We start from the raw sequence: 57442 nt of genomic DNA, 5'->3' as shown, positions 1-57442 counted from the left end.
AAAAGCAACCAAATTTGGTTGCTTTTTTTTATTCAATAAAGTATAGGACATTGAATTTAACTATCTTTGCAGTGATGAATGGAATATTTTTATTTATTGGAGGACCAGAGATTTTTGTAATCTTGTTAATCGTAGTCATGTTGTTTGGAGCGGATAAAATTCCTGAAATAGCAAGAGGACTAGGAAAAGGTATGCGTCAAATTAAAGATGCAACAAATGACATTAAACGAGAGATTAATGACAGTGCAAAAAATCAAGGTATAGATACAGATTTTGTTAAAGATATAAACAACGAAATTAACGAAGTAAAAGATAATATTGATGATTTTACAGGCCCTATAAAAAGAAGCCGTTAAATCAAATAAAATTGACATAGTTCTTACATACTATGCCAATTTTATTTTTGTAGTATTTTTTACTTGCTTCATTACGAACGAGCTTTGAATGTTCGAAATTACTTCTAATTGCGATAACTTTTTCAATACAAAATCTTGATATTCGTTCATGTCTTTTAAAACAACTTTTAGTAAAAAATCATAGACTCCAGCTATATAAGATACTTCTACTATTTCATCTATTTTAGACATATATTCTTCAAACTCTTTAAAAGCACTTTCTTGATGTTTTACTAAGGTGACTTGACAATAAACAATTAAACTTTTGTCAATTGTTTCTAAGTTTACTAAAGCAACATATTTATCTATTATTCCGTTAGCTTCCATCTTCTTTACACGCTCATGAGTAGGCGTTATAGATAGATTTACTTTGTAGGCTAGTTGTTTTATAGATTGCTTACAGTCTTTTTGTAGTTCTTCTAAAAGTTTTTTATCTACACTATCTAGTTGATGCATGGTATGTTTTTCTGTTTTAAAGTGGTTTTTAGAAATTAAATAGAAATTTAATCTTTTTAAAATTTAAAAATAAGTGTTTTTTTCTTTAATGGTGGTGTTAATGTAGTTTTTTATACTTTAATAATATATTTGTTAAGTAATTTAATACTATTTAAAAACAGGTAATCATGAGTAGAATAAATGAAATTTATAACAGAATTAGTGAGGCTTCATCTAATTTTTTAGGATATCCTTTAGCAAAAGATTTTAACTACAGTGAATTTGCACCTTTTTTAAATTTATGTATCAATAATGTCGGGGATCCAGAATCTCCTTCAACATTATCAATAGATACAAAAGATATAGAAAGAGAAGTTATCAGTTTTTTTGCTGATATATTATCATCTTCAACTAATGATGTATGGGGATATGTTACGAATGGAGGAACAGAAGGAAATCTTTATGGCTTGTATTTGGCTAGAGAAAGTTTTAATAATCCTGTAGTATATTATAGCGAGTCTACACATTATAGTGTTAAAAAGAATTTACACCTACTAAATTTAAAGAATATAGTAGTGAGAAGTCAAGATAATGGTGAGATTGATTATGATGATTTAGAAAGTCTTATAACTCTTCATAGAGATAAACCAGCAGTTTTCTTTTTAAATATAGGTACAACAATGACTGAAGCTGTAGATGATTTAGATAAAATTAAAGGCATTATCAAAAAATATGCTATTAAAGATTATTATATCCATTGTGATGCAGCATTTTTAGGATGTATTGCCCCTTTTGTTGATCCAAAACCAAAATTTGATTTTGCAGAAGGGATTGATAGTATTTCTATATCTGGACATAAATTTATTGGTGGACCAATACCCTGTGGAATTGTTTTAGCAAAAAGAAAACACAGAGATAGAATTGTAAACTCAGTTTCTTACGTTGGAACTTTAGATACAACGATAACAGGATCAAGAAATGGATTAACTCCATTATTATTATGGTCTTTTATTGAAAAATACGGGAAAGAAGGTCTAATTACAAGAGCTAGAAAGTCTCAAGAATTAGCAGCGTATACAGAGCAAAGGTTAAAAGAGATAGGAGTTAAAACATGGAGAAATAATGAGGCGCTTACAGTAGTTTTAGAGAAACCTTCTGAAGCTTTATGTAAAAAGTATCAATTAGCATCAGAAAACGAAATGGCACACATTATTTGTGTTCCTGGAACAAAAAAAGAACAAATAGATGCTTTTATTAAAGACTATGAAAAAGAATTATTTGTAGTAGAAAGATTAATTTACAATTAAAACTATATTTAAAAAGAAAGAGCAAACCAAAGGTTTGTTCTTTCTTTTTAAATAACTCTACTAATAGTTAATCCGTCTCGTATAGGTAGTAATACCGTTTCTAAGCGACTATCTTCATTTAAAAGTCTATTATACTCTAAAAGAACTTTAGTATCGGTATCTTTAGGATCTAGTTCTTCAACAACTTTTCCACTCCATAAGACATTGTCAGATAAAATTACCCCTCCTTTATTCATTTTTTCAATGATCAGATGAAAATAATTTACATAATTAGACTTGTCAGCATCTATAAATACTAGATCAAATTTAGAATTGATAGTGGGAATAATATCTATAGCATTACCAACATATTGTGTTATTTGGTCTTTGTAATTAGATTTTTGAAAGTACTTATATTGAAGTTCTTCCAATTCTTCATTTTTATCAATTGTATAAAGTTTTCCTTCTTTAGATAACCCTTCAGCTAAACATAAAGCAGAATACCCAGTGTAAGTACCTATTTCTAAAATTGATTTGGGCTGAATTAATTTTGAAATCATAGATAAAACTCTTCCTTGAAAAGCTCCACTTAACATACGAGGGTTTAAAACCTTTTGCCAAGTCTCTCTACCTAGTTCTTGTAGTATTTTTGGTTCAGCTTGAGAATGTTTAACAACATAATTATCTAATTCTTCAGGTAAAAAGTGCATGTAAGTTGTTTTTAGTGTGCAAAATTAAAAAAACGGAATTTATTGCTATAATAAATTCCGTTTCAATCTAACAAAAAATCAAAAAATGGTTTTTTTAAAAAACCAAAATTGTTTAATTAAGTTTACTTAATTGTTCTTTTAATTCTTCCTTGTCTTTGCTTGACAAGCAAGCTTTATCTTTATTACAGTTATTAGTTTTTACTTTCAAAATTTGTGACATCTTCTTGTTTTGTTTAGAGTATAAAGCACATACTTTACACACAAACAAATGCCAATTAAGTTGTAATTTTTCATATGCTGAAGCTTCTCCATATTGACTTTTATCGCAAATGGTTGTGGCTTCATCACATGTAATTTTAAAAAATTTAAACATTGTATTTTACTTATTAAACCAATTTTTTTCCATACAGCCTCTTAATTGTGTTCTAGCTCTATGAATGATAACCCATAGGTTTGACGGAGAAATATTTAGCTCCTTACAAATATCTTCAGTTTCAAACTGTTGTATGGTTTTCATTTTAAAAACCATAGCATATTTTTCAGGAAGGTTATCAATACATCTATCTAATTGATCTTTTAATTCTTCATTTTCAATATCCTTATCAGCATCATTACCCCAAGTTTGTGGCACTCGTTCTTCAATCCAACTTCCCTCGTTTTCACCACTATCATAAAAACTCATTCTAACTTCAGCTTGTCCTTTTTTTGAATTTATTTTTCGATAGTAATCTATTATTTTTCTTTTTAAAATTGAAACTAACCATGTTCGTTCTGTAGATTTTCCTTCAAAATTCTTTGCAGACTTTAACCCTGCAAAAAAAGTTTCTTGTACTAAATCTTTAGCAACATTAGAGTTGTTTACGCGCACAACAGCATAATTAAACAGGTAATCAGCATAATTGTCTACCCATTTATCAGGAGATAAAGTATTTGATGGATTTGTTAGATTCATTAAATCAAAGATAAGTTATTTTTTGGGGAAATAAGTAACGTAAACTCTACTTAGTCCATTGGGGGCGTTTTTAATAAAATTAATTATTTCTTCAAAGCTTTTCTTTTCATTTAATTTATTTGTGATAGCACTTCTGCTAGTTGTATAGTAAATTTTATTATTTGTAAGATCTACAAAAGGACAATAATCCAGTTTTTTTGAATTGAGGTTAGTTAAGTGTTTAGCAGGCAACCATTCGTTATTATTTCCTTTTTTACTTAAGTATAAATCACCTCTACCTAAATCGTCTTTTCTTCCGTATGAAGTAAAAATTATAAAGCTTTCATCTGGAGCGACGAAGGCATTAAACTCGTATTTATCAGAGTTTACACCAGAGCCAAGAGAAACAGGTGTAGTATATTTTCCATCCACAAGCCTACTTACATAAATATCTTCTTTGCCTTTAGAATTTTCATACTCTGCTGTGAAGAATAAATCACCTTTTTCTGTTACTGAAGGGTAAAATTCATTAGCAGAAGTATTGATTGTTGAGCCAACACTTATAGGTTTAGACCAATTATCAGATAAAGATTTTCGTGTTACATACCAAATATCCATATCTTTTTTTACCTCTCCTGAATCATTATTCTTTCTATTAGAAGCAAAAAAAAGTTTTAAGCCATTAGGAGATAGAAAAGGCTCTAAGTCTTTATATTGACCAGAAAAACTTACAACTTTAGGCTTTTGCCATGTATTGTTTACTTTTTTTGAATAGGCAATAAAAGAGTATTCTTTTAAATAACTTTCAACAGTAAAATAAAATTCATTTTGGTTTTTATTCATCGAAAAATCCCTGATATTAGGCAGTCCATTAAATAATTCAGGAAGGAATAATTGAGGCTTCTGAGCAAAACCAAAACAGGAAATAAATAAAAAAAGAAATCCAATTTTTTTCATAAAGATTACTGTTTAAGAGCTTTACAATTATCTCTACGTCTCATATCAACTAAGTATATGATTTCCCATTTTCCATTATTATTAAAAAGCTGAAAAGAATTTGCTCCACAATGACTAAACTCATTGTTAAAATAAAACTCATAAGGTGTCCAAACAGAAGCTAAATTACCATCCACTTTAATATCCCATGATAATAATTTCTCTAAATAAGTATGTTCAGGTTTTTTATTAGCAATATTAGTAAGTAGTTTGGCTTTACTTTCGGTAACTAAAACTTTTTTACCTTCTTTATTTGTAAAAGTAGTTTGAATGTTAATCGTAGAATTAAGAGTAGAACTTACTAATGTACTGTCACCTTTATGTAATCCTTCAAAAAAGGTTTCAATAGTATTTTTAATGGCTTTTTTTTCTGAGTTTTCTTGTGCACTTACCACAGTTGTAAGAACAAAAACGATTAGTAAAGTGAAAATCTTTTGCATGTTAGTTTAGTTTAGTTTAGCTAGGTAAAACTATTAAAAAAATAAACGGATAAAGTTTAATTAACAGAAGATTAACGAGGTTAAAAAAGTAAAAAACGAAAGGCTTAAAGGTTCATAATAAATAAAACCACTGAATAATTATGTATTTTTACAATCCATAAAACAAAAGAAATGTCTGTAGCAAAAAAACAATATAAAAGAATTACCACTAAATCTCTTGTTGAAATGAAAGCAAATGGAGAGAAAATCTCAATGCTTACAGCTTATGACTATACCATGGCAAAAATTGTTGATGGTGCAGGAATAGATGTAATTTTAGTGGGAGATTCAGCGTCAAATGTAATGGCGGGTCATGAAACTACATTACCTATTACATTAGATCAAATGATTTATCATGCAAGTTCTGTAGTAAGAGGAATTGATCGTTGCTTAGTAGTGGTTGATTTACCTTTTGGTAGTTATCAATCAGACCCTAAAGAAGCATTACGTTCTGCTATTCGAATTATGAAAGAAAGTGGAGCACACTCTATAAAATTAGAAGGAGGAAAAGAAATAAAAGATTCTATTAAAAGAATTTTAAATGCTGGTATACCTGTAATGGGGCATCTAGGATTAACTCCACAGTCTATTTATAAATTCGGAACTTATACAGTAAGAGCAAAAGAGGAAGAAGAAGCAGAAAAGTTGATGAAAGATGCTTTAATGCTAGAAAGGTTAGGGTGCTTTGCTATTGTATTAGAAAAAGTTCCAGCAAGTTTAGCACAAAAAGTAGCGGAAGCTTTAACAATTCCAGTAATAGGAATTGGAGCAGGAGGAGGTGTTGATGGACAAGTCTTAGTGATGCATGATATGTTAGGAATGACACATGAGTTTAATCCTCGTTTTTTACGTAGATATTTAGATTTACATACAGAAATGACTAATGCTTTTGAGCAGTATATTACTGACGTAAAAAGTCAAGATTTTCCAAACGAAGAAGAACAATATTAATGTAAAAGTCTTCCTTTGGAAGGCTTTTTTATTTTAGAATATATTTTTAAAAATGAAAATACTTCATTTAGATACAAATCATTCTCTTTTAATAAATCAACTAAAGAATTTAGGTTTTGAAAATTTTGAAGATTACACTTCTTCAAAAACAGAAATAGAGGATAAAATTCATTTGTACGATGGAATTGTTATTCGTAGTCGATTTACCATAGATAAACAATTTTTAGATAAAGCAACAAACCTTAAGTTTATAGGGCGAGTAGGAGCTGGTTTAGAAAATATTGATTGTGATTATGCAGAAAAGAAAGGAGTACACTTAATATCAGCACCAGAAGGAAATCGAAATGCAGTTGGAGAACATACATTAGGAATGCTACTTTCTTTATTTAATAAGCTTAATAAAGCAGATAAAGAAGTACGAGAAGGTAAATGGTTACGAGAAGAAAATAGAGGGATAGAATTAGATGGAAAAACTGTTGGAATCATCGGTTATGGTAATATGGGGAAAGCTTTTGCCAAAAAACTTAGAGGTTTCGATGTTGAAGTGATTTACTACGATATTAAACCAGATGTAGGTGATGAAAATGCTCAACAAGTTTCTTTAAAAGAATTACAAGAAAAAGCTGATGTTTTAAGTTTACACACCCCACAAACAGAACTTACCATGAAAATGGTGAACTCAGACTTTATTAATGGTTTTTCAAAACCATTTTGGTTGTTAAATACAGCTCGAGGAAAATCAGTAGTGACAAAAGATTTAGTAATAGCTTTAGAGTCAGGAAAAGTTTTAGGAGCAGGGTTAGATGTATTAGAATACGAGAAAAAATCGTTTGAAAACCTATTTACAAATCAAGAAAATCCAGAAGTTGAAGGAATGCCAACAGCATTACGATATTTAATTAATGCAGAAAACGTGTTGCTTTCTCCTCATGTTGCAGGTTGGACCATAGAAAGTAAAGAAAAGCTAGCGCAAACTATTGTAGATAAAATTAAAGAAAAATTTTGCTAACTTGATGCTTCAAATTCATGTAACATGAAATATGAAGCATCAACAGTAGAAGAGTATATTTCTCAAGTTCCAGAAGAACGCCAAGAAATTTTACAAAAGCTTAGTAATCTTATCAAGGAAAACTTGCCAGAAGGATTTGAAGAAGGAATTAATTATAATATGATTGGGTATTATGTTCCACATTCAAAATATCCTGATGGCTATCATTGTGATCCTAAATTACCACTTCCTTTTATGAATTTGGCTTCACAAAAAAACTCAATCAACTTATATCATAGTGGGATTTATGCTAAAAAAGAATTACATGATTGGTTTGTAGCAGAATATCCTAAATATTCAAAAAGAAAACTAGATATGGGAAAGAGCTGTATTCGTTTTAAAAAGTTAGATGATATTCCATATGGATTAATTACAGAATTATGTGCAAAAATGACTGTAGATGAATGGATTTCTATTTATGAATCAGTCTTAAAAATGAAATAAAATGAAGAAAAAAGGTAAAGTAATAGGAATAGGAGGAGTTTTTTTTAAAACAAAAGATCCAAAAGCAACAAAAGAATGGTATAAAAATAACCTAGGTTTTAATACAGATGATTGGGGTTGTACCTTTTGGTGGAAAGATAATGAAGGAAAAAAAGCGTCTACCCAATGGAGTCCGTTTGCAGAAGACACTAACTATTTTGAACCGTCTAAAAAAGACTTTATGTTTAACTATCGAGTAGAAAATTTAGTAGAGTTGTTGGAAGAGTTGAAAGAAAATGGAGTTACAGTTATGGACAAAGTAGAAGAGTACGATTATGGAAAGTTTGGATGGGTTGTAGATTTAGATGGAAATAAAATTGAGTTATGGGAGCCAAAAGACGAAGCTTTTTTATAAATTTAGCACCGTCTAATAAATAATAAATAAAAAAAATGAATGTAATTGATGAAAATGGGAATACTGTTCCTAATCAAGAAAGTAAAAGAGTTATTTCTGGTGTTTTAGGAATCTTATTGGGGTCACTAGGTATTCATAAATTCGTACTAGGATACACAAAGGAAGGGGTTATAATGCTTTTATTAACAGTATTGACTTGTGGTTTTGGAGGTTTCATAACAAGTATTATCGGCTTAATTGAAGGAATCATCTATTTAACAAAATCTGATGAAGAGTTTATTGAAACTTATCAAGTAAACCAAAAAGGTTGGTTCTAAACATTCTTTTTTAATATTTATACTATGTCTAACAATAAAAAAACAAAGGATAACTTAGATAAAGCTAAAGAAGTTATGGATAACATAACAGAGAAGGCTAGTGAGTTAGCTGGAGAAACAGGTGAACACTTGGTAGATATAGTTGAAGATGTAAAAGAAAAAGTTGAAGAAATTATTTCCGATGAATCAATTCAAAAAGCTAAGGAAAAAGCGAACGAATTAACAAACGAAGCTAAAGAGGTATTAGAAAATATAACTGAAAAGGCTTCAGAAGTTGCGGGAGAAGCTAGTGAACATATAGCCGATTTTGCAGAAGATGCTAACGAAGAATTTCAAGAGACTAAAACCAAAACTAAAAGTTTTTTTCAAAGACTCTTTGGAAAATAAAGATAAAAGAAAAGCGCCAATCGGCGCTTTTTTTATGATGCAATATTATTAGCTTTATTAGTTCTAACAACAGCTTGTTCGTTTTTCCAATCAATCCATTTTTGACCTTTAATACGGCGCATAACATTATCTATCGTACGCATAATAAAAACATTATAAACAGCCTTTCCTAAGTTTTTAGGATTACGAGCAATAGCACGTAAACTCATTGAAAAACCAGGAGTAACATAACGCATATAGTGCCAATATCCTTCAGGCATATATAATACATTACCATGTTCAAGTTCAGCAATATGCCCTTTTGCATTTTTTAGTGCAGGCCACTTTTCAAAATCTGGTTCGTTAAAATCAATGTCTTCACGAGTAATTAACGAATGAGGAATTTTATACAAGAACTTATTTTGTTTTTGGTCAAACAAAATACATTTCTTTTTTCCTTCAAAATGAAAGTGGAAGATATTGGCTAAATCAATATCATAGTGCATAAATGTATATGAGTCACGTCCACCAAAAAACAACATTGGTAACCCTTTCATTAAGCGCAAACCAAAGTCAGGAAAAGTAAAGTCTTTCTGTAATTGTGGAACTTCTTTTAAAATATTCCACAAGAAAATTCTGAACTTAGTAGGCTCACGTTTTAGTAAATCTACATATTCACTCATTTTCATGGTTGCATGAGGTTCATTAAAACCATCTTTGTAATCCACAGGTCTATCGTCGTATAATGGAACAGTTTTATCACCTGCTACTTCCTTCATATATTCTAAAGACCATTTAGAATATGCTGGCCAATCTTCAATAAAACGCTCAATAACTACAGGTTTTTGAGGTTTGAAGTAATTTTTTATAAAATCTTCTTTAGTAATGGTTTCTACCCTGTCTATTTGTTGCAACTGTAATCCCATACATTCAATTTTTTACGAGAAGCAAAGTTAAGAAAAGGTTACGACACTTTATTCCTAAATTTGCGAGATAAAAGTTAAAATAGATGATAGAACTATCCGAGACGTTTTGGAACAATAAATACCTACATAATAAAACAGGATGGGATTTAGGAGAGATTTCAAATCCGTTAAAAGAATATTTTAATCAATTAGAAGATAAAAGTATTCGTATTTTAATACCAGGAGGAGGAAACTCATACGAAGCGGAATATTTATTTAATAAAGGATTCAATAATGTTTTTGTAGTTGATATTGCTGAAGAACCTTTAAAGAGAATACGAAATAGGGTTCCTAGCTTCCCGAAGGAAAATTTAATTCACGCTGATTTTTTTGAATTAGAAAATGTTTTTGATTTAATTATAGAACAAACTTTTTTCTGTGCTATTAACCCTAAACTACGACCAAAGTATGTGCAAAAAGTAAGTGAATTATTAACCGGTAGTGGAAAACTAGTAGGTTTATTATTTGATGCAGTACTAAATGAAGACCATCCACCTTTTGGAGGGAGTAAAAGAGAGTATGAAGAATATTTTACACCGTATTTTAAAGGAAGTATGGAGCCTTGTTATAACTCGTCAGAAAGCAGACAAGGAATGGAACTATTTATTAAAATGATAAAAAAATAACCATCAAATTAATTTGATGGTTACTTTTTATTTAATTAAGCTCTTACTTCTTTAGCCTCTTGCTTTTTTTGTTCGTTACGCTCAATCTTATGATCAGGTCTCGTCCATTTAGGTTTTTCACCTAAGGCTTCGTATTGAGAATCTTTAGCTTCAACAGATTCTCTTTGCTCATGTTTAAAGAAAGGCTTCTGTGTATTTAAACCTAAATCTTCAAACATCTTCATGTCTTCGTTAATATCAGGGTTTGGAGTAGTTAATAATTTATCTCCTGCAAAAATTGAGTTAGCACCTGCAAAGAAACACATTGCTTGACCTTCTCTACTCATTTGTGTTCTACCTGCTGATAAACGTACTTGTGAGTCTGGCAATACAATACGAGCAGTAGCTACCATACGAACCATTTCAAAAATGTTTACAGGAGGCTGTTCCTCTAACGGAGTACCTTCTACTGCTACTAATGCGTTAATAGGTACAGACTCAGGATGTGGAGAAAAACGAGTTAAAGTTTCAAGCATTCCAGCTCTATCTTCTAACGATTCTCCCATACCAATAATACCCCCAGAACAAACAGTTACATTTGTTTTACGCACATTTTCAATAGTGTCTACTCTATCTTTAAACGCACGTGTAGAAATTACATCATCGTAATAATCTTCAGAAGTATCAATGTTATGGTTGTATGCATACAAACCAGCTTCAGCTAAACGCTTTGCCTGGTTTTCAGTCACCATTCCTAAAGTACAACAAACTTCCATGTCTAGTTTATTAATACTACGCACCATTTCTAACACTTGGTCAAATTCTGGTCCGTCTTTTACATTTCTCCAAGCTGCTCCCATACAAACTCTTGATGAACCACCTTCTTTTGCACGCAAAGCTTGTGCCTTAACTTGGTTTACAGTCATCAAATCATTTCCTTCAACATTGGTATGATAACGTGCTGCTTGCGGACAATATCCACAGTCTTCAGAGCATCCACCAGTTTTTATAGAAATTAAGGTACTTACCTGTACGGTGTTTGGGTCGTGGTATTTTCTATGCATAGTTGAAGCTTCGTACAAAAGCTCCATTAAAGGCTTGTTGTATACTTCTAGAATTTCCTCTTTCGTCCAATCGTGTCTAATTTCAGTCATAAATTCGAGTTGTTTGTGGTGGTAAAAATAAAAAATTCCGCTTCGAAAGCGGAATTTTATGAGTCTTATTTTTATTCGGAAGGAGAATTGTCTTCTTCAATTAGTTTTATGTGTTTTTTGATGTTATTAAAACAGAAACTGCATTTCCACCAAAACCAACAGCATTTACTAGTATTTTATTGAGTTTCTTTGGAGTTTGTTGAGGTTCAGCAAAAGGAACTTCAATTACTTGTTGATGTTGTATCATTAACATTGCTAACTCTAAACTTAACAAGCCAGAAGCACCAAAAGTGTGACCAAGTTTCCATTTATTAGTAGTTAAAAAAGGAGTTTTGTTACAAAATACTTTTTGAATCGCATTAATTTCTGATTGATCTCCTTTAATGGTTCCTGGAGCATGCATTACAATAGCATCTATTTCATTAGGAGAAATTGTTCCTAAAGCCATTTTCATTGACTTTTGAAAACATTCTGCATCTGTTGTTACAGAAGTGTTGTGTTTTAAAACTTCAGTAGCATATCCTACTCCTTCAATAAAAGCCAAAGCATTTTTTTTAGTTCCTTTTTCTAAACAAAATACGGAAGCACCTTCTCCCAACACCATGGTATTTTTAGTTTTGTTAAGATCAAAAGCTTTACAAGGATATTCATTAATTTCTTTAGAGTATACTTTTAGTGCCTGCATTTGAGCAATAGTAAAATCAGTTAGTGAAGCTTCACTAGCACCAATCATGAATTTTTCTGACATTCCTGATTGTAACCAAGCAACTCCATTTAATAAAGAATGTAGCCCAGTTGAGCAAGTTATAGAATGTGAAATTTCTGGTCCGTTGGTTTGTAAATCATGTGCTATCCAAGAAGAAATGTTTCCTAAAGTAGTGGTTGGAGAACTCAAGGTAGATGATTTCCCTGTTGACAAAAACTCCTTGTGGTATTTTTCAAACAAAGAAGTTGCTCCTCGAGAAGAACCTATATTAATTCCAAAGTTATCAGAAGCTTTCCAGTTTGTTTGTTCCATTGCTTTTCTAGCAACAAAAAGGGTGTACAAAACAGACGGATCTAAATTTTTGTATTTATTGTCAGAATTTCTAACATCTTCAATAGCATGTTTATCTTCATCGGGTAATTGTGCTACCCATGCTTTGGAATCTTCAAAGTCTTTAAAACTTAAAAAATGTTGATTATTTAGATAGTGCTCCCAAATTTTCTCAGGAGTACTTCCTAAGGCAGAAACAGAAGCAAATGATGTTATTGAGATGAGTTCTTTCAACACGATAAAATTTCAGCAAAAATAAAGGTAAAATCAAGTATTCTAAAGAAAATAAAAATATTTATCTTGGTATAAAATTATTAAAGTTATGAGCGAACAAAGACAAAAAAGTTGGTTTGGAAGAAATTGGTTGTGGTTTATACCATTAACAGGATGTTTAGGGTTTATTTTATTAATTGTTTTAGGTGTAGGAGCGGCATTTTTTGGAGTATCAAAAATAATGACAAATTCAACCCCTGTTGAATATGCTATTGAACAAGCATCTAAAAATAAATTGGTTATTGAGAATTTAGGAGAACCGATTGAACAATATGGAATTCCCTCTGGAAATATTTCTCTTACTAACGACGATGGAAATGTAGATTTTTCTATTCCGATAAGAGGTGATAAAGGAGAAGGTACTTTAATTGTTAGAGGTATTAAAGTGGATGGTGAATGGATTTATGAAGATTTATACGTTCACATTAAAGAAACTCAAGAAGAAATTAACTTATTAGAAAAGGAAAAAGTTCTAGAGGCTATCTAGAACCTTTTCTATAGTTGTATATATTTTGTTAAGTTGTTCCTTTGTGATAACATAGGGAGGTTGAATGTAAACGGTGTTTCCTAATGGTCGTAAAAAAACTCCTTCATTCATAAAAGATTTTAAAAGCTGGTCACGCAACGTTCCATAACGACCAGAATTGGTGTTTAAATCAATAGCTAAAATAACTCCTTTGACTCTTGTTGAATTTACTTTTGGATAACTTTCTATTTTTTTTGCAAAAGTTTTATTAGACTTTTCAATAAACTGAATATTGTCCTGGATTTCTTGAGCTTTCAAAAGCTCAATACTCGCTAGTGCAGCACTACATGCTATTGGATTCGCAGAATAAGTATGACAATGAAAAAAACCTTTGGAAATATCATTGTCTAAAAAAGCAGTGTAAATTTCTTCAGTACAAGAAGTAATTGACATAGGAACTAAACCAGCTGTCAGTGCTTTACTTAAACATATAATATCTGGTTTTGTAGCAATTTCATCAGAAGCAAAATTATTACCTGTTTTTCCAAAGCCAGTCATTACTTCATCTGCGATGGTAAGAATATTATTGCTTTTGCAAACCTCCAAGATGTTGTTTAGATTCTTGGCCTTATGAATTTTCATTCCAGCAGCTCCTTGAACTAAAGGTTCATAAATGAATCCAGCAACATTGTGCTCTGAAATAATCTGTTGTAATTTTTGTGCAATAGCCTCATTGTTTTCTCCATTAGGAACAGGAATACGCTGAATATCCATTAAGAAATCTTCAAAAGGACCATTATACACAGATAACCCAGAAACAGACATAGCTCCAAATGTATCGCCATGAAACCCGTCTTCAAAAGCAATAAAAGTGTTGCGTTTTTCTCCCTTATTAAAATAGTATTGCAAAGCCATTTTAATTCCCGCCTCTACAGCAGTAGACCCATTATCATTAAAAAAGATTCTATTTTGATTCTCAGGAAGAATTTTGATCAATTCTTCTGATAATTTTACTGCAGGTTCATGAGTAAAATCACTAAACATAATCTGATCTAAGGTTTGCATTTGTTGGTAAACACGACTGGTGATAAAATCGTTACAGTGACCAAACATGCAGGTGTACCAAGAGGAAATTGCGTCGATATATTCATTGCCGTGCTCATCAGTTAATATGCACCCTTTTGCTTTTACAATTCCTAAACTATCAGGGTGTGTTTGGTGTTGTTTTAGTGGATGCCACAAATGTTTTTTATCGCGTTCTTGTAAGTTCATACTTTTTGTTCTTTTGAAAAAGAGTTGTCAAATGTACAATAGAAATACATAAAACTACTCCGAAATAGGCAATAAACAATAGCCACATAATTGAGGTTGAAAATAACTCAGAGAAAAATGCTGGAAAAACTAAAAAAAGTTCTGAAGTGAGTATAAAAAAGGTATAAAAAATCCAGACGGTTTTATGAATGCTCTGACCTAATTCTATCCAAATAAAAGGTAGGTACATTCCTAAAAAAAGGAGATGTAACCAAGCTATGAGCATAAATCTGTTGGATATTACCAAATTTGAAAAATAAGGAATGTTACCGAAACAGTTTAAAATACCAACCAATAATAAAATGCCAAAAAACAATCGGTATTGTAGTTTTTGCTGTAAAAATGAACTTTTAAGTTTGAAAAGTGTTATGATTAAAATTCCTGCACCAATACCTCCTGCTATTTGAATAGTCAAATAATTGAAGCTGTATTTTAATGAATGAGTATACAATAATACTAGAGAGGTAATAATTAAGGTAATTTGATTTTTTGAAAGCTTAATTGTTGTTGTTTGAAAGAGTACTGCAAGCATCCAAAGAAAGAATGAACCAAAATACTGGAAGTGTAAATAAAAAAAGATAGCTTGTTGATACCAAGGAGAAGTTTGCATTTTCATAGCCATTAGCGGACCTAAAGCATAAGGGCCAATTGATGAAATAAAATGAAAAATAATTCCTGTTTTAATTAATATTAAATCTGATTCTTTACCCTGCAAACGTTTCCATAATCGTAGTAGCAACCAATAGCTAATCCATAAGTGTAGGGTAGAAAAAATAATGGTAACCAAAGCATACCCTTGAATGATAAACCCAACTAATAAGATAGCTACACAAATTTGTAAAGCAAGATATAGACGGTAAGAAATTTTATCAATTCCGTTAGTAAATCGTATAAAAAGCAGTACAATTAAAGCATTGAAAATAAAACCCAATAACATAATATGAGAATGCGAGTGTAGCACAAACTTAAATGGAAAGTTGGTAATACTACCTGTAAATGCATACCGCAAGACCAACCCTATGATAGCTCCCAAAAAACCAAAGATTAGAGGGAAAGACCTAAGATGTTTTGCAGTAGCAGGTTTCATTTATAGCTTATCTTTAAATAGTTCAGCGTATTCTTTAATCACATTTTTATCAAAATAAGGTTCTTCTTCAATACGTCCAATTACAGGGACCTTAGTCATTTTTTTGATAATATCTTCGGTGGTTTTGTGTTCGTTTCCAGAAAAAATCAAAGCAACTTCAAAGCCTTTTTCTTTCAGTAAGTTAACCGTTAGTAAGGTGTGATTAATACTTCCTAAATAATGACGAGAAACAACAATTACTTTATAGTCTGGTTTTATAACATCTAACAAGGTGTTTTTATCATTCAAAGGGACTAATAGTCCACCCGCACCTTCAATAACTAAATGATTTTTTGTTGAAGGTTCTTTTATGTTATCAATTTCAATGGTAATTCCGTCAATTTCTGCAGAAGCATGTGGACTCATTGGTGTTTTTAAAGCATATGAGTTTGGGTGAAAAACAGTTTTTGAATTTGAAATGAGTTTTTCAACTTTATGAGTGTCAGAATATTCTAAATCTCCCGACTGAATAGGTTTCCAATAATCAGCTTCTAGAGCTTCGGTTATGATGGCAGAAGCTACTGTTTTGCCTACTTCTGTTGAAATTCCTGTGATAAAATATTTTTTTTTCATTTGAAAATTGTTTTACAATCGTTGCAGATTAATTTTTTGCTTTCAAAAAAAGGAAAGAGCATAAAAAAGATATTTTTACGTTGTAAATCGGCAACTAATATTTTTGTTGAATTACATTTAGGACAATGAATGTTATTTCCGTTTTCATCCTTTGTATATTCTCTTATTTCATTATAAATAATAGCAGCTTTTTCTAAATCATTGTTGTGTACCAGTAATTTTACTCCACCAATAGCTTGACTAATTAATGGGTCAGAATCTATTGTTTTTTCATCCATTAGCACGGTTTTAATACTTTCTGATTCTAATTTAGCCTTTGCTACTTGTGCTTCGGTTGAGTATTCGAAAACTGCCAAAATGGTGTAATTATCTTGCATTTTAATTTTTTAAACAAAAGTAGCAAGCTTCTCTAAAACATCGGTAATTTCTTCTTTAGAATTATATGCGTGTAAACAAAAACGTAAACGTTCTTGATTTAAAGGAACGGTAGGTGATAAAATGGGTTTTACTTCAAAACCGCTTTTTTGTAATTGTAAGGCAATGTTTTTTACGCGTTTATTTCCTGAAATAACACAACAATGTATGGCAGAAGAACTTTCAATAAAACTTAATTGTAGTCTGTTTGATTCTGAAATGAAATGTTGAATATTTTCTTGTAGTTTCTCTAGAGAGTTACTAAAAGCTAATTCTTCGTAAGCAATCTTTATGGTAGCTAAAGCATGAGGAGACAAGCCAGTAGTATAAATAAAGCTACGGGCAAAATTTACAAGATATTGTTGTAATTGTTCACTTCCTAAAATAGCTGCTCCATGACATCCTAAACCTTTTCCGAAAGTGATAATTCGAGCGAAAACGACATTTTCTAATTGCAGTTTTTGAATTAATCCAAAGCCAAAAACGCCTAAGGCATGCGCTTCATCTATAACTAAATGTGTGTTGGTTTGTTTGTTAATTAGTTGTGATATTGCTATCAAGTCAGGAGAATCTCCGTCCATAGAAAAAACAGATTCGGTAATCACATAAATTTCTATGTCATTCTGATGAACTCGTTTTAGTAGCTCTTCAAGATGAGTTAAATCGTTATGCTTAAACTTAAACGATTTTGCATTGGACAGTTGTATGCCGTCTCTTATGGATGCGTGAATAAACTCATCATATAAAATAATGTCACCGCGTTGAGGTACTGAAGCAAAAAAACCGATGTTGGCGTCGTAACCAGAATTAAAAACTAAAGCTTTTTCAGAATTATGAAGTTTTGCTAGTTGTTTTTCAACTTCAGTATAGAGTTTATGATTTCCTGAAAGTAGACGAGAACCCGTTGCGCCATTAACTTTACTGTTATTATTAACTAAAAATTGATGTGTTTTATTAAAAATAACTTCAGATTTAACAAACCCTAAGTAATCGTTTGAAGAAAAATCGATAAGCGAGTTTTCTTTGCCAAGTTTTCTTAGAGAGTTTTGTGCTACTCGTTGTGAAATTTTTTGCTGTAGTTTCTTAGGAAATTGCATAGTGTAAAAATAAAGAAGCCTTTTTTAATATTGTATTTATTTAGCTAGAAAAATTTTGTGTTTAAAATGTTTATTTTTAATAGTCTCACTATCTTATTTACTTGTTTTTAAATAAAAATTAAATGTTAAAGTTGTTTTTTAACTAAAAGTCTCACTTGAATAAAGTTAAATTTATCAACATTACTAGTTTAAAGTTTTTTTATTTGTTTTTAAACAGATCTTATAATTTATGATAGCATCAGAAAGGTTAGTGACTTACATGTATGTTTTGTTGGCGGTGTATGCTGCTGTAATTTTATATTTTGTAATAAGAGGAGCGCGAAAAAACACGAACATAAAAGATTATGCTGTTGGTAATTTAGGATTTCCATCTTGGGTTGTAGGGTTGTCATTAGCGGCTTCTATGACGAGTGCTGCCACCTTTATTATCAATCCTGGGTTTATTGCATTATATGGTATTTCAGGAGTAATTTCTTTTGCAATCGTTCTGCCAATAGCAGCATTTATTTCGTTAATTGTTTTTACAAAAGGATTTGCAAAGTATGGTAGTACGGTAAAAGCAACTACCATGGCTCAGTGGATAGGAAAGCGGTATGATAGTAAAAGTTATGCTTTTTTCTTCGGAATTATAGCGCTGTTGTTAATTACGTTTATTGTGTTGATTAATGTAGGGCTTACACAAGTTATTTCAAAAGCTTTAAATACTGATCCTTTTTATGTGTTAATGGCAATCACAATATTTGTTTTTGGGTATATGATGTTTGGAGGAGCCAACTCTATGGTGTATACGAATACAATTCAGGCTATTATTATGTTTATAGTAGCTCTAATTTTAATAGGTTCGGGATATCATTTTTTTGATGAAGGAATAGGAGGGTTTATGGATAGATTATCTAGTATAGATCCAAACCTAACCAAAACAGCCAACCCAAAGAGTTTTCTATTTCGTGATTATTTTGAAATTATAGTAGCACAAATAATTATTGGAGTAGCAATTGTTTGTCAGCCCCATATCATAACTAAATCACTTTTACTTAAAGATGCTTCAAAAGTTAATAAATACTTGTTTAGTGGAATTGTCTTTATGGTTGTGTTTTTTTTAGTGGTAATTGTAGGTCTATATGCGAGAATTAGTTTCCCTGATTTAACTGTTGATGGGAGGCCAATAAAAATGGATGAAATTATACCAATGTATGTTGTGAGTAAGTTTTCTGTTGGAGTAGGTTTAATTATAGTTGTGGGACTTATTTCTGCAGGACTTTCTACTTTGGAGAGTCTAATACAATCGTTGTCAATAACAATTACATCAGATATACTAAAACCAATATTTAAAGATCAAATTAACAACAATACAATAACAATAAACAAGATTGTAATTGTTCTCTTAGGAGTTGTAAGTTTTTTATTGAGTTGGCAGCAAATTAAAAGTCCAGATGTAAGTGTAGCTATTTTTGCCCAAAATGGAGTGTACGCTTATTTTGCAGCAGCCTTTGTACCTGTTTTGTTTGGGACTTTTTTGAAAGACGTGTCAACAAGATCTGTCTTTATAGCAAGTATAACTGCTATTGTGGTACATTTTGGTATTTACTACGGAAGAATCACTCCTTACATGCAAGAACCAGTGAATAATCCAGGGGTATCTGCAGCTTTTGGCATAGTAGCATCACTTATTGTTGGTTTTATTTTTTATAAATTGGATTTGAAAAAAACTCTTAAATATGTTAAACTGGATAGCTAAATGGGCAGATTATACACCTAACAAGGTCGCGCTGACATCGTATGACACTAATGAAAGTTATACATATAGTAGCTTAGATACATATGCAGATAAGTTAGTTGTCAAGTTTACAAAAATGGGGTTAGAAGAAGGAGATAGAGTTGCTGTTTTAGCAGAGCATGGTTTAGCATTTATTGTGCTTTTTGTTGCTTGTCAACGAATGGGAGTTGTCTTAGTGCCTTTAAATTACCGTCTTTCCATAAACGAACTTCAAAGATTAGTGTCTGACTGTACTCCAAGTCTATTTATATATAGTAAGAGTTTTACAGATAAGTTTGAAGGGGTGGAGTTAGGTAAAACTTCTACTCTTTTAATGAATGATGTAAAATATTTTTATCAGAGTGAAGCAATAAAAATTTTAAAAAGAGAATATAAAATTAAAGAAGATAGCCCACTCTTTATATTTTACACGTCAGGAACAACAGGAGATCCTAAAGGTGTTGTGTATACTAATAAAATGTTGTTTTGGAATAGCTTGAATACCTCCATGCAATTAGGAATTACTTTTAGAGACTCTACACTAAACACATTGCCTCCTTACCATACTTCAGGGTGGAATGTTTTTGTAACACCGCTATTGCACAAAGGAGGACATATAGGAATGTTAGAAAAGTTTGATGCAGAAAAGGTGTTGTGTTTGTTAGAGTTGAATAAAATGAGTCTATTTTTAGCGCTTCCCACTATGCTGTTAATGATGCAAAAAACAGCTGTTTTTAAAAAAGTTGGACTTCAGGAACTAAGATATATTATTTCAGGAGGAGAAAAAGTACCACCTGAATTAGTGTCATATTGGAAGCAAAAAAAGAATATTTACATTCGACCAGGATATGGTTTAACTGAAGCTGGTCCTAGTATTACCTCGCTGCATCATAAAATGGCTGCATTAAAACCTAATTCTATCGGAAAACCTAATTTTTACCTAGATACAAAAATTGTTGATGAGAAAGGAAAAGAAGTAGGGGTAAACGAAGTTGGTGAATTGTGTATTCGAGGTGAGATTGTAACCCCAGGTTATTGGAATAACTCAGTGAAAACAAGTAATAATATTAAAAAAGGATGGTTGTTTACAGGAGATTATGTTTATAAGGATGAAGACGGGTATTTGTATGTAAAGGGCAGAAAAAATGATATGTATATATCGGGTGGAGAAAATATTTACCCGCAAGAAATAGAAGCGCACTTAGAGTCTTTAAATGAGGTAAAAAAAGCAGTAGTTCTAAGTGTTAAAGATAAAAAATGGGGCGAAACAGGAATTGCTTTTGTTACTGTTATAAATAAAAATATTACAGTAGAAAAAGTGAGATTTCAACTAAAAAAAACATTAGCATCTTATAAGCACCCAAAGTATATTTTCTTTTTAGATGAGATACCTTTAACCAGTGTGGGGAAAGTTTCAAGAAAAGACTTGTTACGCTATTATAATTCAATAAAAATATAAAAAAATGAAACAGTTAGGTTTAGTACTAATTTTCATATTAACAAGTACTATAGTGCTTGCACAAAACCCAAAAAAATCAATGAAAAAGCTTCTTTCAGCATATGAATTTAAAACTCGATGCGTAAAAGTTGATGATATAGAAATGACTTATCTTAAAGAAGGTAAGGGAGACAAAACCTTACTTTTTTTACATGGTTTAAGTAGTAATGCTGATGCTTGGTTTAAAAATATAGAAGCTCTTAAAGAAACGTATACCTGTATTGGAGTCGATTTACCTGGGCATGGAAAATCTTCAAAACCTCAAGGTATTTACACTCCTACGTTTTTTGCAGATATAATATATAAGTTTATAAAAAAGAAAAGGCTTAAAAATATAATTTTAGTTGGGCATTCTATGGGAGGACAAGCAAGTATGAAGTTAGTATTGATGCATCCAGAGGTTATTGAAAAGCTGGTGTTAATAGCTCCAGCAGGATTAGAGCAGTTTTCAGAAGCACAAGGAAATATTCTTAAAAGTGTTTATACAGCTGAAGTGATTAAAAACACGACAGATGATCAGATAATGAAAAATTATGCACTAAACTTTTATGAGCAACCAAAAGAGGTTTCAAAAATGATTGAAGATCGTATTCGAATTAAACAAGCGTCAGACTTTAATGCACATTGTGAAGCAATTGTAAAAAGTGTGTATGGAATGTTAGATGATCCTGTACATAAAGATTTGGAAAAAATATCTCAAAAAACTTTAGTTGTTTTTGGAAATAAAGATATGTTAATTCCGAATAGATATTTACATCCGAAATTAACTATTCAAGATGTAGGAAATATAGCTGTGGATAAAATTAAAAACGTTACTGTTAAGTATGTAGAAAATTGTGGGCACTTTGCTCAGTTTGAAAAGCCTGAAAAAGTTAACTTGCTCATACAGGAATTTGTAGAAAGTGATTAATGAAAACAAAACTTAAGAAATTTACTGAATTTAGTAAAACAATTTTGCCGAATGAGGCGAAATATCTTCAAACAGTTTATCAATTTAAAGGCAAAGAAAAACAAGAAATAAGTAATCTGATAGTTAAAAATGCACTATCTAAAAATAAGGCTATAGCCTTTGATACTTCTATTGATAAACGTAAGTATTCATATATAAAAAATTGGACACAGAAAAAGTTAGCAAGCATAGATGTTGATGTGACAATAGATTGGTTGATGTCTTTAAAAAAGAAAATTTTAACCGATGCAATTACATCTCAAGAAGAAAAAGAATTCCTTCAATATATAGTAACATATAAAACAATAGAGTATAATTTTCAAAGCTTATACACATTAGCTAAAGAATATAAACCTTACCTCTTAGTTCGAATGCGTTATAAAGACCATAAAATTGTGGCAAACTTTTTAAAAGAATACGAAACGCATTATAAAACTTCAAAAGAAATACATGAAAAACTGTATGAAGCAACTACAGATATTACCAATCAGTATACATTAAATAATATTGAAACAAAGCATTTAGAAAAATGGCTTTTACAGGTGTTTAAAGATGAGTCTATTGATGGTAAAAATCGGTACCAAGCCTTCGTTTTACTAGCTTTTATGTATACAAATTACAATGAGAATGATAAGTTAAAGTTGCTTTTTGATCAAATTGATGAGTACTTCAGTCAAGGTAAAATGTATTCCAGACGTTTACTTTCTAACTATTACGCTAGTAGGGTTTTGTTACATTCTAAACAAAATGAGTTTAAAGAAGCAGAGTTTTATGGATACTTATCAATTCGACAGAATAATAACGATACACTAATGTATTTGAATAACTTGGTAGCTATCTTACTAAGAAATAATAACCCAGAAGAAGCTTTCGATTTACTTCATAAGTATGAGAGTTTGTATAAAGAGATACATAACTATCATCAAAAAATAGGGTACTGTTCTTATAAAGTACGTGTACTTTCGGAACTTCATAAGTATAAACAAGCAGAAGCTACTGCAAGAACATTTTTAAGAAAGCATAAAAATGAAGTATTAAAACATCGTTGGCATCACTTTTTTACGTCTTATATAAATGTATTAGTCACAGAAGAAAAATACGAAGAAGTATTAAAATTAGCTTCAAAATTTAACTTGATAGAAAAAGAGAAAGAACGTCAAAAGAAAAATAATTACGTTCCTAATATATCATGGAGTATTTCACTATCAAGATATATGGAAGGAAAGATAAACTCGAGTCGTTTGCTAGAGGAAATAAAAAAGCCTTTAGAAAATATTCAACCTACAATCAACCAAAAACAACTAATGTTTAAGGTGATAAATAAGCTCTCAGATAATTTACCTGAAGCATTTTTTAAACTAAAGTCACATATTGAATAAATCTCTTTTAAAAAAAGGAGGTTTTGTTTGTTTTCGAAACAAAAAACTTTAGTAAAGTAAAAAGTCACACTTTGTAGTTTTTGTTTTTAAAATAGTTTATTCTCTATTTACCAATAGATTGCGAGAGAAACAAACTTAATAACAATCTAAACTTATGAAAAAACTATTTTTCTTTTTAGTCTTAATAACTTCCTTGGCTGTTAAAGCTCAAAGTACAGGTAGTATTGAAGGGGTAATTACAGATGTTAACGGAGTTCCTTTAGGCGGCGCCACAGTATATATTAAAAGTATAGATAAAGGAATTGATACAGATTTTGATGGGAAATTTGCGATTGAAAATATAAAAACAGGAACTTATAATGTGTCTATTTCATTTGTAGGCTTTGAAAGTGTGGTAAAAACAGTTGCTGTTGAAAAAGGAAAGAAAGTACAATTAAATGTTTCTTTAAAAGAAGCAAGTAGTGTTTTAGATGAAGTCATCTTAACTGCAAATAAAAAACCGCAAAAAAGGACAGAAGTTCCAGCTACAGTTAGTGTTATTAATGCTAAAGATATTCAAGACTTTCCAAGTTTTAATATTGGAGAATTAGCAGCAAGACAAAAAGGGGTTGACTTTGTACGTAGCGGAGTTTTAGGAACAGGGATAAATATTCGTGGATTTAACTCGGCTTTTAACTCAAAAAACTTACAAATGACTGATGATAGGGTTTCTATGTTAATTGCTACAGGGTTGCCTTATGGTTCTTTTTCAACAGTAACCAAAGATGATGTTGAGCGTGTTGAGATCTTATTAGGTCCTAATGGTACATTATATGGTCCAAATGCGCATAATGGTTTAGTAAGCACAATAACTAAAAACCCAAGAACTTCTGAAGGAACAACAATTGCATTTGGAGCAGGAAGTCAAAATGTAATTACAGGAAGATTACGTCACGCACAGGTGTTAAGTGATAAGTTTGCATATAAAATTCATTTAGAAAGTACACAAGGAACAGAGTTTGAGTATGTAGATAGTGTTTATGTGGGGACTAAAGCATATGGAGAGAAAAACCTAGATCGTGATTTTAATGCTTTAAAGTATGGAGCTTCTTTATATTTTAGACCTAATACAAGCTCTGAAATAACAGCATATTATGGGCATAGTAATAACACCAATTTAGCTGTAACCAACGCAGGACGTAACCAAATTAAAGACTGGACATTAGATATTGCTCAACTGAAGTATGTGTCTAAGAATTTCTTTGCTAATGCATACTATACGTGGAGTAAAACGGATGATACTTACGCTATTAATCAACGTACACAAAACTATGTATCGTTTATTGAAAATGGGTTTTCTGAAGAAGAATCTTGGAGTAGAGCATTGTATGAACAATGGGTGCCTGCATATGGGGTAGCTATACCAAGAGGAGCGTTGTTTAAAGATGCTTCAGAGAGGTTTAATGCAGAGGCGCAGTATAATAATAATTGGGGTGATTTTTACTTAACAACTGGAGTGCAGTATCAATTGGATATGGCTGACTCTAAAGGGACTTATTTGTTGGATCAAGAGGGATCTATAGATATAGCCCAAAAAGGAGTGTACGGTCAATTTGAATATAAATTAGATTCAGGTTGGAAATTTCTAGCAGGGGTAAGATTGGATAACCATGATTTATACGGAACCAACTTTTTACCAAAAGCAGCAATAACAAAAACTATTGATGCGGGTACGTTTAGGTTAACCTATGGTAGAGGTATGGCTGTACCTTCAATATTAAACTTAAAGGGGAATTTATTTGGGGGGTTAGTGTTAGGAAACGGTGAAGGATTTACATTAACGGACGGTACTAAAATAGATAAGTTAGAAGTAGAAACTATTAATTCTTTTGAATTTGGATTTAATGGAAAGCTGTCGGATAAGTTTTTTATCGATGCTAGTGCCTACTACAATATGTCAGAAAATTTCATTAGTCCGTTACGTAATATAGTTGATGCGGCTAATGGAAATTACGTAACTCATATGGGGGAGCAACCTATTGATGAGGTTTCAGCAGGGGCTAGTGCTTCACCGTTTTTATTAACGTATAGTAATTTTGGAAATGTAGATACTTATGGGGTTGATCTAGGTTTGAATTATTATTTCACTGATGCGATTAGAACGTCGTTAAATTACTCATACTTCGGAAGAAGTTTAGATAAAGATGACCTAGGGAATGATGGTAATTTGGATGGAGTTGTCTTAGAAAGTGAACTACCTATTAATACACCAGAAAATAAACTTAGCTTAGGCTTGCATTATGGAGGGAAGAAGCTATACGGAGCTCTTTTTGGTCGTTGGGTGCAAGATTATGACTTCTTTTCAGGGATTAATGTAGCCTCAAAAACGCAAGATTTAGATGGAGATGGTGTAAACGAAATTGTTGAAAATGCTCGCGTAGGAAGAACTTGGAACTATGGTCCGTTAGGTGGCTTTACTGTAGATGCAAACCTAGGATATAATCTAAACGATAACGTTTCAGTTGGGGTTAATGTTAGTAATATTTTTGATGCGAGTATAAGAGAGTTTGTTGCTTCACCAGAAATAGGAAGGTTAATTTCATTCGAGTTGAAATATAATTTCAATGCGTTTAAGAAAAAATAAAGCCAATCAATTAAGCCTATAGAGTATGCCAAAAATAAAAGTAAATAAAATAGAGCTTAATTATGAAGAATATGGGAAAGGCGAAGTTCTTTTGTTTCTTCATGGGTTAGGTTCTACCCAGGCAGATTGGGATGCACAAGTTCCTTTCTTTTCAAAAAAATATCGTGTTGTGGTAGTAGATCTTAGAGGGCATGGAAAAACATCCATTCCTTCTAAGGATTATGGAGTAAGATTTATGACTGAGGATATTAAGCAGTTGTTAGATGTTTTAAAAATAGAAAAAACTAGCGTTGTAGGATTCTCTATGGGAGGAGCTGTAGCCTTTCAACTAGCGTACGATAGCCCTGAAAAAATAAAGAACTTGGTAATTGTAAATAGTGGTCCAGATTTCAATAATATGGGAAAGATAGGAGAAGATCTATTGAATAACAGAACAGAGTTTTTAAAAACAAAAGGATTAAGCGCTTTAGCAAAAGAAATAGCATATAATATGTTTCCTGAAGATGCTCAGGTTGATATGAGAAATCAATTTGAAGAACGATGTAAGAAGAATGATTATGATGCGTATTATAATTCATTTGTTACACTAATGAATTGGGGCTTGGGAGATAAATTAAAAGAAATTAAAACTAGAACACTAATTGTAGCTTCCGATATGGACTATACTCCTGTTTCGTTTAAAGAAGAATACGTTAAAAGAATGCCTAACGCAGAATTGAGTGTCATTAAAAACTCAAGACACGGAACAGTTATAGATCAGCCAAAGGAATTTAATAAAGTACTCGAAAATTTTTTAAACTATGAATAAAGTAGCGTTAATAACGGGTAGTACTAGTGGTATCGGTTTAGGTATTGCAGAAGGTTTTGCCAAAGCAGGTTATAGTATTATGTTTCATGGTTTAGAGGCTAATGGAGCTAACATAGCTAAACAAGTAGGTGATAAGTATAATGTAGAAGTTTCTTTTTCAAATGCAAATTTACTCGTTGCAGATGAGGTTGAGAAATTAATTGAGCAAACAATAAAGAAGTTCGGAATGTTGCATATACTTGTTAACAATGCAGGAATACAGTATGTTGCTCCAATAGAAGATTTTCCAAATAATAAGTATGAAAATATCATCGCCATTAATATGAATGCTGCTTTCTATGCTTCCAAAAAAGCATGGAGCTTTATGAAAAATCAGAATTTTGGAAGAATAATTAATGTCTCATCTGTTCATGGTTTAAGAGCATCCGAATTTAAAACAGCGTATGTGGCTTCAAAACATGGTGTAATAGGTATGACTAAAGTGTTGGCTTTAGAAGGAGCACCATATAACATAACATGTAATGCAATTTGTCCAGGATACGTAAAAACACCTTTAGTAGAAGGTCAAATAAAAGACCAAGCTAAAGCACATAATATGTCTGCAGAGGAAGTTGTAGAGAAAGTAATGCTAAAAAAACAAGCTGTAAAAGAATTTGTTTCGTTGGAAACAATTACAGATATGGCTTTGTTGTTGGCAAAAGACAGTTCTTCAACCATAACAGGAACCTCATTTGCTTTAGATGGGGGTTGGAGTGCTCAATAACATTAAAAACTATTGTTTCTTTAATTTTTGAATATATGAGAACACAGCGGACAAGTTTATTTTTTAAATAGATAAGGCAGCTGCGTGAACTTTAAGTTTAGTTAAAACAAAAAGCCAATCTATTTATAGATTGGCTTTTGCTTTTCTGCTCCCCCTCTTGGGCTCGAACCAAGGACCCTCTGATTAACAGTCAGATGCTCTAACCAACTGAGCTAAGGAGGAATGTTCATATAGAACAATATATATGTGTTGTAGAAATTATCGGCTTCTACGTTGCCTTTGCTCCCCCTCTTGGGCTCGAACCAAGGACCCTCTGATTAACAGTCAGATGCTCTAACCAACTGAGCTAAGGAGGAATTTAAAACATACTTGTCTTAAAATGCGAGTGCAAATTTAAGTGCTTTTTTTATATCTGCAAATTATTTTTAATAAAAAGTATATGTATTTTTTTTTGTTTCTGAATTTCAGTTATTTATTTTTTACAGGAAAGATGCTTTTAACTGAAATTTAACAAAAAGCGAATACTCGTTAAAGAGTTTAAAATTAGACTAAAAAGGAATGGTATTTTTCGTAAAAGTTGTACTTTTGTCACCATTATTCTTATAGATAGAAAAGTATAACAAAATATATGGACAAGTTTTCGTTCTTAAACGCAGCACATGCAGGTTTTATAGGTGATTTGTATGAACAATATCAAAAAAATCCTGATGCGATAGAACCAAGTTGGAGAAGTTTTTTTCAAGGATATGATTTGGCTAACGAGAATTACTCATTAACAGATGAAGAAGTTTCGGTAGAAGTCCCTGAAGAAGTACGTAAAGAATTTTTAGTAATCGATTTAATCAATGGTTACCGTACCCGTGGTCATTTGTTTACCAAAACAAACCCAGTACGAAATAGAAGAACTTACACCCCAACATTAGATATTGAAAATTTTGGGTTAAATCAATCAGATTTATCTAAGGTTTTTAGTGCAGGAGAAATTTTAGGGATAGGACCTAAAAGTTTAGCAGAAATTATTAACTACTTAAAGTCTGTTTTCTGCGAAAGCATCGGAGTAGAGTACATGTATGTACGAAATCCTGAAGAGTTAAAGTGGTGGAATGAGCGTTTAAATAAAAACGCAAACCATCCTAGTTACGATGTAGAGTCTAAGAAATATATTCTTACGAAACTAAACCAAGCTTCAACATTCGAAAGTTTTTTACAAACAAAATATGTAGGTCAAAAGCGATTCTCTGTTGAGGGAGGAGAAACATTAATTCCAGGAGTAAGTGTAGCTTTAAGAGATGCAGCAGAAGAATATGGAGTAGAAGAGTGTGTGTTAGGAATGGCACACCGTGGACGCTTAAATACTTTAGTGAACATCTTCAAAAAACCAATTCGCGATCTATTTAGTGAGTTTGAAGGTAAAGACTTTGAAGATCAAGAAATAGATGGAGATGTTAAGTATCACCTAGGTTTAACTCTTAGTAAAGCATATCAAGGTGGGCAAAAGATGAAGATGAACTTAGTTCCAAACCCATCTCACTTAGAAACAGTTGATGCTGTTGCAGAAGGAATCGTTAGAGCTAAAATAGATAAAGACTACGAAGGGAACGAAAATAAAATACTTCCAATTTTAGTACATGGTGATGCGGCAGTAGCAGCTCAAGGAATAGTGTACGAAGTTGTGCAAATGGCACAATTAAATGGATACAAAACGGGAGGTACTATTCACATTGTGGTAAACAATCAAGTAGGGTTTACAACCAATTACTTAGATGCGCGTTCAAGTACATATTGTACAGATATAGCTAAAGTTACGTTGTCTCCAGTACTACATGTAAATGCAGACGATGCAGAAGCAGTATGTCACGCAATGGAAATGGCAGTTGAATATCGTATGAAATTCAATAAAGATATTTTTATTGACTTATTAGGATATCGTAAGTATGGGCATAACGAAGGTGATGAGCCACGTTTTACGCAACCAAAATTATACAAAGCAATTTCTAAGCATAAAAATGCAAGAGAAATTTATGCAAATAAATTAATTGAAGAAGGAAGCATAACAGCGGACTACTTACAGAAAATTACAGATGAATTTAAGGCGCATTTAGAAGCTGAGTTTTCAGAATCTAAAAAGAAAGAAACGTCCAAAATTCAAGAATTCATGCCTGATGTATGGGAAGGGTTTGTACGTAAGCAATTGCAAGAAATGTTACAACCTGTAGATACAACTTATTCGGTAGAAGACTTAAAAGGAATCGCAAGAGTTATTTCAAAAACACCTGAAGGACATAAATTTGTTCGTAAGGCAGAACGTATCTTGAAGGGACGTGAAAAAATGGTTTTTGAAGATAATTTATTAGATTGGGGTACTGCTGAAAACTTGGCATACGGTACGTTATTAGAAGAAGGATACGATGTGCGTATTTCTGGAGAAGATGTAGAAAGAGGAACATTCTCTCACCGTCATGCAATTATGCGTGATGAAGAAACCTTAGAGCGTGTTAATTTATTAAACACTAACCCTAAGAATAAAGGAGAGATGACAATTTATAACTCTCACTTATCAGAATACGGCGTATTAGGTTTTGATTACGGATATGCAATGGCAGCTCCAAATACCTTAACCATTTGGGAAGCTCAGTTTGGTGATTTTGCCAACGGTGCACAAATTATGTTCGACCAATATATATCTTCAGCAGAAGATAAATGGAAGTTACAAAACGGATTGGTAATGTTATTACCTCACGGGTATGAAGGTCAAGGACCAGAGCACTCGTCAGGAAGAATAGAACGTTTCTTACAATCATCATCAACTGATAACTGGACAATAGCAAACTGTTCTACACCAGCAAACATGTACCACATTTTGCGTCGTCAGATGAAACGTGATTTTAGAAAACCATTAATTGTTTTCACACCAAAAAGTTTATTACGTTTACCAAAAGCTGTAAATTCTATTGAAGATTTAGCAAATGGAACTTTCCAAGAAGTAATTGATGATACTATCGATACATCAAAAGCTAAGAAAATGGTGTTCTGTACAGGTAAATTCTATTACGATTTATTAGCTGAGCGTGAAAAATTAGGAAGAGAAGATGTAGCTTTAGTTCGTATAGAGCAATTATTCCCATTACACAATGATAAGATCAAAGAGGTAATGGATAAGTATCCAAATGTAGAGCGTTACGTTTGGGCACAAGAAGAACCAAAAAATATGGGAGCCTGGGGTTATATGTTAGAACGTTTTGAATTAGCTAGGTTAGAATGTGCTTCGGAAGAGTATCGTTCGGCACCAGCAGCAGGTTCAAGTGCACGTTTTAAAAGACGTCATCAAGCTATTATAGATAAGGTTTTTGATTAAAAATTAAAATGCGTAAGGGATTGTAGCAAGCTACCATGTAGCGCGAAAAGCCCGACCCGATAGGGAACGCCCAAATAAAAGAAATAAAATAATTCAGATATATAAAATTTAGAACTGATGGTTTTAGAAATGAAAGTTCCTTCTCCGGGGGAATCAATTACAGAAGTAGAAATTGCAACTTGGTTAGTTGAAGATGGTGATTACGTTGAGAAAGATCAACCAATTGCTGAAGTAGATTCTGACAAAGCAACGTTAGAATTGCCTGCGGAAGAAAGCGGAATAATCACTTTAAAAGCTGAAGAAGGTGATGCAGTAGCAGTAGGTGCAGTAGTTTGTCATATTGATATGGATGCTGCAAAACCAGAAGGAACTGGAGCACCAAAAGCTGAGGCGCCAAAAGCTGAAGAGAAAAAAGAAGCACCTAAAGCTGAACCAGCTAAAGAAACATATGCAACAGGTACAGCATCTCCAGCAGCTAAAAAAGTATTAGCTGAAAAAGGAATTAGTGCATCTGATGTTAAAGGAACAGGTAAAGACGGTCGTGTAACTAAAGAAGACGCTGTAAATGCAGTACCTTCAATGGGAACTCCAGGAATGGGATCTCGTGGTACAGAGCGTAAAAAATTATCAATGTTACGTCGTAAGGTTGCTGAACGTTTAGTTTCTGTAAAGAATGAAACAGCAATGTTAACTACGTTTAACGAGGTAAACATGCAACCAATTTTCGATTTGCGTAACGAGTATAAAGAAGAATTTAAAGCAAAACACGGAGTAGGTTTAGGTTTTATGTCTTTCTTTACAAAAGCAGTTGTACGTGCATTACAAATGTATCCAGCTGTTAACTCTATGATCGATGGTAAAGAAATGGTATCGTTTGATTTCCAAGATATTTCTATTGCAGTATCAGGTCCTAAAGGATTAATGGTTCCTGTTATTAGAAATGCTGAAAACTTAACATTTAGAGGAGTTGAAAGTGAAGTAAAACGTTTGGCATTACGTGCACGTGATGGTCAAATTACTGTTGATGAAATGACAGGTGGTACGTTTACTATCACTAATGGTGGTGTATTTGGTTCTATGTTATCTACACCAATTATCAACCCACCACAAAGTGGAATTTTAGGAATGCATAATATTGTAAATCGTCCAATGGCGGTGAATGGAGAAGTAGTGATTCAGCCAATTATGTATGTAGCATTATCTTACGACCATAGAATTATCGATGGTAAAGAATCTGTTGGTTTCTTAGTAGCTGTAAAAGAAGCGTTAGAAAACCCAGTAGAATTATTAATGGATAACAATCCTAAGAAAGCCTTAGAAATGTAGTCGAAATTTCGACATATAAGTATATAAATCCCATACGAAAGTGTGGGATTTTTTGTTGAATTTAGTTTTGGTTTTTAACTATAAATAAATATTTTAGTCAGAATACCATTAAATTGCTTGAAATGAAAAATATTGTATTTATAATTTGGTTGATTATAACTTCATTTAATGCTTATTCCCAACAACTTGAATTTGAAAAAGAGTTAGGTAAGGAGAATGTAGAAACTTTAAACTTACTTTTAGAAGATTTTGAAACAAATACGTTAAAAAAAGAATATCCAAATATTACAATAGAGGAAGCCTATAAAGAGTTTTTAAAAGCTATTACTAAAGAAAACTATTCAGTTCTACAAAAGAATAAAAAAGTATTTAAAGAAAATGACTTTAAATTACGGATATATTGTGTCCCTGATTCTACTTGGATTGAAAAAAGAGAGCATTTATCAGGAAGAAAAGGGTTTGTTATAAAAGAAAGGTATAAACATTTAACATTAAATGATAAAATTGATTATACAACATCAACCATATTTTGTTGTGAAAATAAAGATAAAACACAACAGTTAGCTAAAAAAGAAAGAGTTCAGATTAATTTTTCTGGTTTGTATATAAAAGCACTAAAAAATATATCTAATAAGTCAGGTTTTATTAAGTATTATTTGGAGCATATTGAAGCTTTTGGTGAAAGAGTAAATCCATACACGATATCTGATTATATTTTAAATAATAAAATTGATACAAAAAATTATTTGGTAAGAAGAATACTATTTATAAACAACGTTTATAGATAAAATGATATTTCTTATTTTGATTTAATTTTTAGTAACTTTAATAGCTATAAAATCAACTAATTATGAAAGTTACTGAAGAAGGATTTACTGTTTACCATAACTTTCCTATAAAAGAGTTATCTAATAAAGTTTTTAAAGCAATCACAAATCCAGATGATTTGGTTCATTGGTGGCCATTAAAATGTAGTGGAGTACCTGAGTTAGGAGCAGAATATAATTTTTTCTTTGGAGAGCCATATAATTGGTATGGAGAGGTAGTTAAGTATAAAAAAAATGAATCTTTTTATATAAAAATGACAAAGTCGGATGAAGATTGGAATCCAACTACTTTCGGTTTTGATTTGTTTGAAAAAGATGAAGGAATAACTTGGGTGCATTTTTTTCATAAAGGTTGGGTAGAACAAAACAATCATTTTAAGCACTCGTCTTATTGTTGGGCATTGTTATTAAATGGGCTTAAAAATTATGTGGAAAAAGGAATTATTATACCTTTTGAAGATAGAAATTAAAATTAATAGATTATGAAATTAGGGGCTTTTTCAATTAGTTTATCGGTTAAAGATATTGATAAATCAAAAGATTTTTATGAAATGCTTGGGTTTACTGTTTTTGCAGGTGCTTTAGAAAAGAATTATTTGATTATGAAAAATGGAAACTCATTAATTGGCTTGTTTCAAGGAATGTTTGAAAACAATATACTTACATTTAACCCAGGTTGGGATGAAAACGCAAACACGTTAGATGATTTTGATGATGTAAGAGATATTCAAAAGCATTTAAGAGAAAATCATATTAAGTTAAAAAGAGAAGTAGATAAAGATACTAAAGGACCCGCAAGCATCGTTTTCTTCGATCCTGATGGAAATACAATTTTAATAGATCAACATGTATAAAAAAAGCAACGGAAAAATAATTATTTCCGTTACTTTTTACAATAAAGGGAAATATTAATTATTTGCTATTTAAGTTCCAATCGTATTCTAAATACACAACTTCAGCATTATCATTAGCTTTAATATCTGAGTATTTATTAATATAATCAACTAAGGTATTACGAGAAGTAAAATCTTCTTGGTACCACTGAAATATTTTTGACACTTCAACCTTGGTTAAGGTTATTTTATTTTTTGTAGAGTCATTTATAAAAGCTTTCATCAAGTTTTTTAACTCCTTTTCTACATTGTTTTTAGTAAAAGCAAAGTTTACAAATCTAGGACCAGATTTAGAAGCAGCGTTCAACGCAACATGAATTCTTGGATCGTCATACCATCTTCTAAGTATTTTATGTTCAATGTAGTCAAGTGAGTATAATTTTTTACCAATTGATGCAAACGGAATTTTCCAAGCATTTCTTCCTTTACGTTTTATATCAGTAATTTTCTTTAAAGGATAACTATCTAAAATTAATTTAATAGTGTATGCATTATAGGCATTTATCCAAAAAGCTTTAGCTTCATCTGAAGACCATTTATCACTTGGTATAGTATTCTCTAAATGTTTAATGTAAATATCTAATAAGGCACGGTTCTTTCTTAGTCCTTTGTAGTCTACATCTCCTTGTGAGCTAACGTAGGTTTTTAAAAGAGCATCATATACATCAGTTTGTGCTTGTGATTGAATACTTACGAAAAGTAGTAAACATGTAAAAGTGAAGGTAATTGTTTTTCGCATTTTTTAAATTTTAAGTAAATAAATTAGTTTACGGTACTTTTGACGTAGACTGATTTAATTCATTACATAAAATTTTATAGAAGTGAAAAACCACCCATAAAAGGTGGTTTTTTAATTTAAAAAAAATACAGTTTTTTATTTTTTTCCTATGATTGAACTTAACGCAGCTATAACAATGCCGATAGCAATTGTAATATATGAGTTGGTATTGTCTTGAGCTTTTATTAGGTCTACATCTCCAATAGAAATTTGAGTTTCCGGTTTAAAAAGAGTGTATATTCCATATGCTATAATTACTATTCCAGAAATTAAAGCAACTGTTTTAAGTGAGTTATTCATAATAGAATTGTTTCTTTTAAAGATAAGAAAAACAAATTAGAAGCTAAATGAGTAAAATTAATAGGAATTTATAGAGATAAAAGAGTCCTTTTGTCACAAATAAAGAGTATTATTTCTAACAGTAAATAATAAAAAAGGCATTATGTTATAATGCCTTTTTATTTGTTTTTATAGTTCAAAACCAATGTTAACGCCTAATTTGTTGGCAATTAATTTGGTAATTCTTTTCTTAACCTCTGGTATTTTAACACTTTCTAAAACAGTATTAGCAAAGGCATACATTAATAAAGCTTTTGCTTCCTTTTTAGGAATGCCTCTTTGTTGCATATAGAATAATGCTTGATCATCTAACTGACCGATAGTACAACCATGAGAACATTTTACATCGTCAGCAAAAATTTCTAACTGAGGCTTTGCATTTATGGTTGCTTTATCACTAATTAAAACATTATTGTTTTGTTGATAAGCATTGGTTTTCTGAGCTTCTTTCTCAACAATAACCTTACCGTTAAATACACCAGTAGAACGATCAGCATAAATACCTTTGTAGTCTTGGTGGCTTTCACAGTTAGGTTCTATATGATTTACTAAGGTATGATGGTCAACATGTTGTTTTCCTTCAATAATAGTAATCCCTTTTAGAATAGAATTAATATGTTCTCCTTTTTGGTAGAAGTTCAAGTTGTTTCTAGTAATATTTCCACCAAAAGAAAATGTATGTACAGAACAAGTACTTTCTTTTTGTTGTTCAATATATGTATTGTCAACTAAAGAAGCATCATTATTGTCATTTTGAATCTTATAATAGTCTACCGTAGCATGAGTATCTGTATAAATTTCAGTAACTGCATTCGTTAAAACGGCATTATTATTAAGATTTTGGTGGCGTTCAATAATTTGAACATGTGCATTTTGTTCTACAACAATTAAGTTACGTGGTTGTAACATAGTTGCATGTTCTTTACCTGTAGTAAAGTTAATTATCTGAATAGGTTTTTCAACTTCAACATTTTTAGGAATGTGAATAAAAGCACCCTCAGTAGCAAAAGCAGTATTTAATGATGTTAAATTATCTTGTTTTGCTATTTTGTTAAAATATTTTTCAACAACAGGCTTGTACTTTTCTTTTGAAAAAGCAGCAGATAATAAACAAACATCTTTTCCATCATGGGTAGTAGTTGACAAAAAAGAGCTGTATTTTCCATCTACAAAAACTATTTTATAGCTGTCTATCTCGTGAATGAAATATTTTTTTACATCAGCAAACTCTACTGAAGCATCTCTGTCAGGAAATATGCTATAATCTTCTTTTAAAATTGAATTTAAAGAAGTGTATTTCCAAGCTTCTAATTTTTTAGTAGGAAAGCCTAGTTTTTCAAAATTTTGTAGAGCTTTTGTTCTTATTTCGTGTAAATCTGAATTGATGTTTACACTGTCTTCAAAAGCTACGTATGATGATAATATTTTTTCTCTCAACTCCATTGTTTTTAGTTGTAAAGTTTATAAAGTATAAAAGTTTATAAAGCTGAAAAATTGCTTGTAATTAAAGGCAACTTAACACTTTTTACTTTTCAACCTTTCTAACTATTTACCTCTTCTTTAATCCAATCGTACCCTTTTTCTTCAAGCTCTAGAGCAAGAGAAGCATCACCTGTTTTAACAATTTTTCCATCGTATAAAACATGTACGTAATCAGGAACGATATATTCTAATAAACGTTGATAGTGAGTAATAACTACTACAGCGTTGTCTTTAGATTTTAATTTATTAACTCCATTAGCAACAATACGTAAAGCATCGATATCTAAACCAGAATCTGTTTCATCTAAAATAGCAAGTTTAGGTTCTAACATTGCCATTTGAAAAATCTCATTACGTTTTTTCTCGCCACCAGAAAACCCTTCGTTTAAAGAACGAGATAAGAATTTACGATCAATTTCTAATAATTCTGATTTTTCACGAATCTTCTTGAGCATGTCTTTAGCAGGCATTTCTTCTAAACCTTGAGCTTTACGTGATTCGTTAATTGCTGTTTTAATAAAGTTTGTAACAGTAACACCAGGTATTTCTACTGGATATTGAAATGATAAGAACACACCAGCATGAGCTCTTTCTTCAGGAGCTAATTCACTAATATCTTCACCTTCTAATTCAATAGAACCAGAAGTTACTTCGTAAGTTTCATTACCAGCAATAACAGATGATAAGGTACTTTTACCTGCACCGTTTGGTCCCATAATTGCATGAACCTCTCCTGCTTTTACTTCTAAGTTAATTCCTTTAAGAATATCTTTATCTTCTACCTGTGCGTGTAAGTTTTCTATTTTTAACATTACTGTATAGTTACTTTTTTAATAGATTTTGTAATTTTTTGAAATCTTTTGGTGAGTGTTGAATAATCACCTCAGCATTCTTTTCTTTAGCGAAAGCTTCAAACTTTTTCATGCTTTCTAGAGTTTGTTCAACATCGTAGTTAAAAGAAGGAACACCTTTAGTTTCTCTATTTTCTTCAAAGTGATATAAATCACCTGTTAATAAGATAGGTTTTTCTAAACCAGCTTCAATATATAAAGCTTGGTGACCTATTGTATGACCTGGCATGTATTTGATAACTACTGAGCCGTCTCCAAAAACGTCGTGGTCACCATTAATTTTTTCTACATTCTTTAATTCCTTAATAGAATTATAAGTGTCAGGATCTTTAACTTTTGCAGAGTCATTAGTTATAAAATTATACTCGTTCTCCTGAACTAACCATGTTGCGTTTTTTAAGTAATTTGCGTGACCAGTATGATCGAAATGAGGATGAGATAATACAAAGTATTTAAAATCATCAACAGTTAAACCAATAGATTTTAGTTGGTTTTTTAATGAGTCTTTACGTTGTAAAGTAAAAGTACCACTAGGCTCTGTAAAAGGTTCGTCAGTAATTAGTGCTTCAGGTAAACCAGCATCCCACATTAAATTTCCTTTAGGATGAGATATTACATAGTAAGCATCTGAAAATTGTTTAGACTGTCCTGTGTATGTTGTATCTTGAGAAAAAACTTCAAGTTTGTTAACTAAAATTGAACCTCCATCTAAAACATGAAGTTTTACTTGAGGCTTTTCAACTGTTTTTTCTTCTGTTGTTTGCTTCTTTTCGGCATTTTTACAACTAAATGCAATAATAGTCGTAAGAGCTAATAAAAATATTTTTTTCATTTTATTGCGGTTTTTTGGTTAGCCAACGCTTCCTTCTAAACTAATTTCTAATAGCTTTTGAGCTTCTACAGCAAACTCCATAGGTAGCTTATTTAATACTTCTTTACTAAATCCATTTACAATTAATGCAATAGCTTTTTCAGTATCAATACCACGTTGATTACAATAGAATAATTGGTCTTCACCAATTTTACTTGTAGTAGCTTCGTGTTCTATTTGAGCTGATTTATTTTTAGCTTCGATATAAGGGAAAGTATGTGCACCACACTCATTACCCATTAATAAAGAATCACATTGAGAGAAGTTACGAGCATTTTCAGCTCTAGAGTTTACTTGTACTAAACCACGGTAACTATTTTGTGATTTACCTGCTGAAATTCCTTTAGAAATAATAGTTGACTTAGTATTCTTTCCTAGGTGAATCATCTTGGTACCAGTATCAGCCTGTTGATGATTGTTAGTTACAGCTATTGAATAAAATTCTCCTACTGAATTATTCCCTTTAAGAATACAACTTGGATACTTCCATGTAATTGCTGAACCTGTTTCAACTTGTGTCCAAGAAATCTTAGCATTGGTTTCACACAATCCTCTCTTGGTTACAAAGTTGAAAACTCCACCTTTTCCTTCTGAGTCTCCTGGGAACCAGTTTTGAACTGTTGAATATTTTATTTCAGCATCGTCTAAAGCAATAAGCTCAACAACTGCTGCGTGTAATTGATTTTCGTCACGTTGCGGAGCAGTACATCCTTCTAAATAAGAAACGTAACTGCTTTCATCAGCAACAACTAAAGTACGTTCGAACTGACCAGTTCCTCCTTCATTGATACGGAAATAGGTAGATAACTCCATTGGGCAACGAACTCCTTTTGGAATATAACAGAAAGATCCGTCAGAGAATACAGCTGAGTTTAATGCAGCATAAAAGTTATCAGTTGGTGGTACAACTGAACCAATATATTTTTTTACTAATTCTGGGTGCTCTTGAATTGCTTCAGAAATAGGCATAAAAATAATTCCTTTTTCAGCAAGTGTTTCTTTAAAAGTAGTAGCTACAGAAACAGAATCCATTACAATATCAACTGCTACGTTAGCTAGTTTCTTTTGTTCCTCTAAAGAAATCCCTAATTTTTCAAAAGTGGCTAGTAAATCAGGATCAACCTCATCTAAGCTGTTTAATTTAGGTTTCTTTTTAGGAGCTGAGTAGTAAGAAATATCTTGAAAACTCGGTTTTTTATAGGTAACATTAGCCCACTCTGGTTCTTCCATTTGTTCCCAAATTCTAAAAGCTTCTAAACGCCATTCAGTCATCCATTCTGGCTCGTTTTTCTTTTTAGAAATGGCACGAACGATATCTTCGTTTATCCCATTAGGAAACTTTTCACTTTCAATATCAGTATAAAAACCATATTCGTACTCTTTGGTTTTTAATTCTTCTCTTAAATCGTCCTCGGTGTATTTACTCATCAGTTTTTTGTATTCTTTTTGTGATGTATAGGCTTATAGAGAGAAGCTCTCTCCGCAACCACAAGTTCTGTTAGCATTAGGATTGTTAAATACAAACCCTTTACCGTTTAAACCTCCAGAATATTCTAAAGTTGTTCCAACTAAGTATAAAAAGCTTTTTTTATCAACAACAATTTTTACATCGTTATCTTCAAAAACCTTATCGTTTTCTTGTTGGGTTTTGTCAAAAGTTAAGTCGTATGATAATCCTGAACAACCGCCACTTTTCACCCCAACACGAACAAAGTCGGTTGTAGTATCAAATCCGTCATCAGTCATTAGTTCAATGACTTTCTTTTTTGCTGTGTCTGAAACTTTTATCATCGTTTAAATAGATTAAATCTAAGTGACTGCAAAGATAATGACAAAATATGATTTATATCATTTTTTGAAATGAATATAGTTATTATGCGATAAAAATTGTCTATACTATAAATCTACTTGCTGATTGTTAGAAGATTATTGTTGGAAATCAGGATTGTTTACAAAATTAGCATCGGAAAGACTCAAAAGAAAAGCTTTTAAGTCGGCTTTATCTTTATCTGAGAGTTGTACACCTCCTTGATTGGCTTTTTTCATTAGAGGATCGATTGTAGAAGATATTTTTAATCCTTCAGAGTAGTGGTTAATTACCTCTTCTAAAGTAGCAAATCGCCCATCGTGCATATATGGGGCTGTAAACTTTAAGTTTCGTAAGGATGGACTCCTAAATTTTCCATTATCGTTAGGGTCACCGGTAACAGCGCCTAAACCTAAGTCGGCAAAAGTTTCGTCTAAACCGTTGTTATGGAATTTATTGTCTGTCCATAAGGGATTGTTGTCGCTTCCATGACAATGAAAGCAATCTCCTCTGGTTTCATCCATAAATACATTAAATCCGTTTTGTTCTTCAGGTGTTAATTCGACCTTGCCTAGAAGGTATTGATCAAACTTTGAGTTTCCTGAAATTAAGGTTCTTTCAAACTGAGCAATTGCTTTGGTGACTAAGGTTGAATCTATTTTAGATGTTCCAAAAGCTTGTTGAAAAAGTGTGGGATATTCAGCGTGTTCTTGTAGTTTTTTAGCTACATTTTTCCAATCACTATGCATTTCAATTGGGTTACGAACAGGTGAGAATGCTTGACGCTCTATACTGAGTTCTTTTCCATCCCACATAAAACGTTCATCGAAGTTCCAAGCTAAATTAAATAGCGGCATTGAGTTTCGTGTTCCAAATTTACCGTCAATTCCTTCACTAAAACGAGTGTCATCTGTAAAAGCATTTTTTGGGTCGTGACAACTAGCACAAGATTGTGTGTTATCTTTTGATAAAATTGGATCAAAAAATAGTTTTTTACCAAGTGTTATACCTTCTTCTGTTAAAGGGTTGTTAGTTGGAATAACAGGAGCGATTAATTTTTGTTGAAATAATTCAGGGATTTCTAAATTAGCAGGAACAGGAGTGTATATACTTTCTTCTTCTCCTTTTGAAGAACAACTGATTAAAAGGAGTAGCAATAAAGAAAGATATATACTTTTTTGTGTCATTTTATTTTTATTGAGAAATAGGTCCTAAACTAAATACACCACTTTTACCGTTTTCTGATATTTCTTTCTGAGCTTCAAAATCAGGCATTAAATTAATGCTTTTGTCGTTTAAATCCCAGTCATTAGGACTTTTAAACCACCCTGCTACATTCATTTTAACTTCTATAGTAGCATTGCTTTTTAAGAGAATAGAACCAGTTTCAACTCCAAAAGAAGTATCTAGGATAGAGTCTTTTTCTTTGTCGTAAGCTCTTACAGCGTGAAAATTGTACGGATTTTCTACCCCTAAAGTGTCTTTGTATTTACCATCTAGTTGCATGAAGTGATATCCTCCACCCATCATATCTGGTACATTCCAATCAGCAGAGTTTAGGTCTGGATATACTCCGCTTTTATTATCATCATTATTGAAACCGAAAGTAAAAAGTAGCTTATAACTTCCTTCTGATACTTTTTTAGAAAGAGCATAGGTTAAACTGTCAGGTTTACTTACATCTATTAATTTATAACTATCAAACTTGGTTGTGTCTCCTGCTCCATTAACAAGACTAATGCGTGATATTAAATAGCGTAGTCTGCTTATAGAAAGTTTACTTCCTGTTTTGTTGGTAAACTCGGTGTTCTCTAAATCAGATTTTTCAATTACAGTTCCATCCCAGTTTTGACTAAATTTTAGTTTTACTGAAACTTCTTTTATAGACTCATCATTATCTGAGCTACAAGAAAAAAGTAATGCACTAAGAAAGAAAGTTAAAAAATATTTCATTTATTATTTTAGTTTGATAATTAATAGGTCTGAAAAACCTTTGTTTGTTGTTATATCTTGATTATTGCTACTGCTTTCACCCACAGCAATAATATTTCCGTTTGTTAATTCAACAGCATCGTAACAAAAATCTATTTCTGTACCTCCAACTGTTGTTTGCCATAGAAGGTCTCCATTTGAATTAATTTTCATAATTAATGCGTCATTTTGACCTTTATTGGTAAAGTTGTTGTCAGCACTTCTAGAACTTCCAGATATTAAAAAATCTCCGTTTAATGTTTTTTTAATTGATCGACCAACATCAAAACTAGAACCTCCATAACTTCTTTGCCAAAGTAATTCACCTTGACTTGTTATTTTGATTACCCATAAATCAGCACCACCATTGTTTTGGGAAATATCTTTATCAGAGCTACGTGTATCCCCAACAATAATAAAGTTCCCATCATTAGTTTTTGTTACTGCTCTAGCTTCATCAATTTCTGTACCACCGAAAGATTTTTCCCAAAGTAAATTTCCGCTTTTGTCAGTTTTAACAACCCAAAAGTCGTAAGAGCCTTTATTGTTTTTTATGTCTACATCATTGCTGTCAGATGAACCAACTAATAAATATCCATTGGTAGCTTCTACTATGTCGTAACAAGTATCAGTATTTGTTCCTCCAAAATACTTTCTCCATTCAATGTCTCCATTAGTATTGAGTTTAATCCCCCAATAGTCTCCACCAGCATGCTTTGCTGCCTGTTTAGAGTTTCCTAAACCTCCGGATGCTGTTACGTCTAGAATACTCCCTATAAAATAGCCTCCATCAGAAGTTTGAATGATAGAAAAACCTTGGTCAACTCCTGAGAAACCAGTAGTTTTTTTCCAGATTATTGTACCATTACTATCTAGCTTGAGAATCCAAACATCATCAAACCCTTCGTTTGTATCTACGTCTCCGTCATCACTTTTTCCGTAACCAACAATAGCAAAGCCATTATCATTTGTTTGAATAATTTTAAATGCTTTGTCGTCTTTTGAACCTCCATAGGTCTTTTGCCATTGAAGATTGTTATTTGCATCAAGTTTTAAAAGCCAAAAATCATATTGAATTGTATTTCGAGTGGTTTCTATATCTCCATCAATACTCTGAGTATATCCAGCGACAATATAGCCGCCATCGGAAGTACTTATTACACTTCTGCCACTTTCGTTTACAGAACCTCCAAGAGTTTTGACTAAGCTGACTTCAGGAGTTTTTGATGAGGAATTAAAACGTATGCCATCATCTTTACTACAACTGTAAATAGTTAATATAAAAAGTAATAGTGAAAGTTGCTTGAGCATTTATTGTTTTTTAAGAATAAATAAACCTCTATTAATATCACTCACAACAACTTTTCCACTTTTTAGGTATGGGTATACACTCCAAACTCCATTAAAGTCTGCATTGTTATTTTCTGGATGAGTATCAAAATATCCTACCTCAGAAATATTTTTACTTTCAATGCTGGAAACATCAATAAAGCGTACTCCAGCGTTATAGTTAGCTAAATAAAAAGTACTACCATTAATATATCCATTATGATCAATAGCTTTTGTAGGTCCTGTGTATGTAAAATGTTGTTTTGGGTTGTCTAAATCAGAAAAATCAAAAATAATTGTTCTTGTGTTATTTCCGAATTTTTGCTCATCTAATTCATCTCCTAAAATAAAATATTTTTGATCTTCAGTAAACCAACCTTGATGTGTATAACCAACGTTTGAATATGATATTTTAGAAATGTTTACAGGTTTAGACTTATCGGTGATGTCTACAATAACAACTTCATTTTCGTTACTCCCTATTAATATTTCTCTGCCTGTATAGTCTGTGTCTGGTCCATTATAGGTTACTGCTTGTGCATCATGGCTGTAGTTGTCCATTCCCCAACCACCTTCACTTATTGGGTTTAGAGGGTTTTGTATGTTGATAAACAAAGGGCCTCCTTTATAAGTTCCCGCTTTATTTGTACCAACAGGGTAAGCATAACCTGATTTTTCATTAATAACTATGTTATGAGCGCTACCAAAATCAGTAAAGTGTTTATCTGCTGTAAATGTAATTGGAGGGTTTGAAACGTTTCTAAGCTTTGTTAGGTCAAATACCTGCATGCCATGGTTTGTTGCTTCACTAACAATAAAAGCATAATTGTTATAAACTTTCACATCCCACCAATCTTCACTTATAGTTGCTGTAGGGAGTTTACCTAAATAAACAGGATTTTCTGTATCCGTAATGTCTACAAAAACAGTTCCGTTGTCTACACACATAATAGCGTATTCTTTATTGGTTGCTTCATCGGTCCATCCCCAGCAATCACTTCCACTAATTGCATTAAAAGTACTTAGTGGAATATTCAATAACAAATCATAGTTGTCACAAGGGTAAATTCCTGCTTTACCATTAGAACAGGTACTTTTATTGGTTTCTATTGGGGTTTCATTTGAAGATGACGAGCAAGAAGTTAAAAACAACATCCCAGCTAAAACAAATAGAATTTTAAAGTTTTTCATAAATCGGGGTTTAAAATCACTAAATTAAGTAATTAACTATTTATATAACATACAAAAACTGCAAAACCCTATTTTTATTTTGTATAGATTACCTTAAGCAAAATAGTTCTTTTTGTTAGTTAGTCGTTATCTTTGCAGCATGTTAGAAGATAAAAATCAAGAAAGAACTTCGTTAGCTGAGCTTGGAGAGTTTGGGTTAATAAACCATTTAACAAAGCATTTTAAAATGTATCATTCTTCAACAGTTAAAGGTGTGGGAGATGATGCAGCTGTAATTAGTGCATCAGATAAAGAAACTGTAATAACTACAGATTTATTAGTTGAAGGTGTACATTTCGATTTGAGTTATATGCCTCTTAAGCATTTAGGATACAAAGCGGTAATGGTCAATTTATCAGATGTGTATGCAATGAATGCTGATGCAGAACAAATTACAGTGTCAATTGCAGTTTCTAATCGTTTTCCATTAGAAGCTATAGAAGAATTATATGCAGGAATACAATTAGCCTGTGATACGTATAAAGTAGATTTAGTTGGAGGAGATACTACATCTTCAACAAAAGGAATTTTAATTTCTGTTACAGCTATTGGTAAAGCCAATAAAGAAGATGTTGTGTATAGAAATGGAGCTAAAGCTACTGATTTAATTGTTGTTTCGGGTGATTTAGGAGGAGCGTATTTAGGTTTACAAGTATTAGAGCGTGAAAAGCAAGTTTTCCAGGTAAACCCTCAAAATCAACCAGACTTAGATAAATATACCTATATAATAGAACGTCAGTTAAAGCCAGAGGCGCGTAAAGATATTCCTAAGTTATTAGAGGAGTTAAAAGTAAAACCAACTTCTATGATTGATATTTCTGATGGATTATCTTCTGAAATTATGCATATCTGTACACAGAGTAAAACAGGATGTAAGATTTATGAAGACAAGTTGCCATTAGACCCTCAAGTAATTTCTACTTCTGAAGAGTTTAATATGGATAGTACTATGATAGCTTTAAGTGGTGGAGAAGATTATGAGTTATTATTTACGGTTTCTATAGATGATTATGATAAAATAAAAGGAAATCCTAACTTAACAGTTATTGGTCATATTACCGAAGAAAATGAAGGAATGAATTTGGTAACACGTGCTAATCAAGAAATTGAGTTAAAAGCACAAGGTTGGAATTCTTTTAGTAAAGAGTAGACAATAAACATAATATAATAAGCACCCAAATTTGGGTGCTTTTTTAGTTTTAAAAAGACTCTTTTAAAATTATTGTAGAATAAAAAAGCTGGTATAAAAATTGTATATTAGTCAGATAGTAAAAAGAATATTAACAAAAATCAAAAAAGAGAATGGGAATTTTTTCATTTATTAAAAACGCCGGAGCAAAAGTTTTCGGTATCGGAAAAACAACTGAAGAAGAAGCTGCTGATAAAGCTGCAAAATTAGTAGATGCTGTAAATAAACTGGAGCTTTCTGTTGAAAATTTAGCTATTAATGTAGATGATGATAAAGCTACAGTAGCAGGAGTAGCAGAAGATTTAGCTACTAAAGAAAAAGTAGTTTTAGTGGTAGGAAATACAGAAGGTATTGCTTCTGTAGAAGATAACATGACAGTTAAAGAGGTTGAGGTTATCGAAGAAGCTGCTATGGCTCAGTTCCATACAGTAGTAAGTGGAGATTCATTAAGTAAAATTGCAAAAGAATTTTATGGTGATGCTATGAAGTACCCAGTAATTTTTGAAGCAAACAAACCAATGCTTACTCATCCTGATAAAATTTACCCAGGACAAGTATTAAGAATACCACCTTTAGTGGACTAATCAAAAGTTAATCAACCAAAGGGAAAAGCACTGCATTTGCAGTGCTTTTTTAATTTATATAAGTAGGTATTTAAAGATGAGTGTAGGATAAAATAGTAGTAAAAAAGAATAAAATTATCATCATCTTTGCACCTGTTTTTAAAACCATAAAAATGAACCAAAGAGCGTTAGCACTTACTGCGGCATCTATTGCGACACTTATCTACGGAGTTACTTTTACTGTTGCTAAGGAAGTGATGGAAGGATATATTGAACCTTTTGGTTTTATATTACTTCGTGTCGGAGGAGCTGCCTTGATTTTTTGGTTATTAGGGCTTTTCGTAAAATCACCATCTATTGAAAAAGAAGATTACAAAAGAGTGGCAATGGCTGCTTTTTTTGGAATTGCTTTTAATATGCTAACTTTTTTTAAGGGACTAAGTTATACTACACCAATCAATGCATCGGTAATGATGGTAACTACGCCTATTTTAGTGTTGATTTTTGCGAGTATTCTTTTAAAAGAGAAACTTATTTTAAGAAAAATTGTAGGTGTTGTTGTTGGTATGGTAGGAGCTATAATTTTAATAGCTTATGGAAACCCACTTAAAGGTGATGCAACTAACATGGTTTTAGGGAATTTTTTAGTATTTATTAATGCAGCATCATATGGTATGTATTTAGTTGTTACCAAAAAACTAATAGCAAAATATAACCCTATTGTTTTTGTAAAGTGGTTATATCTATTTGGATTAATAATGGTACTTCCTTTTGGTTTTTTTGAATTGTTAGAAGTACAATGGCAAACAATGCCAATGTCAATTTTCTTAAAAGCAGGTTTTGTGGTGTTATTTACTACTTGTATTACATACTTGTTTAACTTATTTGCATTATCAAAACTTAAACCAACTACAGTAAGTGTTTTTATGTATTTGCAACCTGTAGTAGCTGCTATTTATGCATTAATAGTAGGAAGCGATCATTTAGATATGGTTAAAATAGGGGCAGCATTATTAATCTTTTTAGGAGTATTTTTAGTAACCAAACGCCCAACAGAAACTCCCAATAAATAAATGTATCTTTGCGGATTATTAAACCGAAGTTATGATACAGTCAATGACGGGTTACGGTAAATCCGTACTACATTTACCCTCTAAAAAAGTAACAATCGAAATTAAATCTTTAAACAGTAAAAATTTAGATTTAAATACAAGAATTCCTTCATATTATAGAGAAAAGGAGTTAAGTGTTCGAAAAAAACTAGCAAGCAATTTAGTACGTGGTAAAGTAGACTTCTCTATTTATGTAGAAATGACTGCAGATGAAACTTCAACTACTGTAAATACAGGTGTGGTACGAGAGTACATGCAACAATTAAGAAATGTAACTCAAGTAGGAACTTCTGATGATGTTGAGTTAATGAAAATGGCTGTTAGAATGCCAGACGCATTAAAAACTGAACGTGAAGAGTTAGATGAAGAAGAATGGAAGCAAATTGAAGCACATATTGATGAAGCTTTAAAAGAAATTATCCAATATAGAACAGACGAAGCAAAATCGTTAGAAGAAGACTTTAAAACTAGAATACTAAATATTCAATCAGCTTTAGAAGAGGTAAAAAAGTTAGACGGTGATAGAATTGAGCATGTTAAGGAGCGCTTACAAAAAGCGTTGACTGATTTAAAAGTTGAGGTTGATGAAAATCGTTTTGAGCAAGAGTTAATCTACTATTTAGAAAAGTTAGATATTAACGAAGAAAAAGTACGTTTAGCTAATCACTTAGAATATTTCTTGCAGCAATTAGCAACTCAAGATTCTAATGGGAAAAAATTAGGATTTATTGTGCAGGAAATTGGAAGAGAAATCAACACAACAGGATCAAAAGCTAATTTTGCACCAATGCAAAAATTAGTTATCCAAATGAAAGACGAGTTAGAAAAAATAAAAGAGCAAATTTTAAACGTTTTATAAAAATGTCGAAAGATTTTAAAGGAAAATTATTTGTGTTTTCAGCACCATCAGGTTCAGGTAAAACCACTATTGTACGTCATTTATTGGCGCAAGAACGTTTTAATTTGGCGTTTTCTATTTCTGCAACTAATAGAGATCCTAGAGGAGAAGAAAAAGATGGAATAGATTATTATTTTATTTCATTAGAAGAATTTAAGCAAAAAATAAAAAATGATGAGTTTTTAGAGTGGGAAGAGGTTTATAGAGATAATTTTTACGGAACACTAAAAACAGAAGTAGAACGTATATGGTCGGAAGGAAAACATGTGATTTTTGATATTGACGTTTCAGGAGGTTTACGTATAAAAAGAAAATTTCCAGAAGAAACCTTAGCTGTTTTTGTAAAACCACCAAGTATTGACGAATTAAAGATTCGTCTGAAGAAACGATCTACCGAAAGCGAAGATAAAATTAACATGCGTATTGCAAAAGCTTCAGCGGAACTTGCTAATGCACCACAATTTGATAAAATCATTAAAAATTACGATTTATCAGTAGCTTTACAAGAAGCAGAAGATTTAGTAGATGATTTTTTAGGGTTATAACAAAAGAACCTAAAGCAAAAAATTATAACAAACCCCATCATTTTAATTATAAAATGATGGGGTTTGTTATATTCAAAAAAGATTTTTTTATTAAAGGAGAATATAAGAAAATTCTAATCCTATTGTTGGATAAAATCTGTCTAATTTAGAATTGAAATCTTTTGCATAGCCAACACCAGCATTTATATTAAAAAGCCAATTGCCTCCTAAACTTCTTTGAATTCCCCAGTGTAACTCACTAAAAAGTATATTGTTTGCTACATCTTCTTTTTTAGAAGAAAAAGTTCCTTGTAGAGCAAAGTAATTACCAGAATTACGATCAATACTTTTTCCTTTCTTTATTCTGTTTTCTCTGTTGTAAATATATTTTAATTTACTCCTTAATCTTAAAACAGGAAAAGTGTTAAAGTCTATTCGAAAAGATTCTTCTAAAAAAGGAAGGCTTCTAATAAAGCTTCCCGCTCCAATACCTGCTCCTGCTTCAAAAGTAAATTTGTTATTTAAAGGAATTTCGTATGATGCGTCTAAACCTGTTAGATAATAATTGATTTTAAATTGATTGGTTAAACCTGCTTTTAATTTTTCTTGAGAAAAAGTTATGCTTATTACAAAGAAGCATAAAACGATACTAAAAATATTTTTTTTCATTATAACTATTGATTAATATTCAACTCTAAATTTAGAACCACCCCACTGTCTATTGTAGTATGCTCCCGATTCCATATCAACAGAAACACTTCCTACGATATCCCAAGTAAATTTCAAATCTAAAACAAAATCTGAATTACCATCTCCATCTGTAAAACTCAATAAAGCCTTATCTACTTTGAAATTTTTAGGTAGATTAAATGTTCTTCGCGCTATAGCTAGTTTTTTTACTTCTACAATTTCATTTTCAAAGAAATATGCTATGGGTTTATATTTGTCTTTATCTGGATCATAGTTTGTTATTATAACAGCTCCTTTTTGATTTTTCCTTAAATCAACTAAGGTATTTTGTAGTGCTTTTCCAGCATAAAAGTAAAAATCTTTACTTTTAAGATTTAAAACGTTCTTTCCAGAAATATTTACAACAGCAACTTTATTTGCTCCTCCCTTAAACAAATTTTTAATATTAATACCTAAATCTATAAAACTTTTTCTTACATGTTTTTTTGGGGTAAATACAGGTGTATTAGCGTACATTACTAAATCATTGTAGCTTAGTTGTGTAGATGTTAGAGTTTTGTTATCTAAATCATAAACACCAGATAAATAACTAATTGTTTCTTTTTTTTCTAAAAGTTTTTTTATGTACTCACTTATTTTAGTATAAACTTTTTTAGCTTCTTTTGAATTTATACTTATGTCTATGTTTCTTGTTTTCATCTTAAAGATAGATTTCTTATTCTTGATATAGACTTTGTTAGCACTTCTATCTGAAAACCACCCAAACCAAGTCTTTTGTTTAAATTTAGCTTGCATATATACATCAGTAAAAAGCCAATAATCTTCCGCAGCAAAGACCGTTCTTAGTTTCTTTTTGCTGTTAAACTTATATTCACAAGCGTAAGATTTTCCAAAAATATTATCTATCCATCCGTCTTTGGTGTTTAAGCAAACACTAAAATGAGATGTATTTGTAGGAAGACCAATATTAGGAGTTGGAGTACTACCTCCACCTCCACCACCTTCGGGGTATTCTATTTCTCTTGGAGGTTCTACTCTCATATTAGGTAATTTACTTTTGTCTGGAATATATAGTTCTACCAAATCATTCTTGTAAGCTTTTCCTTTGTTGTTATTAGAGGTTATATTATCTAACAATTTTCTGTTTTCCTTGTTAACACTAAATATTCCTTTTTCTGTATATTTATATATCTTATTAGCAACTTCTATTTCTCCTTTTTCATTTAACAAGTTGGCAAATAATTCGTTTTGAATAAGATTTTCTTCAGGATAATTGTTTTTACTACTTTTATTTAGATATTTTTTCTGTTTTAAATAATAAAAAGATTCTGCTTCTTGCTCTGTTAAATACCCAGCAACTTTTAAAGGAGTAAAACCGTCTTTGTAAAACTTATTAAACCCCTCTTTAGGGTTTTCCATTTCTTTAAGAGTGTTATAGGTTTCTTTTAATGAATTAATATCTTTAAATATTAAAAGACCATTATTGTATTCACCATTTAATGTTCTATTCGTTGTTTTTTCTTTAATGAGCGCATTGTTTTCATTATTACAAGAAAACATTATAATGGTTGCAAAAAGTGTTAATAGTGTTTTTTTCATAGAAAATTTATTTAAAAAATGATTGTGATAATTAGCTTAATTTTTAACCCTTTTTCTTTCTAGATAAGAAAGATCATAACTTTTTTGATGTTTAAAACAATTGAAAATTAATAAACCCTAATTTTTTTGAAATAAATTTTATTTGATGAGTAAAAAAGTAAAATGAATATAATATTTTTACAGTTAATTAAGTAATAGTAATATTTAATGGTTAAAAATATCGGATTGTACTTCGGAACTTTTAATCCAATTCACATAGGACATTTAATCATAGCCAACCATATGGTTGAAAATTCTGATTTAGATGAAATCTGGATGGTTGTAACGCCACATAATCCTTTTAAAAAGAAAAGTTCATTATTAGAAAACCACCATCGTTTAGAAATGGTGTATTTGGCAACTCAGGAGTACGATAAACTTCAACCTTCTGATATTGAATTCAAACTTTCACAACCCAACTATACGATAAACACATTAGTTCATATTTCAGAGAAATTTCCTAATTATAAGTTTAGCTTAATTATGGGAGAAGACAATCTGAAAAGTTTACATAAATGGAAGAACTATGAAGTTATTTTAGAAGATTATGATATTTATGTTTACCCAAGAGTATCAAACGGCGTGGTAGAAAATCAATTTAAAGATCATAAGAAAATTCATAGAGTAGAAGCTCCTATTGTACAAATATCTTCAACCATGATTCGCAATGCTATAAATGAAGGGAAAAACTGTAAACCTTTGTTGTCTGATAAGGTGTGGAAGTATATAGATGAGATGAATTTTTATAAAAAATAGTTTCGCCGTTTTTTCGTTGTATATTTGAAATCCAAACAAGTATAAGACGTGGCAAAAAATAAAAAAAAGCGAAAGCTTAAACAAAAACTTACGGATAAATATCGCTTAGTAATTATAAATGAAGATACGTTTCAAGAACGGTTTTCTTTAAAGTTATCACGGTTAAACGTTTTTGTATTTGGAGGAGTATTTTCTATACTTCTTATTGTACTTACCACTTTGTTAATTGCATTCACAGGTATACGAGAATACATACCAGGATACTCTTCAACAGCTTTAAAAAAGAAAGCCACTCGATTAACATATGAGACAGATTCGTTAAAAACTAGGTTGTCGGTTCTTGAAGGTTATACAAAAGCTTTAAAACCTGTTTTAACAGGAGAAATAGAGCCAGAAAAAATAGATTCTATAACAAAAGAAATGAAAACGATAGCTTTTGATGAAAGTAAATTACAAGCATCAAAGGAGGATTCTTTGTTTAGAGAAAAAGTTGAGAGTAAAGACTTATTTCCTTTGTATAATGGAGGAGCAAATAGAGTTAAAAATGTATTCTTTTCCCCATTAACAGGAAGCATTTCGCAACCATTTGATGTTAATGATAAACATTATGCGATCGATATTGTAGCAAAAACAGGTACACCTGTAAAAGCTGTTGCAGACGGTACGGTTATTTTAGCAGAATGGACAGCAGAAACAGGATATGTAATAACCATACAACATTCTAACGAGTTTATTTCAGTTTATAAGCATAACGGAACCTTATTAAAACAACAAGGAGATGTTGTAAAATCGGGAGAAGCAATTGCAAGCGTAGGTTCTACAGGAGAACTAACCACAGGCCCTCATTTACATTTTGAGTTGTGGAATAACGGATTTCCGGTGAATCCAATAAACTATATAGATTTTCAGTAAAAAAGAAAAAAAGAGAATGAGCATAAAATCAATACTAGCAATTCCATTTGCGAAAATTGTTCGTAAACAAGTATATAAATGGGCAAACAACCCACACAAAACTCAAGAAAAAGTTTTTGAATATTTGGTTACTGAAGGATGTAAAACAGCATTTGGAAAAGATCACGATTTTATATCAATCAATAATTACGAAGATTTTAAAAAAAGAGTCCCAATTAACGATTATGAAGGCTTGCGTGATTATGTAGATAGAGTTGTAGCAGGAGAAGAAAATGTTTTGTGGAAAGGAAAGCCTTTGTATTTTGCTAAAACTTCAGGAACAACTTCAGGAGCAAAATACATTCCTATAAGTAAAGAATCCATGCCAACGCATATTAAAGCAGCTCGAAATGCTTTGTTGTTTTATATAACAGAAACAAACGACGCTAGTTTTGTTGATGGGAAGATGATTTTTTTACAAGGAAGTCCAGTTTTAGAAGATAAAAACGGAGTGAAATTAGGACGTTTAAGTGGGATAGCAGCACATTATGTTCCAAATTACCTCTTAAAAAACCGTTTACCGAGTTGGGAAACTAACTGTATTGAAGATTGGGATACCAAAGTAGATAAAGTAGTTGAAGAAACATTGCAAGAGAATATGACGGTGATAAGCGGAATTCCGTCGTGGGTACAAATGTATTTTGAACGCTTGAAGGAGAAAACAGGTAAGAATGTTTCTGAACTCTTTCCAAACTTTAATTTTTTCGTGTATGGTGGAGTAAATTTCGAGCCTTACAAGAATAAGTTTGAAGCGTTGATAGGAAAAAAAATAGACTATGTAGAGTTATATCCTGCATCCGAAGGATTTATTGCATATCAAGATTCGCAAACCGAAAAAGGTATGTTGCTACAATTAAATTCAGGAATGTTTTATGAATTTATTCCAGCAAATGAATTTTTTGATGAGAACCCAACAAGAATATCGTTAAAAGATGTTCAGTTAGGAGTAAACTATGTGATTATATTAAACACTTCTGCTGGTTTATGGGGGTATAATATTGGTGATACTGTTGAATTTACTTCGTTAAAGCCTTACAGAATAAAAGTAACAGGACGTATAAAACACTTTATTTCTGCTTTTGGGGAGCATGTAATAGGAAAAGAGGTTGAAAAAGCATTAAATGATGCTATAAAAGGAACAGATGTTAACGTAAGTGAGTTTACAGTAGCCCCGCAAGTAAATCCAGAAAGTGGACTACCATATCATGAGTGGTTTATTGAGTTTGAAAATGAACCTGAGAATTTGGATGAGTTAGCATCTAAGATTGATGCTTCTATGCAAGAGCAAAATGTATATTACTTCGATTTAATTGAAGGTAAAATTTTACGCCCTCTTATCATTAGAAAAGTTAAAAAAGGAGGTTTTCATGAGTATATGAAATCCATAGGGAAGTTTGGAGGTCAGAATAAAATCCCACAGCTATCAGATAATAGAAAAATAGCGAATGTATTACAGAACTTCTTAGTTGAATAAAAAATAAAATGAAAATTGTAGCTACTAACATAGGAGAAAGAAAAGAAATTGATTGGAAAGGAAAAATCGTGACGACAGGAATTTTTAAATTCCCTGTTGAAACTCCTATTTTTTTAGATCTTGAAAAAGTAAAGGATGATGCTATCTGTGATAGAAAGTATCATGGAGGTATTGATCAAGCAGTATATGCATATTCAGAAAAACATTATGCATATTGGAAAGAGTTATACCCTAATTTAGATTGGGAACTTGGAATGTTTGGTGAAAATTTAACAATTGATGATTTAGACGAAAGCCAACTGCATGTAGGAGATACTTTTAAGGTAGGAGAGGTTATAATTGAAGTTACGAAGCCGCGTCAACCATGCATGAAACTTGGTGTACGTTTTAATGATATGAAAATTGTAAAACAGTTTTGGAAACAAAATTTACCAGGAGTCTATTTTAAAATACTTCAAACAGGTTTTGTGAAAGCAGGAGATGAATTTGAACAGGTAAAAAGCTGCCCTCAAAATCCAACCATTGAAGAAGTGTATAAGAGTAAGAGGGAAGCAAAGTTTAAACCTAAGAACTAAACTTTTGGGAATCTAACATGTTTTTTGAAGCCATAGAGGCAAACCCCATTTTGTACAAAATATCAGCTCTGGTATTTTCTTTATGATTCAGTGTTTCCATGGTTTCGATTATATCTTTTTTGAAACCATTCCTATGATAAGTTTTATGAACTTCTTTAATAAAAGGAGTGGGAACTTGGAAACAGTGTGAACCAATCACATCCATAGCTGCCCCTTTTGATAGTAAATAAGCTTCATTACCAAATTTCTTTTTATCTACAGAAGGATATAAGTGCATTTCAATAGCAGTTTTAATAATAGCAGCTTTATTTTCAGTGTCATTTTTCTTTACTAAATCATCAGCATAAGAACCTCCATAATTAGCAAAACATTGTTGACTACATATATGATTGTGAGAATCAGTTAAACCGATATCATGTAGCATTGATGATACAAAAAGTAATTCTTTATCGTAGTGTAATTTTTCTGAAAGAGCAATTCCAGCAGACCAAAAAAAGGTTCTATAAGAATGATATAAAAGTATTGGGTTACATAACTCATTTGCCTCTTTTAAAGCCAGTTTAGATAGTTTAGAGTCTGGAATTCCAATAGTGTTAATATCATAATCTAATTTAGACTTAATGCCAGTTTTATATAAAAACTTAGCATAAGTTTCTTTTAATTTAGAAGTAATTAAGAGTTTTTTAAATTGTTGAATTTCTTTTCTGTTGAGTACAGAAGGACTATGATTATTATGTATTTGCATTGCTTATTTTTTTCGAACAAAGCAAATATAAAACAAAAACATACTAATTGGTATGTTTTTAAATCTAATATTATTTTAAACCAGTTAAGTAAAGTTTTAATTGCTTTAAATGATGGGTATAAGTATTTGTCTTATTGCTTAATTTACCTAAAGCTCTAGCTCCCCAATAGCTAGCTATAATAAAATCAGCAACTTCTTCAGCGTTAATACTTGAGTTTAAGGTATTATTTTGTTGTTCTTTGATTATAGAACTAGAAATAGCATCTGTCCATAGAGATTTTACTTCGTTAAGAACCTGTTTAAAGTCATTGTCTAATGGAGACATTTCTTGAGTTAAGTTGGCTAGAGGACAACCATGTTCTATTGTTAAAAAAGAGTTGTGTAAAAGTAATTCTTCAATCATTGTGTATAAAGAATCACATAGACTATCGGTAGAAGAGAGAGAGCTAATAGGTAAGTCAATAGTTTTTAGCTGTATTATCTCTTTAATAACAGCAATTCCCATTTGCTTTTTATTCTTGAAATGATAATAAAAAGCACCTTTTGTAACTTTAGTAGTAGCTATTATTTCATCGATACTGGTAGATTGATATCCCTTTTTATAAATAAGTTCAAAAGCTTGTTGTAAAATAGTTGCTCTTGTGTTCGCAGATTTTTTCATTCGTTGTAGCGTACTCTTTATTAATTTACATGTAGTACAAATTTACTATTATGTATATAATAAAGTAATGCTAAAACTAAAATTTAGGTTAAAAAGAGATTTTAGCTAGGGGTATTCCATCCGTAGATGAAGTTCTCTATAATAAAACTAAAGAATTCATAAGTGAATATTATTGAAGTAATAACCCCGATGAGTTTAAGTATATTTTTATTCATTTTGTTTTTGTTCTAACTCAAACACTTTTTGTAACATTTTATCATCCTGCTGGTCTACTTTATATAAGCCTTCATCGCTAAAAAGTTCACGAGCTATCAATACTTTTAAGTTACTACGAAGCTGATTTTTTGTTCTTTCAGAAAGTCTGAAGTCTTTAAGTTCTGCTAAGAATTTGTTAGAAACTTTATTGTCTTTATCAAAATTGCTAATAAAATCTTCAACTGTTAGTGAAGCCAATTTTTTACGATTATCGTCCACATAAGAGAAGGCAAAATCATTTAAAGGACGGAAGAATATTGTAGGAATATATGCTGAGGTGTCGACTGCTACAAAATAATCAGGAATAATTCCACCACCACCATATACTACTTTTCCTTTAGGAGTTGTGTATTTTAAGCTATCAACAGTTTTAATACTATCCTTGGTAAATAACTCCCCATTTTCTAATCGATGTTCAAAATCGTGACTGTATTCTTCTGAATCTGCGTCTTTTTTATAAGGTTTTTGAATAGATCGCCCTGTTGGAGTATAATACCTAGCAGTAGTTAATCGCACGGCAGAACCATCACCTAAATCCATTTCTTGTTGCACCAATCCTTTTCCAAAAGAACGACGGCCAATAATAATACCTTTGTCATTATCTTGTAAAGCACCAGCTACAATTTCAGAAGCAGAAGCAGAGTTTTCATCTATCAATACATACAAACCTCCATTTTCAAAATCTCCTTTATCAGTAGCGAAAGACTCTACAATATCACCTTTATTATTTTTTGTAAATACAATCAGCTTTTCATCTTCTAAAAACTCATCAACAATATCATTAGCAATATCTATAAAACCACC

61 protein-coding genes and 2 tRNA genes (1 of these 63 running past the window's edge) are annotated in these 57442 nt (G+C 31.5%); 31 read left to right on the top strand and 32 right to left on the bottom strand.

Features of this window, described 5'->3' with window-relative positions; translation table 11 throughout:
• Positions 1–74: 74 nt before the first annotated feature.
• Positions 75–356, top strand: coding sequence for a Sec-independent protein translocase subunit TatA/TatB (locus tag VBY68_RS08210; RefSeq protein WP_028892145.1), 282 nt, complete (start codon positions 75–77; stop codon positions 354–356).
• Between the two features lie 30 nt (positions 357–386).
• Here VBY68_RS08210 and VBY68_RS08205 read toward each other — a convergent pair whose 3' ends face one another.
• Positions 387–851: an Lrp/AsnC family transcriptional regulator gene (locus VBY68_RS08205; RefSeq protein WP_099215218.1), complete on the bottom strand. Its 465-nt coding sequence runs from the start codon at positions 849–851 to the stop codon at positions 387–389.
• Positions 852–1018: 167 nt separating this feature from the next.
• Here VBY68_RS08205 and VBY68_RS08200 point away from each other — a divergent pair, with 167 nt between their 5' ends.
• Positions 1019–2137: a histidine decarboxylase gene (locus VBY68_RS08200; RefSeq protein ID WP_415269436.1), complete on the top strand. Its 1119-nt coding sequence runs from the start codon at positions 1019–1021 to the stop codon at positions 2135–2137.
• 47 nt (positions 2138–2184) lie between these two features.
• Here VBY68_RS08200 and VBY68_RS08195 read toward each other — a convergent pair whose 3' ends face one another.
• From VBY68_RS08195 to VBY68_RS08175, 5 genes are all read right to left on the bottom strand, one after another.
• Positions 2185–2826, bottom strand: a complete 642-nt coding sequence (locus VBY68_RS08195; RefSeq protein ID WP_415269435.1) for an O-methyltransferase — start codon at positions 2824–2826, stop codon at positions 2185–2187.
• Positions 2827–2938: 112 nt separating this feature from the next.
• Positions 2939–3199 carry a hypothetical protein gene (locus VBY68_RS08190; protein WP_273695414.1) on the bottom strand — a complete coding sequence of 87 codons (261 nt, stop codon included), beginning with the start codon at positions 3197–3199 and terminating at the stop codon, positions 2939–2941.
• A 6-nt stretch (positions 3200–3205) separates the two neighbouring features.
• Entirely contained in the window at positions 3206–3778 is a 573-nt protein-coding gene (locus tag VBY68_RS08185; protein ID WP_099214708.1) for a sigma-70 family RNA polymerase sigma factor, read from the bottom strand.
• Positions 3779–3793: 15 nt separating this feature from the next.
• The gene (locus VBY68_RS08180; protein WP_415269434.1) at positions 3794–4714 is read right to left on the bottom strand and encodes a TolB family protein; all 921 of its coding nucleotides are present in this window, start codon (positions 4712–4714) and stop codon (positions 3794–3796) included.
• Between the two features lie 5 nt (positions 4715–4719).
• The gene (locus VBY68_RS08175; RefSeq protein ID WP_121148525.1) at positions 4720–5193 is read right to left on the bottom strand and encodes a nuclear transport factor 2 family protein; all 474 of its coding nucleotides are present in this window, start codon (positions 5191–5193) and stop codon (positions 4720–4722) included.
• 171 nt (positions 5194–5364) lie between these two features.
• Here VBY68_RS08175 and panB point away from each other — a divergent pair, with 171 nt between their 5' ends.
• From panB to VBY68_RS08145, 6 genes are read left to right on the top strand one after another with little or no spacing between them, the layout of a single operon-like run.
• Positions 5365–6183 (top strand): 3-methyl-2-oxobutanoate hydroxymethyltransferase, encoded by an 819-nt coding sequence (gene panB / locus VBY68_RS08170; RefSeq protein ID WP_099214705.1) that lies wholly within the window; start codon positions 5365–5367, stop codon positions 6181–6183.
• 52 nt (positions 6184–6235) lie between these two features.
• Positions 6236–7192 carry a 2-hydroxyacid dehydrogenase gene (locus VBY68_RS08165; RefSeq protein WP_415269433.1) on the top strand — a complete coding sequence of 319 codons (957 nt, stop codon included), beginning with the start codon at positions 6236–6238 and terminating at the stop codon, positions 7190–7192.
• 24 nt (positions 7193–7216) lie between these two features.
• Positions 7217–7675 carry a DUF1801 domain-containing protein gene (locus VBY68_RS08160; RefSeq protein ID WP_415269432.1) on the top strand — a complete coding sequence of 153 codons (459 nt, stop codon included), beginning with the start codon at positions 7217–7219 and terminating at the stop codon, positions 7673–7675.
• 1 nt (position 7676) lies between these two features.
• Positions 7677–8069, top strand: coding sequence for a VOC family protein (locus VBY68_RS08155; RefSeq protein WP_121148528.1), 393 nt, complete (start codon positions 7677–7679; stop codon positions 8067–8069).
• A 35-nt stretch (positions 8070–8104) separates the two neighbouring features.
• Entirely contained in the window at positions 8105–8386 is a 282-nt protein-coding gene (locus tag VBY68_RS08150) for a TM2 domain-containing protein (protein WP_099214701.1), read from the top strand.
• 24 nt (positions 8387–8410) lie between these two features.
• The gene (locus VBY68_RS08145; RefSeq protein WP_415269431.1) at positions 8411–8773 is read left to right on the top strand and encodes a hypothetical protein; all 363 of its coding nucleotides are present in this window, start codon (positions 8411–8413) and stop codon (positions 8771–8773) included.
• A gap of 32 nt (positions 8774–8805) precedes the next feature.
• On the opposite strand, the gene VBY68_RS08140 is transcribed toward VBY68_RS08145, so the two are convergent.
• Positions 8806–9678, bottom strand: coding sequence for a cupin-like domain-containing protein (locus tag VBY68_RS08140; protein ID WP_121148534.1), 873 nt, complete (start codon positions 9676–9678; stop codon positions 8806–8808).
• Between the two features lie 83 nt (positions 9679–9761).
• On the opposite strand from VBY68_RS08140, the gene VBY68_RS08135 reads away from it, so the two are divergent.
• Complete coding sequence (locus VBY68_RS08135; protein WP_415269430.1) at positions 9762–10343, top strand: methyltransferase domain-containing protein; 582 nt, start codon at positions 9762–9764, stop codon at positions 10341–10343.
• 35 nt (positions 10344–10378) lie between these two features.
• Here VBY68_RS08135 and bioB read toward each other — a convergent pair whose 3' ends face one another.
• Together bioB and VBY68_RS08125 are read right to left on the bottom strand one after the other, a co-directional pair.
• Positions 10379–11476, bottom strand: a complete 1098-nt coding sequence (gene bioB, locus VBY68_RS08130; protein ID WP_099214697.1) for a biotin synthase BioB — start codon at positions 11474–11476, stop codon at positions 10379–10381.
• Positions 11477–11582: 106 nt separating this feature from the next.
• Complete coding sequence (locus VBY68_RS08125) at positions 11583–12746, bottom strand: beta-ketoacyl synthase N-terminal-like domain-containing protein (protein ID WP_415269429.1); 1164 nt, start codon at positions 12744–12746, stop codon at positions 11583–11585.
• An 88-nt stretch (positions 12747–12834) separates the two neighbouring features.
• Here VBY68_RS08125 and VBY68_RS08120 point away from each other — a divergent pair, with 88 nt between their 5' ends.
• Positions 12835–13272, top strand: a complete 438-nt coding sequence (locus VBY68_RS08120) for a cytochrome c oxidase assembly factor Coa1 family protein (protein WP_121148548.1) — start codon at positions 12835–12837, stop codon at positions 13270–13272.
• On the opposite strand, the gene bioA is transcribed toward VBY68_RS08120, so the two are convergent.
• From bioA to VBY68_RS08095, 5 genes are read right to left on the bottom strand one after another with little or no spacing between them, the layout of a single operon-like run.
• On the bottom strand, positions 13258–14523 hold the full coding sequence (bioA, locus tag VBY68_RS08115) for an adenosylmethionine--8-amino-7-oxononanoate transaminase (RefSeq protein ID WP_415269428.1): 1266 nt from the start codon (positions 14521–14523) through the stop codon (positions 13258–13260). The two genes, VBY68_RS08120 and bioA, sit on opposite strands and share 15 nt — an antisense overlap.
• Positions 14501–15649, bottom strand: coding sequence for a hypothetical protein (locus tag VBY68_RS08110; RefSeq protein WP_415269427.1), 1149 nt, complete (start codon positions 15647–15649; stop codon positions 14501–14503). The genes bioA and VBY68_RS08110 overlap by 23 nt, the downstream gene beginning before the upstream one ends.
• Complete coding sequence (gene bioD / locus VBY68_RS08105) at positions 15650–16261, bottom strand: dethiobiotin synthase (protein WP_124589695.1); 612 nt, start codon at positions 16259–16261, stop codon at positions 15650–15652.
• Positions 16258–16638, bottom strand: a complete 381-nt coding sequence (locus tag VBY68_RS08100) for a putative signal transducing protein (protein WP_415269426.1) — start codon at positions 16636–16638, stop codon at positions 16258–16260. Before VBY68_RS08100 ends, bioD begins: the two co-directional genes overlap by 4 nt.
• A 9-nt stretch (positions 16639–16647) precedes the next feature.
• Positions 16648–17772, bottom strand: coding sequence for an aminotransferase class I/II-fold pyridoxal phosphate-dependent enzyme (locus VBY68_RS08095; protein WP_415269425.1), 1125 nt, complete (start codon positions 17770–17772; stop codon positions 16648–16650).
• Positions 17773–18001: 229 nt separating this feature from the next.
• Between VBY68_RS08095 and VBY68_RS08090 the strand changes: the two genes are divergently transcribed.
• The 7 genes from VBY68_RS08090 (at position 18002) to VBY68_RS08060 (ending at position 27548) form a co-directional block, all read left to right on the top strand.
• Positions 18002–19510, top strand: a complete 1509-nt coding sequence (locus VBY68_RS08090) for a sodium/pantothenate symporter (protein WP_415269424.1) — start codon at positions 18002–18004, stop codon at positions 19508–19510.
• Positions 19491–20987 (top strand): class I adenylate-forming enzyme family protein, encoded by a 1497-nt coding sequence (locus VBY68_RS08085; RefSeq protein WP_415269423.1) that lies wholly within the window; start codon positions 19491–19493, stop codon positions 20985–20987. Before VBY68_RS08090 ends, VBY68_RS08085 begins: the two co-directional genes overlap by 20 nt.
• A 4-nt stretch (positions 20988–20991) precedes the next feature.
• Positions 20992–21936, top strand: coding sequence for an alpha/beta fold hydrolase (locus tag VBY68_RS08080; protein ID WP_415269422.1), 945 nt, complete (start codon positions 20992–20994; stop codon positions 21934–21936).
• A complete protein-coding gene (locus tag VBY68_RS08075; protein ID WP_415269421.1) occupies positions 21936–23354 on the top strand; it encodes a tetratricopeptide repeat protein in 1419 nt (472 codons plus the stop codon). The genes VBY68_RS08080 and VBY68_RS08075 overlap by 1 nt, the downstream gene beginning before the upstream one ends.
• A 154-nt stretch (positions 23355–23508) precedes the next feature.
• On the top strand, positions 23509–25977 hold the full coding sequence (locus VBY68_RS08070; RefSeq protein WP_415269420.1) for a TonB-dependent receptor: 2469 nt from the start codon (positions 23509–23511) through the stop codon (positions 25975–25977).
• Positions 25978–26002: 25 nt separating this feature from the next.
• Positions 26003–26785, top strand: coding sequence for an alpha/beta fold hydrolase (locus tag VBY68_RS08065; RefSeq protein ID WP_121148570.1), 783 nt, complete (start codon positions 26003–26005; stop codon positions 26783–26785).
• The gene (locus tag VBY68_RS08060; RefSeq protein WP_121148572.1) at positions 26778–27548 is read left to right on the top strand and encodes a 3-hydroxybutyrate dehydrogenase; all 771 of its coding nucleotides are present in this window, start codon (positions 26778–26780) and stop codon (positions 27546–27548) included. The genes VBY68_RS08065 and VBY68_RS08060 overlap by 8 nt, the downstream gene beginning before the upstream one ends.
• A 148-nt stretch (positions 27549–27696) precedes the next feature.
• On the opposite strand, the gene VBY68_RS08055 is transcribed toward VBY68_RS08060, so the two are convergent.
• Positions 27697–27770 (bottom strand) — tRNA-Asn (locus VBY68_RS08055).
• A 60-nt stretch (positions 27771–27830) separates the two neighbouring features.
• A tRNA-Asn gene (locus tag VBY68_RS08050) sits at positions 27831–27904 on the bottom strand.
• A gap of 272 nt (positions 27905–28176) precedes the next feature.
• On the opposite strand from VBY68_RS08050, the gene VBY68_RS08045 reads away from it, so the two are divergent.
• The 5 genes from VBY68_RS08045 to VBY68_RS08025 all read left to right on the top strand — a co-directional run bounded on the left by VBY68_RS08045 (position 28177) and on the right by VBY68_RS08025 (position 33910).
• Positions 28177–30903, top strand: coding sequence for a 2-oxoglutarate dehydrogenase E1 component (locus VBY68_RS08045; protein WP_124589676.1), 2727 nt, complete (start codon positions 28177–28179; stop codon positions 30901–30903).
• Between the two features lie 117 nt (positions 30904–31020).
• Entirely contained in the window at positions 31021–32229 is a 1209-nt protein-coding gene (odhB, locus tag VBY68_RS08040; protein WP_176550547.1) for a 2-oxoglutarate dehydrogenase complex dihydrolipoyllysine-residue succinyltransferase, read from the top strand.
• Positions 32230–32351: 122 nt separating this feature from the next.
• Positions 32352–33017, top strand: a complete 666-nt coding sequence (locus VBY68_RS08035; RefSeq protein WP_415269419.1) for a hypothetical protein — start codon at positions 32352–32354, stop codon at positions 33015–33017.
• Between the two features lie 62 nt (positions 33018–33079).
• Positions 33080–33526: an SRPBCC family protein gene (locus tag VBY68_RS08030; RefSeq protein WP_415269418.1), complete on the top strand. Its 447-nt coding sequence runs from the start codon at positions 33080–33082 to the stop codon at positions 33524–33526.
• Positions 33527–33538: 12 nt separating this feature from the next.
• Complete coding sequence (locus tag VBY68_RS08025; RefSeq protein WP_273694042.1) at positions 33539–33910, top strand: VOC family protein; 372 nt, start codon at positions 33539–33541, stop codon at positions 33908–33910.
• Between the two features lie 58 nt (positions 33911–33968).
• Here the strand turns inward: VBY68_RS08025 and VBY68_RS08020 are convergent, their stop codons facing one another.
• The 11 genes from VBY68_RS08020 to VBY68_RS07970 form a co-directional block, all read right to left on the bottom strand.
• The gene (locus VBY68_RS08020; protein ID WP_273694041.1) at positions 33969–34688 is read right to left on the bottom strand and encodes a DUF547 domain-containing protein; all 720 of its coding nucleotides are present in this window, start codon (positions 34686–34688) and stop codon (positions 33969–33971) included.
• A gap of 135 nt (positions 34689–34823) precedes the next feature.
• Positions 34824–35027, bottom strand: a complete 204-nt coding sequence (locus tag VBY68_RS08015) for a hypothetical protein (protein WP_099214677.1) — start codon at positions 35025–35027, stop codon at positions 34824–34826.
• 168 nt (positions 35028–35195) lie between these two features.
• Complete coding sequence (sufD, locus tag VBY68_RS08010) at positions 35196–36509, bottom strand: Fe-S cluster assembly protein SufD (protein ID WP_415269417.1); 1314 nt, start codon at positions 36507–36509, stop codon at positions 35196–35198.
• A 98-nt stretch (positions 36510–36607) separates the two neighbouring features.
• Positions 36608–37360 (bottom strand): Fe-S cluster assembly ATPase SufC, encoded by a 753-nt coding sequence (gene sufC / locus VBY68_RS08005; RefSeq protein WP_121148584.1) that lies wholly within the window; start codon positions 37358–37360, stop codon positions 36608–36610.
• A 10-nt stretch (positions 37361–37370) separates the two neighbouring features.
• Positions 37371–38231: an N-acyl homoserine lactonase family protein gene (locus VBY68_RS08000; protein ID WP_415269416.1), complete on the bottom strand. Its 861-nt coding sequence runs from the start codon at positions 38229–38231 to the stop codon at positions 37371–37373.
• 18 nt (positions 38232–38249) lie between these two features.
• Positions 38250–39698, bottom strand: a complete 1449-nt coding sequence (gene sufB, locus VBY68_RS07995) for a Fe-S cluster assembly protein SufB (RefSeq protein ID WP_099214670.1) — start codon at positions 39696–39698, stop codon at positions 38250–38252.
• Between the two features lie 33 nt (positions 39699–39731).
• Positions 39732–40061: a HesB/IscA family protein gene (locus tag VBY68_RS07990; protein ID WP_099214669.1), complete on the bottom strand. Its 330-nt coding sequence runs from the start codon at positions 40059–40061 to the stop codon at positions 39732–39734.
• 135 nt (positions 40062–40196) lie between these two features.
• Positions 40197–41264, bottom strand: a complete 1068-nt coding sequence (locus VBY68_RS07985; RefSeq protein WP_415269415.1) for a cytochrome-c peroxidase — start codon at positions 41262–41264, stop codon at positions 40197–40199.
• A gap of 7 nt (positions 41265–41271) precedes the next feature.
• Positions 41272–42030, bottom strand: coding sequence for an MbnP family protein (locus tag VBY68_RS07980; protein WP_121148589.1), 759 nt, complete (start codon positions 42028–42030; stop codon positions 41272–41274).
• A gap of 3 nt (positions 42031–42033) precedes the next feature.
• Positions 42034–43359, bottom strand: coding sequence for a hypothetical protein (locus tag VBY68_RS07975; RefSeq protein ID WP_415269414.1), 1326 nt, complete (start codon positions 43357–43359; stop codon positions 42034–42036).
• Complete coding sequence (locus tag VBY68_RS07970) at positions 43360–44568, bottom strand: choice-of-anchor B family protein (protein ID WP_415269413.1); 1209 nt, start codon at positions 44566–44568, stop codon at positions 43360–43362.
• A 139-nt stretch (positions 44569–44707) separates the two neighbouring features.
• Here VBY68_RS07970 and thiL point away from each other — a divergent pair, with 139 nt between their 5' ends.
• From thiL to gmk, 5 genes are all read left to right on the top strand, one after another.
• Complete coding sequence (thiL, locus tag VBY68_RS07965) at positions 44708–45757, top strand: thiamine-phosphate kinase (RefSeq protein WP_099214665.1); 1050 nt, start codon at positions 44708–44710, stop codon at positions 45755–45757.
• 152 nt (positions 45758–45909) lie between these two features.
• Positions 45910–46380, top strand: a complete 471-nt coding sequence (lysM, locus tag VBY68_RS07960) for a peptidoglycan-binding protein LysM (protein WP_099214664.1) — start codon at positions 45910–45912, stop codon at positions 46378–46380.
• Between the two features lie 152 nt (positions 46381–46532).
• Positions 46533–47432: a DMT family transporter gene (locus tag VBY68_RS07955; RefSeq protein WP_124589661.1), complete on the top strand. Its 900-nt coding sequence runs from the start codon at positions 46533–46535 to the stop codon at positions 47430–47432.
• Positions 47433–47463: 31 nt separating this feature from the next.
• Entirely contained in the window at positions 47464–48330 is an 867-nt protein-coding gene (locus tag VBY68_RS07950) for a YicC/YloC family endoribonuclease (RefSeq protein WP_237270770.1), read from the top strand.
• A 2-nt stretch (positions 48331–48332) separates the two neighbouring features.
• Entirely contained in the window at positions 48333–48914 is a 582-nt protein-coding gene (gene gmk / locus VBY68_RS07945; protein WP_415269412.1) for a guanylate kinase, read from the top strand.
• Positions 48915–49004: 90 nt separating this feature from the next.
• Here the strand turns inward: gmk and VBY68_RS07940 are convergent, their stop codons facing one another.
• The gene (locus tag VBY68_RS07940; RefSeq protein WP_415269411.1) at positions 49005–49562 is read right to left on the bottom strand and encodes a hypothetical protein; all 558 of its coding nucleotides are present in this window, start codon (positions 49560–49562) and stop codon (positions 49005–49007) included.
• Between the two features lie 12 nt (positions 49563–49574).
• The gene (locus VBY68_RS07935; RefSeq protein ID WP_415269410.1) at positions 49575–51182 is read right to left on the bottom strand and encodes a hypothetical protein; all 1608 of its coding nucleotides are present in this window, start codon (positions 51180–51182) and stop codon (positions 49575–49577) included.
• A 207-nt stretch (positions 51183–51389) separates the two neighbouring features.
• Between VBY68_RS07935 and nadD the strand changes: the two genes are divergently transcribed.
• Genes nadD through VBY68_RS07915 form a run of 4 tightly spaced genes read left to right on the top strand, consistent with a single transcriptional unit; the run spans position 51390 to position 54977 of the window.
• Positions 51390–51977, top strand: a complete 588-nt coding sequence (nadD, locus tag VBY68_RS07930) for a nicotinate (nicotinamide) nucleotide adenylyltransferase (RefSeq protein WP_415269409.1) — start codon at positions 51390–51392, stop codon at positions 51975–51977.
• 48 nt (positions 51978–52025) lie between these two features.
• A complete protein-coding gene (locus VBY68_RS07925; RefSeq protein ID WP_415269408.1) occupies positions 52026–52889 on the top strand; it encodes a M23 family metallopeptidase in 864 nt (287 codons plus the stop codon).
• Positions 52890–52905: 16 nt separating this feature from the next.
• Complete coding sequence (locus VBY68_RS07920; protein WP_124589653.1) at positions 52906–54402, top strand: GH3 auxin-responsive promoter family protein; 1497 nt, start codon at positions 52906–52908, stop codon at positions 54400–54402.
• An 8-nt stretch (positions 54403–54410) separates the two neighbouring features.
• Entirely contained in the window at positions 54411–54977 is a 567-nt protein-coding gene (locus tag VBY68_RS07915) for an MOSC domain-containing protein (protein WP_415269407.1), read from the top strand.
• Here the strand turns inward: VBY68_RS07915 and VBY68_RS07910 are convergent.
• The 3 genes from VBY68_RS07910 to VBY68_RS07900 form a co-directional block, all read right to left on the bottom strand.
• Entirely contained in the window at positions 54967–55722 is a 756-nt protein-coding gene (locus VBY68_RS07910; RefSeq protein WP_415269406.1) for an HD domain-containing protein, read from the bottom strand. The two genes, VBY68_RS07915 and VBY68_RS07910, sit on opposite strands and share 11 nt — an antisense overlap.
• A 70-nt stretch (positions 55723–55792) precedes the next feature.
• Positions 55793–56383 (bottom strand): TetR/AcrR family transcriptional regulator, encoded by a 591-nt coding sequence (locus tag VBY68_RS07905; RefSeq protein ID WP_415269405.1) that lies wholly within the window; start codon positions 56381–56383, stop codon positions 55793–55795.
• Between the two features lie 207 nt (positions 56384–56590).
• Positions 56591–57442 carry the 3' portion of a S41 family peptidase gene (locus tag VBY68_RS07900; RefSeq protein WP_099214654.1) on the bottom strand. It continues 720 nt past the right edge of the window, so the window shows 852 of its 1572 coding nt (coding positions 721–1572); its start codon lies off the right edge, out of view — the gene reads right to left on this strand; the stop codon is at positions 56591–56593.

This window comes from Tenacibaculum ascidiaceicola, from assembly GCF_047470925.1.
Lineage (GTDB): Bacteria > Bacteroidota > Bacteroidia > Flavobacteriales > Flavobacteriaceae > Polaribacter > Polaribacter discolor.
Note: the sequence above shows the minus strand (reverse complement) of the source record. Positions and strands in the feature narration are given on the sequence as shown.

Bases quoted from the DNA above. Each gene is read 5' to 3' on its own strand.
- odhB (WP_176550547.1), top strand. From the start codon at position 31,021: ATGGTTTTAGAAATGAAAGTTCCTTCTCCGGGGGAATCAATTACAGAA.
- VBY68_RS08175 (WP_121148525.1), bottom strand. From the start codon at position 5,193: ATGCAAAAGATTTTCACTTTACTAATCGTTTTTGTTCTTACAACTGTG.
- VBY68_RS08045 (WP_124589676.1), top strand. From the start codon at position 28,177: ATGGACAAGTTTTCGTTCTTAAACGCAGCACATGCAGGTTTTATAGGT.
- VBY68_RS08035 (WP_415269419.1), top strand. From the start codon at position 32,352: ATGAAAAATATTGTATTTATAATTTGGTTGATTATAACTTCATTTAAT.
- VBY68_RS07905 (WP_415269405.1), bottom strand. From the start codon at position 56,383: ATGAAAAAATCTGCGAACACAAGAGCAACTATTTTACAACAAGCTTTT.
- VBY68_RS08090 (WP_415269424.1), top strand. From the start codon at position 18,002: ATGATAGCATCAGAAAGGTTAGTGACTTACATGTATGTTTTGTTGGCG.
- gmk (WP_415269412.1), top strand. From the start codon at position 48,333: ATGTCGAAAGATTTTAAAGGAAAATTATTTGTGTTTTCAGCACCATCA.
- VBY68_RS08030 (WP_415269418.1), top strand. From the start codon at position 33,080: ATGAAAGTTACTGAAGAAGGATTTACTGTTTACCATAACTTTCCTATA.
- VBY68_RS08155 (WP_121148528.1), top strand. From the start codon at position 7,677: ATGAAGAAAAAAGGTAAAGTAATAGGAATAGGAGGAGTTTTTTTTAAA.
- VBY68_RS08100 (WP_415269426.1), bottom strand. From the start codon at position 16,638: ATGCAAGATAATTACACCATTTTGGCAGTTTTCGAATACTCAACCGAA.
- VBY68_RS08075 (WP_415269421.1), top strand. From the start codon at position 21,936: ATGAAAACAAAACTTAAGAAATTTACTGAATTTAGTAAAACAATTTTG.
- bioA (WP_415269428.1), bottom strand. From the start codon at position 14,523: ATGAACTTACAAGAACGCGATAAAAAACATTTGTGGCATCCACTAAAA.
- lysM (WP_099214664.1), top strand. From the start codon at position 45,910: ATGGGAATTTTTTCATTTATTAAAAACGCCGGAGCAAAAGTTTTCGGT.
- VBY68_RS08080 (WP_415269422.1), top strand. From the start codon at position 20,992: ATGAAACAGTTAGGTTTAGTACTAATTTTCATATTAACAAGTACTATA.
- VBY68_RS07955 (WP_124589661.1), top strand. From the start codon at position 46,533: ATGAACCAAAGAGCGTTAGCACTTACTGCGGCATCTATTGCGACACTT.
- VBY68_RS07990 (WP_099214669.1), bottom strand. From the start codon at position 40,061: ATGATAAAAGTTTCAGACACAGCAAAAAAGAAAGTCATTGAACTAATG.
- VBY68_RS08000 (WP_415269416.1), bottom strand. From the start codon at position 38,231: ATGAAAAAAATATTTTTATTAGCTCTTACGACTATTATTGCATTTAGT.
- VBY68_RS08185 (WP_099214708.1), bottom strand. From the start codon at position 3,778: ATGAATCTAACAAATCCATCAAATACTTTATCTCCTGATAAATGGGTA.
- VBY68_RS08025 (WP_273694042.1), top strand. From the start codon at position 33,539: ATGAAATTAGGGGCTTTTTCAATTAGTTTATCGGTTAAAGATATTGAT.
- sufC (WP_121148584.1), bottom strand. From the start codon at position 37,360: ATGTTAAAAATAGAAAACTTACACGCACAGGTAGAAGATAAAGATATT.
- VBY68_RS08140 (WP_121148534.1), bottom strand. From the start codon at position 9,678: ATGGGATTACAGTTGCAACAAATAGACAGGGTAGAAACCATTACTAAA.
- VBY68_RS08065 (WP_121148570.1), top strand. From the start codon at position 26,003: ATGCCAAAAATAAAAGTAAATAAAATAGAGCTTAATTATGAAGAATAT.
- VBY68_RS08195 (WP_415269435.1), bottom strand. From the start codon at position 2,826: ATGCACTTTTTACCTGAAGAATTAGATAATTATGTTGTTAAACATTCT.
- VBY68_RS08160 (WP_415269432.1), top strand. From the start codon at position 7,217: ATGAAATATGAAGCATCAACAGTAGAAGAGTATATTTCTCAAGTTCCA.
- VBY68_RS07910 (WP_415269406.1), bottom strand. From the start codon at position 55,722: ATGCAAATACATAATAATCATAGTCCTTCTGTACTCAACAGAAAAGAA.
- bioD (WP_124589695.1), bottom strand. From the start codon at position 16,261: ATGAAAAAAAAATATTTTATCACAGGAATTTCAACAGAAGTAGGCAAA.
- VBY68_RS07935 (WP_415269410.1), bottom strand. From the start codon at position 51,182: ATGAAAAAAACACTATTAACACTTTTTGCAACCATTATAATGTTTTCT.
- VBY68_RS08060 (WP_121148572.1), top strand. From the start codon at position 26,778: ATGAATAAAGTAGCGTTAATAACGGGTAGTACTAGTGGTATCGGTTTA.
- sufD (WP_415269417.1), bottom strand. From the start codon at position 36,509: ATGGAGTTGAGAGAAAAAATATTATCATCATACGTAGCTTTTGAAGAC.
- VBY68_RS08110 (WP_415269427.1), bottom strand. From the start codon at position 15,649: ATGAAACCTGCTACTGCAAAACATCTTAGGTCTTTCCCTCTAATCTTT.
- VBY68_RS07975 (WP_415269414.1), bottom strand. From the start codon at position 43,359: ATGCTCAAGCAACTTTCACTATTACTTTTTATATTAACTATTTACAGT.
- VBY68_RS07985 (WP_415269415.1), bottom strand. From the start codon at position 41,264: ATGACACAAAAAAGTATATATCTTTCTTTATTGCTACTCCTTTTAATC.
- sufB (WP_099214670.1), bottom strand. From the start codon at position 39,698: ATGAGTAAATACACCGAGGACGATTTAAGAGAAGAATTAAAAACCAAA.
- VBY68_RS08020 (WP_273694041.1), bottom strand. From the start codon at position 34,688: ATGCGAAAAACAATTACCTTCACTTTTACATGTTTACTACTTTTCGTA.
- VBY68_RS08135 (WP_415269430.1), top strand. From the start codon at position 9,762: ATGATAGAACTATCCGAGACGTTTTGGAACAATAAATACCTACATAAT.
- bioB (WP_099214697.1), bottom strand. From the start codon at position 11,476: ATGACTGAAATTAGACACGATTGGACGAAAGAGGAAATTCTAGAAGTA.
- VBY68_RS07980 (WP_121148589.1), bottom strand. From the start codon at position 42,030: ATGAAATATTTTTTAACTTTCTTTCTTAGTGCATTACTTTTTTCTTGT.
- panB (WP_099214705.1), top strand. From the start codon at position 5,365: ATGTCTGTAGCAAAAAAACAATATAAAAGAATTACCACTAAATCTCTT.
- VBY68_RS08190 (WP_273695414.1), bottom strand. From the start codon at position 3,199: ATGTTTAAATTTTTTAAAATTACATGTGATGAAGCCACAACCATTTGC.
- VBY68_RS08145 (WP_415269431.1), top strand. From the start codon at position 8,411: ATGTCTAACAATAAAAAAACAAAGGATAACTTAGATAAAGCTAAAGAA.
- VBY68_RS07920 (WP_124589653.1), top strand. From the start codon at position 52,906: ATGAGCATAAAATCAATACTAGCAATTCCATTTGCGAAAATTGTTCGT.
- VBY68_RS08210 (WP_028892145.1), top strand. From the start codon at position 75: ATGAATGGAATATTTTTATTTATTGGAGGACCAGAGATTTTTGTAATC.
- VBY68_RS07940 (WP_415269411.1), bottom strand. From the start codon at position 49,562: ATGAAAAAAAATATTTTTAGTATCGTTTTATGCTTCTTTGTAATAAGC.
- VBY68_RS07970 (WP_415269413.1), bottom strand. From the start codon at position 44,568: ATGAAAAACTTTAAAATTCTATTTGTTTTAGCTGGGATGTTGTTTTTA.
- VBY68_RS07950 (WP_237270770.1), top strand. From the start codon at position 47,464: ATGATACAGTCAATGACGGGTTACGGTAAATCCGTACTACATTTACCC.
- VBY68_RS08015 (WP_099214677.1), bottom strand. From the start codon at position 35,027: ATGAATAACTCACTTAAAACAGTTGCTTTAATTTCTGGAATAGTAATT.
- VBY68_RS08070 (WP_415269420.1), top strand. From the start codon at position 23,509: ATGAAAAAACTATTTTTCTTTTTAGTCTTAATAACTTCCTTGGCTGTT.
- VBY68_RS08165 (WP_415269433.1), top strand. From the start codon at position 6,236: ATGAAAATACTTCATTTAGATACAAATCATTCTCTTTTAATAAATCAA.
- VBY68_RS08180 (WP_415269434.1), bottom strand. From the start codon at position 4,714: ATGAAAAAAATTGGATTTCTTTTTTTATTTATTTCCTGTTTTGGTTTT.
- VBY68_RS08085 (WP_415269423.1), top strand. From the start codon at position 19,491: ATGTTAAACTGGATAGCTAAATGGGCAGATTATACACCTAACAAGGTC.
- VBY68_RS07915 (WP_415269407.1), top strand. From the start codon at position 54,411: ATGAAAATTGTAGCTACTAACATAGGAGAAAGAAAAGAAATTGATTGG.
- VBY68_RS08120 (WP_121148548.1), top strand. From the start codon at position 12,835: ATGAGCGAACAAAGACAAAAAAGTTGGTTTGGAAGAAATTGGTTGTGG.
- thiL (WP_099214665.1), top strand. From the start codon at position 44,708: ATGTTAGAAGATAAAAATCAAGAAAGAACTTCGTTAGCTGAGCTTGGA.
- VBY68_RS08095 (WP_415269425.1), bottom strand. From the start codon at position 17,772: ATGCAATTTCCTAAGAAACTACAGCAAAAAATTTCACAACGAGTAGCA.
- VBY68_RS08200 (WP_415269436.1), top strand. From the start codon at position 1,019: ATGAGTAGAATAAATGAAATTTATAACAGAATTAGTGAGGCTTCATCT.
- VBY68_RS08205 (WP_099215218.1), bottom strand. From the start codon at position 851: ATGCATCAACTAGATAGTGTAGATAAAAAACTTTTAGAAGAACTACAA.
- VBY68_RS08150 (WP_099214701.1), top strand. From the start codon at position 8,105: ATGAATGTAATTGATGAAAATGGGAATACTGTTCCTAATCAAGAAAGT.
- nadD (WP_415269409.1), top strand. From the start codon at position 51,390: ATGGTTAAAAATATCGGATTGTACTTCGGAACTTTTAATCCAATTCAC.